Annotated in this window: 51 protein-coding genes (2 of these 51 only partly in view); 18 read left to right on the plus strand and 33 right to left on the minus strand. The window is 71.9% G+C overall.

Translation table 11 applies throughout. The features are described from left to right. The 3 genes from AMK31_RS02995 to AMK31_RS03005 form a co-directional block, all read right to left on the minus strand. Positions 1-2,521, minus strand: partial view of an alpha-(1->3)-arabinofuranosyltransferase domain-containing protein gene (locus AMK31_RS02995; protein WP_073938714.1) — the 5' portion only. The gene continues 1,958 nt to the left of window position 1, outside the view; 2,521 of the gene's 4,479 nt are visible here — the first part of the coding sequence; the start codon lies at positions 2,519-2,521; the stop codon falls past the left edge of the window. Continuing rightward, positions 2,518-3,228, minus strand: a complete 711-nt coding sequence (locus AMK31_RS03000) for a class I SAM-dependent methyltransferase (RefSeq protein WP_338013015.1) — start codon at positions 3,226-3,228, stop codon at positions 2,518-2,520. Before AMK31_RS03000 ends, AMK31_RS02995 begins: the two co-directional genes overlap by 4 nt. Before the next feature lie 83 nt (positions 3,229-3,311). Beyond that, the gene (locus AMK31_RS03005; RefSeq protein ID WP_073938715.1) at positions 3,312-4,463 is read right to left on the minus strand and encodes a glycosyltransferase family 4 protein; all 1,152 of its coding nucleotides are present in this window, start codon (positions 4,461-4,463) and stop codon (positions 3,312-3,314) included. 330 nt (positions 4,464-4,793) lie between these two features. On the opposite strand from AMK31_RS03005, the gene AMK31_RS40860 reads away from it, so the two are divergent. After that, positions 4,794-4,952, plus strand: coding sequence for a hypothetical protein (locus AMK31_RS40860; RefSeq protein WP_198948404.1), 159 nt, complete (start codon positions 4,794-4,796; stop codon positions 4,950-4,952). Continuing rightward, positions 4,949-6,262: a helix-turn-helix domain-containing protein gene (locus tag AMK31_RS03010; RefSeq protein ID WP_073938716.1), complete on the plus strand. Its 1,314-nt coding sequence runs from the start codon at positions 4,949-4,951 to the stop codon at positions 6,260-6,262. Before AMK31_RS40860 ends, AMK31_RS03010 begins: the two co-directional genes overlap by 4 nt. Here the strand turns inward: AMK31_RS03010 and AMK31_RS03015 are convergent. The 7 genes from AMK31_RS03015 to AMK31_RS40865 form a co-directional block, all read right to left on the minus strand. Beyond that, complete coding sequence (locus tag AMK31_RS03015) at positions 6,193-7,332, minus strand: MBL fold metallo-hydrolase (protein ID WP_073938717.1); 1,140 nt, start codon at positions 7,330-7,332, stop codon at positions 6,193-6,195. The two genes, AMK31_RS03010 and AMK31_RS03015, sit on opposite strands and share 70 nt — an antisense overlap. A 391-nt stretch (positions 7,333-7,723) precedes the next feature. Continuing rightward, a complete protein-coding gene (locus tag AMK31_RS03020) occupies positions 7,724-8,263 on the minus strand; it encodes a DUF4262 domain-containing protein (protein WP_079186645.1) in 540 nt (179 codons plus the stop codon). Positions 8,264-8,308: 45 nt separating this feature from the next. After that, positions 8,309-9,217, minus strand: a complete 909-nt coding sequence (locus AMK31_RS03025) for a GNAT family N-acetyltransferase (RefSeq protein WP_073938718.1) — start codon at positions 9,215-9,217, stop codon at positions 8,309-8,311. A gap of 94 nt (positions 9,218-9,311) precedes the next feature. Next, positions 9,312-10,442, minus strand: coding sequence for an ATP-grasp peptide maturase system methyltransferase (tgmC, locus tag AMK31_RS03030; RefSeq protein WP_073938719.1), 1,131 nt, complete (start codon positions 10,440-10,442; stop codon positions 9,312-9,314). After that, positions 10,439-11,404, minus strand: a complete 966-nt coding sequence (gene tgmB / locus AMK31_RS03035; RefSeq protein WP_073938720.1) for an ATP-grasp ribosomal peptide maturase — start codon at positions 11,402-11,404, stop codon at positions 10,439-10,441. The genes tgmC and tgmB overlap by 4 nt, the downstream gene beginning before the upstream one ends. Next, the gene (gene tgmA, locus AMK31_RS03040) at positions 11,404-11,667 is read right to left on the minus strand and encodes a putative ATP-grasp-modified RiPP (protein ID WP_073938721.1); all 264 of its coding nucleotides are present in this window, start codon (positions 11,665-11,667) and stop codon (positions 11,404-11,406) included. Before tgmA ends, tgmB begins: the two co-directional genes overlap by 1 nt. Further along, positions 11,664-12,587: a DUF6415 family natural product biosynthesis protein gene (locus AMK31_RS40865; protein ID WP_198948405.1), complete on the minus strand. Its 924-nt coding sequence runs from the start codon at positions 12,585-12,587 to the stop codon at positions 11,664-11,666. Before AMK31_RS40865 ends, tgmA begins: the two co-directional genes overlap by 4 nt. Positions 12,588-12,781: 194 nt before the next feature. Here AMK31_RS40865 and AMK31_RS03050 point away from each other — a divergent pair, with 194 nt between their 5' ends. Further along, positions 12,782-14,119: a transcriptional regulator gene (locus tag AMK31_RS03050; RefSeq protein WP_073938723.1), complete on the plus strand. Its 1,338-nt coding sequence runs from the start codon at positions 12,782-12,784 to the stop codon at positions 14,117-14,119. A 17-nt stretch (positions 14,120-14,136) separates the two neighbouring features. Further along, entirely contained in the window at positions 14,137-14,715 is a 579-nt protein-coding gene (locus AMK31_RS03055) for an NUDIX domain-containing protein (protein WP_073938724.1), read from the plus strand. A 159-nt stretch (positions 14,716-14,874) separates the two neighbouring features. Here the strand turns inward: AMK31_RS03055 and AMK31_RS03060 are convergent, their stop codons facing one another. The 11 genes from AMK31_RS03060 to AMK31_RS03110 form a co-directional block, all read right to left on the minus strand. Further along, positions 14,875-16,173 (minus strand): PucR family transcriptional regulator, encoded by a 1,299-nt coding sequence (locus tag AMK31_RS03060; protein ID WP_073938725.1) that lies wholly within the window; start codon positions 16,171-16,173, stop codon positions 14,875-14,877. 104 nt (positions 16,174-16,277) lie between these two features. Further along, complete coding sequence (locus tag AMK31_RS03065) at positions 16,278-17,183, minus strand: ABC transporter permease (protein ID WP_073938726.1); 906 nt, start codon at positions 17,181-17,183, stop codon at positions 16,278-16,280. Next, positions 17,170-17,967 carry an ABC transporter ATP-binding protein gene (locus tag AMK31_RS03070; RefSeq protein WP_073938727.1) on the minus strand — a complete coding sequence of 266 codons (798 nt, stop codon included), beginning with the start codon at positions 17,965-17,967 and terminating at the stop codon, positions 17,170-17,172. The genes AMK31_RS03065 and AMK31_RS03070 overlap by 14 nt, the downstream gene beginning before the upstream one ends. Before the next feature lie 33 nt (positions 17,968-18,000). After that, positions 18,001-19,155 (minus strand): ABC transporter substrate-binding protein, encoded by a 1,155-nt coding sequence (locus AMK31_RS03075; protein WP_073938728.1) that lies wholly within the window; start codon positions 19,153-19,155, stop codon positions 18,001-18,003. Further along, positions 19,142-20,401, minus strand: coding sequence for a sulfate adenylyltransferase subunit 1 (locus AMK31_RS03080; protein WP_073938971.1), 1,260 nt, complete (start codon positions 20,399-20,401; stop codon positions 19,142-19,144). The genes AMK31_RS03075 and AMK31_RS03080 overlap by 14 nt, the downstream gene beginning before the upstream one ends. 139 nt (positions 20,402-20,540) lie before the next feature. Next, complete coding sequence (gene cysD, locus AMK31_RS03085; protein WP_073938729.1) at positions 20,541-21,449, minus strand: sulfate adenylyltransferase subunit CysD; 909 nt, start codon at positions 21,447-21,449, stop codon at positions 20,541-20,543. Further along, positions 21,446-22,000, minus strand: a complete 555-nt coding sequence (cysC, locus tag AMK31_RS03090; RefSeq protein ID WP_073938730.1) for an adenylyl-sulfate kinase — start codon at positions 21,998-22,000, stop codon at positions 21,446-21,448. The genes cysD and cysC overlap by 4 nt, the downstream gene beginning before the upstream one ends. Continuing rightward, on the minus strand, positions 21,997-23,133 hold the full coding sequence (locus AMK31_RS03095) for a sulfotransferase family protein (protein ID WP_073938731.1): 1,137 nt from the start codon (positions 23,131-23,133) through the stop codon (positions 21,997-21,999). Before AMK31_RS03095 ends, cysC begins: the two co-directional genes overlap by 4 nt. A 76-nt stretch (positions 23,134-23,209) precedes the next feature. Further along, positions 23,210-24,295, minus strand: a complete 1,086-nt coding sequence (locus AMK31_RS03100; RefSeq protein WP_073938732.1) for a type III polyketide synthase — start codon at positions 24,293-24,295, stop codon at positions 23,210-23,212. Positions 24,296-24,604: 309 nt separating this feature from the next. Continuing rightward, positions 24,605-26,929 (minus strand): MMPL family transporter, encoded by a 2,325-nt coding sequence (locus tag AMK31_RS03105; RefSeq protein WP_073938733.1) that lies wholly within the window; start codon positions 26,927-26,929, stop codon positions 24,605-24,607. Between the two features lie 72 nt (positions 26,930-27,001). Further along, entirely contained in the window at positions 27,002-27,688 is a 687-nt protein-coding gene (locus AMK31_RS03110) for an LmeA family phospholipid-binding protein (protein WP_073938734.1), read from the minus strand. Positions 27,689-27,786: 98 nt separating this feature from the next. On the opposite strand from AMK31_RS03110, the gene AMK31_RS03115 reads away from it, so the two are divergent. From AMK31_RS03115 to AMK31_RS03125, 3 genes are all read left to right on the plus strand, one after another. Further along, positions 27,787-28,407: a TetR/AcrR family transcriptional regulator gene (locus AMK31_RS03115; protein ID WP_073938735.1), complete on the plus strand. Its 621-nt coding sequence runs from the start codon at positions 27,787-27,789 to the stop codon at positions 28,405-28,407. 95 nt (positions 28,408-28,502) lie between these two features. After that, on the plus strand, positions 28,503-29,276 hold the full coding sequence (locus tag AMK31_RS03120) for an IclR family transcriptional regulator (protein ID WP_073938736.1): 774 nt from the start codon (positions 28,503-28,505) through the stop codon (positions 29,274-29,276). Further along, on the plus strand, positions 29,273-30,118 hold the full coding sequence (locus tag AMK31_RS03125; RefSeq protein ID WP_073938737.1) for an SMP-30/gluconolactonase/LRE family protein: 846 nt from the start codon (positions 29,273-29,275) through the stop codon (positions 30,116-30,118). The genes AMK31_RS03120 and AMK31_RS03125 overlap by 4 nt, the downstream gene beginning before the upstream one ends. 12 nt (positions 30,119-30,130) lie before the next feature. Here the strand turns inward: AMK31_RS03125 and AMK31_RS03130 are convergent, their stop codons facing one another. From AMK31_RS03130 to AMK31_RS03155, 6 genes are all read right to left on the minus strand, one after another. After that, positions 30,131-31,516, minus strand: a complete 1,386-nt coding sequence (locus tag AMK31_RS03130; RefSeq protein ID WP_073938738.1) for an FAD-dependent oxidoreductase — start codon at positions 31,514-31,516, stop codon at positions 30,131-30,133. Between the two features lie 58 nt (positions 31,517-31,574). Further along, entirely contained in the window at positions 31,575-32,750 is a 1,176-nt protein-coding gene (locus AMK31_RS03135; RefSeq protein WP_073938739.1) for an MAB_1171c family putative transporter, read from the minus strand. Beyond that, a complete protein-coding gene (locus AMK31_RS03140) occupies positions 32,747-33,967 on the minus strand; it encodes an MAB_1171c family putative transporter (protein WP_073938740.1) in 1,221 nt (406 codons plus the stop codon). Before AMK31_RS03140 ends, AMK31_RS03135 begins: the two co-directional genes overlap by 4 nt. After that, positions 33,964-34,473 (minus strand): toxin, encoded by a 510-nt coding sequence (locus AMK31_RS03145; protein WP_073938741.1) that lies wholly within the window; start codon positions 34,471-34,473, stop codon positions 33,964-33,966. Before AMK31_RS03145 ends, AMK31_RS03140 begins: the two co-directional genes overlap by 4 nt. A 156-nt stretch (positions 34,474-34,629) precedes the next feature. Next, on the minus strand, positions 34,630-35,865 hold the full coding sequence (locus tag AMK31_RS03150) for an MAB_1171c family putative transporter (protein WP_385311318.1): 1,236 nt from the start codon (positions 35,863-35,865) through the stop codon (positions 34,630-34,632). Then, the gene (locus AMK31_RS03155; protein ID WP_198948406.1) at positions 35,862-36,470 is read right to left on the minus strand and encodes a toxin-antitoxin system, toxin component family protein; all 609 of its coding nucleotides are present in this window, start codon (positions 36,468-36,470) and stop codon (positions 35,862-35,864) included. Before AMK31_RS03155 ends, AMK31_RS03150 begins: the two co-directional genes overlap by 4 nt. Positions 36,471-36,704: 234 nt before the next feature. Here AMK31_RS03155 and AMK31_RS03160 point away from each other — a divergent pair, with 234 nt between their 5' ends. The 5 genes from AMK31_RS03160 (at position 36,705) to arfA (ending at position 42,412) form a co-directional block, all read left to right on the plus strand. Continuing rightward, entirely contained in the window at positions 36,705-38,063 is a 1,359-nt protein-coding gene (locus AMK31_RS03160; protein ID WP_073938742.1) for an extracellular solute-binding protein, read from the plus strand. Then, complete coding sequence (locus tag AMK31_RS03165; RefSeq protein WP_073938743.1) at positions 38,060-39,001, plus strand: carbohydrate ABC transporter permease; 942 nt, start codon at positions 38,060-38,062, stop codon at positions 38,999-39,001. The genes AMK31_RS03160 and AMK31_RS03165 overlap by 4 nt, the downstream gene beginning before the upstream one ends. After that, positions 38,998-39,858 (plus strand): carbohydrate ABC transporter permease, encoded by an 861-nt coding sequence (locus AMK31_RS03170; protein ID WP_073938744.1) that lies wholly within the window; start codon positions 38,998-39,000, stop codon positions 39,856-39,858. The genes AMK31_RS03165 and AMK31_RS03170 overlap by 4 nt, the downstream gene beginning before the upstream one ends. Before the next feature lie 41 nt (positions 39,859-39,899). Beyond that, complete coding sequence (locus AMK31_RS03175) at positions 39,900-40,826, plus strand: arabinan endo-1,5-alpha-L-arabinosidase (protein WP_073938974.1); 927 nt, start codon at positions 39,900-39,902, stop codon at positions 40,824-40,826. An 80-nt stretch (positions 40,827-40,906) separates the two neighbouring features. Beyond that, positions 40,907-42,412 (plus strand): arabinosylfuranosidase ArfA, encoded by a 1,506-nt coding sequence (gene arfA / locus AMK31_RS03180; protein ID WP_073938745.1) that lies wholly within the window; start codon positions 40,907-40,909, stop codon positions 42,410-42,412. A 25-nt stretch (positions 42,413-42,437) separates the two neighbouring features. Here arfA and AMK31_RS03185 read toward each other — a convergent pair whose 3' ends face one another. From AMK31_RS03185 to AMK31_RS03200, 4 genes are read right to left on the minus strand one after another with little or no spacing between them, the layout of a single operon-like run. Beyond that, on the minus strand, positions 42,438-42,854 hold the full coding sequence (locus AMK31_RS03185; RefSeq protein ID WP_073938746.1) for a hypothetical protein: 417 nt from the start codon (positions 42,852-42,854) through the stop codon (positions 42,438-42,440). Positions 42,855-42,858: 4 nt separating this feature from the next. Further along, complete coding sequence (locus AMK31_RS03190; protein WP_073938747.1) at positions 42,859-43,464, minus strand: DUF4291 domain-containing protein; 606 nt, start codon at positions 43,462-43,464, stop codon at positions 42,859-42,861. Beyond that, a complete protein-coding gene (locus AMK31_RS03195) occupies positions 43,461-44,021 on the minus strand; it encodes a hypothetical protein (RefSeq protein ID WP_073938748.1) in 561 nt (186 codons plus the stop codon). The genes AMK31_RS03190 and AMK31_RS03195 overlap by 4 nt, the downstream gene beginning before the upstream one ends. A 9-nt stretch (positions 44,022-44,030) precedes the next feature. Next, the gene (locus AMK31_RS03200) at positions 44,031-48,713 is read right to left on the minus strand and encodes a DUF6531 domain-containing protein (RefSeq protein ID WP_073938749.1); all 4,683 of its coding nucleotides are present in this window, start codon (positions 48,711-48,713) and stop codon (positions 44,031-44,033) included. A gap of 269 nt (positions 48,714-48,982) precedes the next feature. Between AMK31_RS03200 and AMK31_RS03205 the strand changes: the two genes are divergently transcribed. The 3 genes from AMK31_RS03205 to AMK31_RS03215 all read left to right on the plus strand — a co-directional run bounded on the left by AMK31_RS03205 (position 48,983) and on the right by AMK31_RS03215 (position 52,964). Then, positions 48,983-49,396 carry an ankyrin repeat domain-containing protein gene (locus tag AMK31_RS03205; RefSeq protein WP_073938750.1) on the plus strand — a complete coding sequence of 138 codons (414 nt, stop codon included), beginning with the start codon at positions 48,983-48,985 and terminating at the stop codon, positions 49,394-49,396. Between the two features lie 887 nt (positions 49,397-50,283). Continuing rightward, the gene (locus AMK31_RS03210; protein ID WP_198948407.1) at positions 50,284-50,745 is read left to right on the plus strand and encodes an effector-associated constant component EACC1; all 462 of its coding nucleotides are present in this window, start codon (positions 50,284-50,286) and stop codon (positions 50,743-50,745) included. After that, the gene (locus AMK31_RS03215) at positions 50,745-52,964 is read left to right on the plus strand and encodes a caspase family protein (protein WP_073938752.1); all 2,220 of its coding nucleotides are present in this window, start codon (positions 50,745-50,747) and stop codon (positions 52,962-52,964) included. Before AMK31_RS03210 ends, AMK31_RS03215 begins: the two co-directional genes overlap by 1 nt. On the opposite strand, the gene AMK31_RS03220 is transcribed toward AMK31_RS03215, so the two are convergent. Beyond that, on the minus strand, positions 52,930-53,127 hold the full coding sequence (locus tag AMK31_RS03220) for a DUF397 domain-containing protein (protein ID WP_073938753.1): 198 nt from the start codon (positions 53,125-53,127) through the stop codon (positions 52,930-52,932). The genes AMK31_RS03215 and AMK31_RS03220 overlap by 35 nt on opposite strands. Beyond that, on the minus strand, positions 53,124-53,963 hold the full coding sequence (locus tag AMK31_RS03225; RefSeq protein WP_073938754.1) for a helix-turn-helix domain-containing protein: 840 nt from the start codon (positions 53,961-53,963) through the stop codon (positions 53,124-53,126). The genes AMK31_RS03220 and AMK31_RS03225 overlap by 4 nt, the downstream gene beginning before the upstream one ends. Before the next feature lie 127 nt (positions 53,964-54,090). Between AMK31_RS03225 and AMK31_RS03230 the strand changes: the two genes are divergently transcribed. From AMK31_RS03230 to AMK31_RS03240, 3 genes are all read left to right on the plus strand, one after another. Beyond that, a complete protein-coding gene (locus AMK31_RS03230) occupies positions 54,091-54,561 on the plus strand; it encodes an ATP-binding protein (RefSeq protein WP_073938755.1) in 471 nt (156 codons plus the stop codon). A 106-nt stretch (positions 54,562-54,667) separates the two neighbouring features. Beyond that, entirely contained in the window at positions 54,668-55,684 is a 1,017-nt protein-coding gene (locus AMK31_RS03235) for an arabinan endo-1,5-alpha-L-arabinosidase (RefSeq protein ID WP_073938756.1), read from the plus strand. A 124-nt stretch (positions 55,685-55,808) separates the two neighbouring features. Further along, positions 55,809-56,312 carry the 5' portion of a hypothetical protein gene (locus AMK31_RS03240; protein WP_073938757.1) on the plus strand. 75 nt of this gene lie beyond the right edge of the window, so only the first 504 of its 579 coding nucleotides appear in the window; its start codon is at positions 55,809-55,811; the stop codon falls past the right edge of the window.

The raw sequence follows: 56,312 nt of genomic DNA on the forward strand, positions 1-56,312 counted from the left end.
GCGCCACCGAGTCGACGATCGTCAGCTTCATCCAGCGGGTCTCGCCCCGGGGCGCCTTGACGGTCTGCGTCGACCCGTCCGGCCGCAGCGGGCTCGTCACCCGTCCCCGCTCGGTCTCCACCCGCACCCGCGTCGGCGCCGACCGGACTCCCTCCTGCGGCAGCGGGGTCACCTCGAACGAGGACGGCATCGCATAGCCGTCGCCGGTGAACCCGATCCGCAGCCACTGCCCGTCCGGGGAGCCGTCGGAGCCTTCCGTCCACACCGTGCCGGGATCGCCGTCGAAGGCGTTCACCGGGTCGAACTGCGGCAGGTGGAAGAACCAGCTGCCGTACGAGGACGCGGTCACCGAGCGGGCGCCGCGCAGCTCCGCCACCGTCTGGTGGTCCTGGCCGGTCACCGGCAGGATCTGGTGCGGCGGCTCACCCGCGTCCTGGTGGGCGTCCGGCGCGTTGCGCTCGTCGCGGGTGTACGGGTACGACGTGTTGGCGTTGACCAGCCCGAACCGGGTGTCCGCGCGGCGCAGCCCGTCACCGGTCACCTGGAGCTTCGGGGAGCCGAGGCCGGGATGGTGGTCGCCGGTGAGGACGGTGGCCCGGCCGCGCAGCCCGGCGGCGAGCGGCAGCAGCGCCTCGGGGCCGCCGGAGACCCGGGCGGTGTCGGCGACCGGGTGCAGCGCCGCCTGCCCGGGGCGCGGTACGGCCGGGTCGGCGGGCCGGTAGATCTCCACCGCCCGCTGCCTCGGGTACAGGCCCTCGACCTGGAGCGGGGTGTCGTCGGCGATCCGGCCGCCGGTCATGACGGGGCCGAGCCCGGTGACCCGCTCGTAGCCGGACTGTTCGAGGGTGCGCTTGACGGTGGCGGTCGGGGTGTAGCCGATCTGGTCGGGGTCGAGGTCGTTGCGGACGACGACGTGGAAGACGCCCGCCCGGCTCAGGTAGTCGGCGAGGCCCGGCACTTCGCCGCCCGTCGCCAGCGCCTGCTCGACCGCGTCCATGGCGCGCCGGTTGCCGGGAGTGCCGAAGGGGACGTAGTCGCGCTGCGCCCAGCGGGAGCCGGCGAGCACGTCGAGCGGCTGGTCGATGGTCGAGCCCCACGTGTACAGGCCGTGCGCGGTCGCGGGGACGACGAGGGCGCGGGAGTCGGGGGAGTACTTCTCCAGCCAGTCGGCCGTGGCCTGCCAGTACTTCGGCAGCTCCTTGAACGACCCCGGGTTCAGGATGGACCCGTTGAGGTACGGCCACACCAGCCCCGGCAGCACCAGCACCGCCGCGACCAGCGGGGCGTACCGGCGGCCGGGCACCCGGCGCGCGCCGCGCGGCTCGGCGGCGACCGCGACGAGATGCGCCAGCCCGAGGACCAGGGCCAGCGCGAGCCCGGTCTGGAACTTGTAGATGTTGCGGAAGGGCGCCAGCCATCCGTTCAGCCAGTCCTGCACGGTCCCGTGGAACGGCGCCCCGAACCCGCCCCCGTACCCGGCGAGCAGCACCAGCGCGCACACCAGCACCGTCAGCACCAGCCAGCGCCGCTCCGGCAGGTCCCGCCGCGCGAGTCCGGCCAGCCCGAGCCCGGCCGCGAGCGCCGAGCAGACGACCACCACCGCCGAGGCGGCGACCGTCCACCCGGCGGGCAGCCACGCCTCCCCGAAGTGCAGATACGCCACCCAGTTCCCGGCGCCGCGCAGCGCCTCCGTCGCCGACATGGTGGCCGTCGTGGTCTGCGAACTCTCCACGTAAGGCAGGAAGTTCTCCCCGTACACGCCGAGCAGCAGCAGCGGCACCCACCACCAGGCGGTCGCCACCAGCACACCCGGCACCCACCAGGCGATCAGCTTGCGCTGCCGGGGCCCCGGCGGGCGGGACAGCAGATACAGCCCCACCGGCAGCAGCGACGCCAGCGTCGACGCCGCGTTCACGCCACCCATGAACGGCACCAGCAGCGCCGAGCGCAGCGCGGCCACCCGGGCGCCGTACCGCTCGTCCGTCAGCGGCAGCAGCACCCACGGCAGGAACGCGCCCGGCAGCGCGGCGGCCGACGTCGAGCCGACGACCGTGGTGAACACCGGCCACAGCGCGTACGCCACCGCCGCGAGCAGCCGGGTCGCCGGGCTGCCGATCCGCAGCCGCTCGGCGAGCCGCAGCGCCCCCCAGAAGGCCACGGTCACCACCAGCGACATCCACAGCCGCTCGGCGATCCACACCGGTATCTCCACCGTCCGGCACAGCCAGTGGAACGGCAGCATCGGCCACAGATAGCCGGCGTACTGGTCCTGGATGCCGCCGAACCCGCCCCGGTCGTGCCACAGCTGGCCCAGGTCGGCGAGGAACCGCCCCGGGTCGACGGTCACCCCCAGCTTGGTGTCGAAGGTCTGCCGGCCGGGTTGAACGGCCAGGAACGCGACGAAGACCACGGCCCAGAACCCCAGCAGCCAGCGCCGCGAACGGGGGCCGTGGGGCGGTCCCGCGGTGGTCGCGGAGGTGGGGACGGCTGCCGGGGGAGGGGCCTGGACCGTGGTCGTCATTCGGGACACCGCCGGAGGATGAGGAGGAGGTTCCAGGTGGCCACCTCACGCAGACCGGGGACCTTCACGATCGCCTCGGTGAGGAACGGCCAGTAGCGGGAGCGGGCCGTGACGAGCGTGACGTCGTCCCGGGCGCGCACCTGCCTGAGGGTGGGGCCGATGTGCACGGCGAACAGGTTCTCGCCGAGGGTGTGCTTGGCGGGCCGCCCGGTGCGGCGCAGGTAGCGGGCGCGGGCCCGGTCGGCGCCGAGGTAGTGCCAGGGCGCCCACTCGTGACCGCCCCACGGGGACAGCCAGTTGGTGAACGACACGTAGATCAGCCCGCCGGGCCGGGTGACCCGCGCCAGCTCGCTGAGGAACGTCTGCGGGTCCGCGACGTGCTCCAGCACGTTGGAGGAGAACGTGACGTCGGCGAACCCGTCGGACAACGGCAGCAGATACCCGTCCGCGACGACCGCCCCCTCGGGCGGCTTCTCACCCAGTTCCCGCACATCCGGCTCGAACAGATACGCCTGCGCGCCCCGCCGCCGGAACTCCGCGGTGAAGTACCCGCTGCCGCCGCCCACGTCGACGACCGTGCGACCGGCGACGGGCCCGTCGCAGGCCTCGACCTGATCGACGGAGTGGCGGGCGAGCAGCGAGTAACACCCGTCCGGGTCCTCCTGCTCTCGCAGAAAGGCACGGAACAGATTGACGGACTGGCGCAAGGACGCCGCCCAGGGGCGCGGGGCTATGACATTTGCGGCTCCGCCGCGTGGGCGCGACAAGCCACGAACAACCCGCAGCCGTGTCACGAAGCCCAACCCCGTACCGCCTCGGACGCGACCACCCGGAACTGCCGGACAGTCCGCTCCCACCGGTACCGCGCCGCATGATCCCGCGCCGCCTTGCCCATGATCTCCCGGCGCCGCCCCGACAGGGCCAGCGTGCACCACGCCGCCGCGAACGAGGACTCGCCGTGCGCCAGCACACCCGTCTCCCCGTCCACGACGGAATCCCGCAGCCCCGGCACGTCGAACGCGATCGCCGGCGTCTCCCGCGCCGCCGCCTCGGTGACGACGAGCCCCCATCCCTCGACCGCCGAGGGATGCAGCAGCAGCCACGCCGCGCACAGCAGCCGGTGCTTCTCCGCGTCGGAGACATGGCCGGTGAACTCGACGCCGGGCCCGGCGAGCCGCCGCAGCCGGTCCCGTTCGGGGCCGTCGCCGACGATGACGAGCCGGCCGCCGGTGACGGGCCGCACCCGTTCCCACAGCCGCAGCAGCAGATCGATCCGCTTGTACTCGACGAGCCGCCCGACCGCCACGAACAGCGGCTCCGGCGACCGGTCGGCCCGCGGACCCGGGTCCTCCACCCCGTTGTGCACCACGCGGATGCGGTCCCGTTCGACGCCGATCGCGCGCAGCGCGTGCGCCGTCGACGGTGACACGGCCACCAGCAGACTCCGGGACTGCGCCCCGGTCAGTGCCCAGTGCTCGAGTCTTCGGCCGATCCGCGCGGCGGGCGCGAGGGGGCCGCCGAACCGCATCCTCCACAGGTCGGTGTGAACGTGGTTGACCAGGCACATCGTCGGGCCGCGATGCCACAGCGGCGCGAGGTACGGCATCCCGTTGCACACCTCCACCAGCAGATCGGTCTCACCGACCTGGCGGGCGAAGGCGGAGCGGGCCCGCAGATAGTGGTCGTAGGGGCCGCCCACCGAGACGACACGGTAGTCGCGGTAGGACGCGGGCCCGCCACACAGCAGCGTGACCTCGTGGCCCAGCCGGGTCAGGCCCTCGGCGAGGCGGTCGACGAGCAGTTCGGAGCCCCCGGCGGCGGGATTGCCGAGGTCACGGTGGGCGAGGAAGACGATGCGGCGCGGCGGTGGGGGGAGCGCCGTGGGGCGGTGCTGCGGCGGCGCGGGGAGTGCTGCGCGCAGCGGGGGCACGTGCTGGGGCATGGGTGCTCCAACTCGTCTCGGGGTGCGGAACCCGGCGTGGGGGAGGGGGTGTTCCGGTGGTGCTTCTCGCTGGGACTCTGTGGACTCGCTGTGTCCGGGGTGGGTGGACAGTTTTGGCCCAGGGCATCGCCACGGCTACTCACCGGGATGACAATTTCGGCGGTTGTTGTAGCTGACGTCACGTCATTTCGTGAGCGCTGCCGGGAGTCTTCCCTTGACTCGGTGTGACCGCCGTGTCGACACTGAGCTGCGACAGGCAGGGGCGGGACTCCCGGGGTGGGAGGACCTCCGGACGATCTCCGGACTCCGGACCAGAGAGGCAGACCCCGCATGTCCAGACTGCTCGCCGCCACCGTCACCGTCGTGGCCGCCGCCACCCTCGCCGTCGCCGCCGCGTTCGGCGTCGTCGCGCTGCTCGAAACCACCCCCGACCAGCCGGACACCCCACTGATCACATACGAGGAAGCGGGCCGGGGGAGCCGGCCTTGACCGCCGACCGGACCGCGACGCTCACCCCGCGCTCCGCCTGGCACGACGTGCCCCGGATGCAGGTGCGCCGGTTCTCCGCGATCGCCCTCGCCGAGGCGCCCGCGCTCGCCGAGGAGATCATGCGGGAGATCCGCCGCGAGTACCCGCACCTGCCCGTCGTGCTGGACGAGAACGGCGAGCCGATGGCGCTGGTCGGCATCCGCCGCGCCATCGAGTGCTTCGTGCAGCACCTGGAGCACGTCCACGACGCGGCCGGCCGCCCCACCGTGCCGCCCGGCCTCTTCGAGAACTTCGGCCGCGGCGAGGGACTGAACGGCCGCAGCCTGGACTCCCTCCAGGCCATCTACCGGATGGGCGTACGCCTGGCCTGGCGCCGGTTCGCCGACATCGGCCAGCGCGTGGAGATCCCGCCGCCCGCGATGTACGAACTCGTCGACGCAGGCTACGAGTACCTCGACGGCCTCGTCGACCAGTCCGTGCGCGGCTACGCCGAGGCCGCCGCCCGGCAGGCCGGGGAACGGCTGCGCCACCAGCGCCGCCTGCTGGAGGTGCTGCTCGCCGAGACGCACCGCGACGACCCCGCCGACGCCCTCGTCGAACGGGCCGCGCGGATCGGCTGGCCACTGCCCGAGAAGGTCGCCGTCGGCGTGCTGCTGCGCCCCGCCCGGGAGGCGGTCGCGCCCGCCGTCGGGCAGGGCGTGCTGCTCGACATGGAGTACGAGCGGCCCCGCATGGTCGTGCCCGAACCGGACGCCGCCGGCCGGCCCGAACTGCTGCACCGCACGCTGACCGGCTGGGCCGGCGCCATCGGCCCGCCCGTACCGCTCGCCGAGGCCGCCAAGTCCCTGAACTGGGCCGAGGCCGCCGTACGCCTCATGGAACGGCGGCTGCTGCCCGCCGGGGAGGTGCTGTTCTGCACCGAGCACACCGAGGCGCTGGTGCTGCTCCAGCCCGAGGAGCTGATCGACGACCTCGCCGCGCGCTGCCTCGCCCCGCTCGCCGCGTGCGGGCCCACCCACGGGCGGCGGCTCGCGGAGACCCTGCTGGCGTGGCTGGAGACCCGGGGCGGGGCGCCCGAGGTGGCCGCTCGGCTCGGCGTTCATCCGCAGACCGTCCGTTACCGCTTACGACAGATACGGCAGTTGTGGGGCGACGGCATCGACGACCCCGACCGGCGCTTCGAACTGGAGCTGGTGCTGCGCGCGCAGCGGCTGCGCGGCGAGATCGGCCGCAGCGGGCCTCAGCCGCGCCGCGCCCGCCCCACCGGCAGACGCACCAGGTCCCGGCCCACCACGACCCGCCCCGAGTAGCCCTGCCGCACCTTCGCGTCCCAGGTGCTGTCGGGGACGATGTTGATCGCCCCGGGCACCAGATGGCTCAGCACCAGCGTCTCCACCCCGGCCCGCTCGGCGAGCGGCCCCAGCCTGCTCGCGTCGGTGTGGCTGATCTCCATGTGCCGCAGCTGGGCGGGTTTCAGCCCGCCGAGCCTCAGCGTGGCGAGGTCCATCACCTCGTGCACCAGGATGTCCGCGCCGCGGGCCAGCCGTGCCACGTTCCCGCAGGGCGCGGTGTCCCCGCTGAACACCACCGAGCCGTCGGCGGTGTCGAAGCGGAACGCGAAGGAGGGGAACACCGGCGGATGCTCCACCAGCGTCGCCGTCACCCGCACCCGCTCGTCCCGCATCACCTCGAACGGCTTCATCGGCGGCGCCATCAGCCGGTCCGGCCCGGCGCCCTTCGGCATCCGGAACCGGATGTCGTGCGCCACGATCAGGTCGCGGATGTCCGGCCATCCCTCACTGCGCATCCGTACGTTGATGTCGTACGCCGTGCCCTGGATGTGCCGCCGCAGCAGCTCGGCCGTGCCCGGCGCGGGGGACGACGGGCTGACCGTGTCCACCGACCGCCCGGCCGGATGGACCGCCGGCAGTTCCCCCGCCGACCCCGGCCCGTACACGTGCACCGGCCCGCCCAGCGGCTGGAACCCCCCGAACCGCAGCCACAGCAGGGCGTACAGGTCGGCGAGGTGGTCGGAGTGGAGGTGCGTCACGAACACGCCGTCCAGCTGGCCGGCGGTCAGCGCCGCCTCCGCGTACCGGCCGAACGCCCCCGGCCCGCAGTCCACCAGATACACCCGCCCGTCCACCACCAGCGCCGAGGAGATCCCGGCCCTGCCGTACATGGGCACGGGCCCGCCGCTGGTGCCGAGCAGCACCAGCTCCGTGCGGGAGCCCCCCTTGGCGGGAGTGGCGGTGGCGGGCGTGGGCCGCAGGGACAACGCGGCGGCGGCGCCGAGCCCCGAGGCAGCGGCGGCGGTACGCAGGACGGTCCGGCGGGTGTGAGCGACCGGGGTGACGGATGCGTCAGGGGAATTGGGCATGGCGAATCCCGAGGTGACGAAGGGACGTACGGGCTGCGGGTACGCGGTGAAGCCGCGTCGACAGGTGAGGTTCCTGCCAGCAGTCAACGGCGCGGACGCCCCTCGGGCTTTGGTCCCACCGCCCAAACTCCGGCCGCTGTTTGGGATCGGGGGACATCAGACGCGGCGATGCGCTATCCGCCGCCGAAACCTCACAAGGGCAGCCGGCCCGGCCACCCCAGGGGTGTGCCGCCTGGTTCGCACATGCTTTCCGGGCGGCCCGGTGAGGCGTGCCCCCCGTCGTCCGGTCACCTTGCGCATCACGGCCCACAGCACGGTCGACACCGTGGCCACGCCGGTCGAGGCGATCACCAGCAAGAACAGCTGGCCCGGACCCTGTACCGCACTCCTGTCACAGTTCGGTCCACGGCCCGTCCGACTCCTTCTTCGGGACCCACAGCAGCGGCTGGCTCGCGCGGCAGTACTCGTCGACGCCGTCGTCCCAGGGAAAGCGGCCCGTCTTGTCCGGCCAGAACAACTGGGTGACGGGCATCGGCGGACGCTGGTAGAAGTCGATGCCCGCGCCGAAGAAGTCACGGTACCAGCTGGAGTGGACGGAGCGGACGATCACCTCCCGGCCGTCCAGGACGTCGGCGCGGCGCTGGTCGCGGGCGAGGGGCGCGCCGTCGCGGACCGCGGTCCCGGCGGCGTTCACCACGTGCAGCGCCGTTCGCGCGGGCAGGCCGAAGACACTCACCTCGGGGCTGCGCAGGGTGTGCCACAGGCCGATGGAGTAGCCCCAGTCGGCGGGGGCGTCGTCACCGAGCACGCCCATCGCGTGCCAGTCGTGAGCGGTGACGTCACGCGCGATGCGGCCGTCGCGCTCGTCCCAGGCGGCGTCGCCGCCTTCGGCGGGGTGGCAGAGGAGGCAGTGGCAGGGTCTGTCGGTCATCCGGGGAGTCTAGGATCCGCGCGAACGGCGATGCCGGTCACGGTGTCAGGCTTGGTGCTCCCAGCCGCGGTCCGTTCGCGTCAGCTCGCGGAAACCGGCGCCGAGCAGCCGCTGGATCGCCTCGGGTTCGCCGGCGGACTCGTAGGCGAGGAGGCGTTCCACACCGGCCAGGCGGAGCCAGTCCGCGGCATGGGCCAGGAGAAGCCGGTCCCAGCCGTCATCGCGGTGGGACGGCGCGATGTGCAGGTTGCCCAGATCGGCGAGGCCGGCGGCCGCCCGCAGGTGGCGCTCGGGCCGGGCCAGGGACGTATCGACCTCGACGAACCCGACGACCTGCCCGTCCAGGTACGCGGTGAGGCGCGTACCGCATTCCCCGAGCGTGCGCTCGACCGTGACACCGGCCCGGTGCTCGGGCCGGGGCAGGTCGGCGACCCGGGCCAGGAGCAGCACCTCCGTATCGCCGGTGTGGCGGAAGCCCGCGCGTTCGTAGACGGCCCGGATGTGCGGCCACGGGCGCGGCAGCCCGTACACCCCAGGCGCGGGCAGCGCACCGTCGGCGTGCCGTGCGCGCACGCTCCAGCGGGCCAGCTGGGCCAGGCAGGCGCTCATGAGCCGGTCGGCGATCTCCTCGGTGTCCGGGAAGAGCGAGGTCGGCGGCTGGTAGACGAACCAGTTGATCTCGCCCGTGTCCCGATAGCCTTCGCCGACCTCCGCGTCGGCGCGGTACCGCAGCAGGTGGGCCGCCGCGACGACGTACCGCCGCTGCTCGGCGACCAGCGTGACCCGCTCGCTGACCCACGGGTCGGTCACGAACTCGTCCGGCTGCCGTTCCAGCGAGCTGAGCACCGTGTTCACGGACACGGAGAGACCAGGGAGGACGGCGGCGACATGCGCGTTGACCAACTCGGTCAACTGGTCGCGGTCGGCACGGTGGAAGGGACGCACTTCGGGCATGCGGAGCCTCCGGTGGAGAGAACACTTGTCGGGAGGCCGCCATGCGATGCGGTACGGGAGGGATCGTACGTCACGGCGCCGGTGGAGGGGTGGGTCAGACAGGCAGGTTCCAGCACGGTCCGGTGGGCTCCGAGAGCCAGATGTGCTGGGTGCCGTCGTGGTTGACGGTCATACCGAACGCGGACTGCGGGGGCGCCCCGGCTTCCTGCCAGGCGGTGAGACCGTCCTCCACGGCGTCCCACAGGCGTAGGGGGCCGTGCTGGTGCACCTGCCAGCCGTCCCCGGTGATCTCGGTCCAGGCCTGTGAACCGGTCGCGACGTCCACCAGGATCACTCCGTCACTGGTCGTCATGAGTTCGGCGGAGGGCGCGGCGAGCTGCGCGACGAACTGTGCCGTCCAGTCGTCGAGGAGACCGGGGTCGAAGCGGGCCGGGCTGGTCTGTCCAGGCCGCTGGTGGAAAGCGGGCCGGGGCGGTCGCTCGTGGGGGCGGGCGAGCATGTAGCCGATCTGGTCGCCCGTGAAGCGCCCGGTGGCGGTGCCGTCGTCGTGGACGGTGAGGCGGATCAGACCGGAGGCGAGCATCCACCCGCTGATGGTCGTGGTGATGGTTCCTCCGTCCCGTACCTGATGCGGCCATGCGGGTGGGATGTACCGCACCGCGCACGTGGCCACGATCGCGTCGTACTCGGCGCCGCCCCGGTGGCCGGCGAGTCCGTCTCCGGTGAGGAGCGTCGGGGAGTGGCCGGCGGTGTGGATGTGGTCGGCCGCGGCTGCGGCGAGCCCGGGGTCGTACTCGACGGAGTAGACGTTCTTGTCGCCGAGGCGGTGGCAGAGGAGAGCTGTGGAGTAGCCGGTCCCGGTGCCGATCTCCAGGACCCTGTCCCCGTCACGGATGCTCGCGAGGTCGAGCATCCGCACGATCAGCGACGGCAGGGTGCTGGAGGAGGTGGGCCGCCCGGCCATCGGACCCGGAGCGTCCACGGCGGTGACGCCTTCGATCTGAGTGACCCAGGTGGTGTCCTGGTAGACGAGCCGGAGCCATTCCTCCTGTCCGACTGTTCGGCGGTGCACGGGCTCCCACTGGACGCCGGACGGCCGGAACACGGCCTCGCCGAGGAACAGTTCGCGGGGAACGGCTTCGAGGGCGTCACGCCAGGCGGGGTCTTCCACGGGAACGGACGCGGCGAGAGCGTGGCGGAGTTGCCGGGCAGGATCGGCGGTCATGCGTTGCCTCCGTACTGGAGCTCATCGGCGAGGGCGGCGGTGATCGGCGAGGTGATGTGTTCGGGGAACCAGGCCCATTGGCCGTTGGGATTGCACTCATACCAGTGCCATTCGCCGTCCGGGTCCAAGCCGAAGTCGAAGGCACCGAAGGCCAACCCGAACGCGTTGAGGTAGTCGCGTACCCCCTTGGCGATCCCAGGAGGGACGTCGATGGGTGCGTAGGTCAGCCGGTCGTAGTGACGCCGCCAGTCGACGCCGGGTGAGCCGTCGATCCGGACGGCGAACAAGCACTCGCCTACGGCGGTCAGGCGGATGTCGGCCGTCTTGGACACCCGCTGCTGGAAGAGGTGCGCGGTGTGGCGTACCCGGTCGTCGATCTGGGCCGGGGTGACGTCATCGATCCACACGGTGAGGGACCGGCCGTCGGCGTCGGCGTACTCGGTGTCGCGCAAGGGCTTGTAGAGGACCGGCCGGCGGGTGTTGACGAAATCGCGGGCTTGGCCGGGGTCGTTGGTGATGAGGGTGGGAGGCACGTTCAGCCCACAACGTGCAGCAGTGGCCAGCTGAGCAGGCTTGTATTCGGCATCCCGGTTTCGCCAGGGGTGATTCAGGTAGTGGGCGCCGGGGAGGGAGGCCAAGACGCCGCCGAGCCCATGGCGGGCCTCCTCCAAGGCCCAGCGTGCGGTCTGCTCGCTCATGGCGAGGTCGGCTCTGTAGGGGGTGGGCCGCCTCCAGTACACCGAGCGCACGCCGTCCAGGTCGACAGCGCGGGTTTCGGTGGTCAGGGTGCCGGCGACCCCAGTGCCGTCGAGGGTCGCGGCGACGGTGACGGCTGTGGGGAAGTCCCCGGGGTCCAGGCGGACCACCGGCACACGGCGCCGGTTGAGTTCGCCGATCACCTCGTCTGCTGTCGCGTCGTCCAGACGGGTCACGACGAGGACGGGCGGCCCGGCCACGGCCATCAGTCGTTGTCTCCCTGCTGGTCGCTGCCCTGGTCCGGAGTGCCGTCCAGGCTGGTCTTGGTCGCCGTCTCCTGCGAGGTCTCCGACCTCTTGTGCCTGTCCATCGTCGGCATCGGGGTTCCGTCCGGCCGCACCCATACGGCGGTCTGCGTCGCGGCGTTGAGGACCGGGCGCGCGGCGGGCAGGACCGCGGCCGCGGGGAATGGCTTCATACGGCTGACTCCCCAGGGGGCGATCCGTTCGTCGTGCACCTTGGTCTTCATCGGGAGCTCCGTTCGTTCTCGGTCGTTTCCGTGGGGAGTGGCTGTCGGAGCGAGGCCAAGGCGGTACGGACCGGTGACAGCTCGCCGGGATGCTCGTACATCCCGAGCAGCGACCGCGCGACCACGCCCACATCGTGGAGCCGGCGGACCGCGTCCACCGGCGACTGCCGCTCGTCGAGCACCTCATCGACGTGGCGCAGCACGACGAGCGCGGTCTCCCGGTTCGCCTTCCGGCGCATTCGCGGTACGAGAGCGGCAACCACCGGCGAAAGTTGCCGGATGTAGCCCTCGATCACCTGGATGAGGCCCACGATCTCCGCGTGGCTGCTCGGCGTCGGGTCCCAGAGGGCCCGCTGGCATGTATCCCGGATCAGCTCCACATCGATCCGCGATGCCTCAGCTGCACCCGTCACGGCGCCCTCCGTCATCACCAACCGGTAGCGGGCATAACTACAGAGCTGCGAGACCGCGTCAGCGTCGCACAGCACTCCGGGACCATCCATCTGTACGCACCACCAGGACGGGTAGGCCGGTACGGGCGTGGCCAGGTCGGGACGAGGCACACCGAGATAGGTGCCGGGGGCGAGGCACGCCGCGCCGAAATGGCGGCCCTGGACCCACTCCGAGCGGCGCGTCGCGCTCGGCGGTACGAGGGCGTAGAAGCGGCCACTGCGCCGGTCGGCGACCACCGGGCCACCGAGCAGGGCCGCGTCCAGGTAGGCGTCAACGCCTGCCGACTCGGTGGTGCCTGCCGCGGCGTGCACGAGGTCCGCCTCCATGCGTACGGCGGTGAAGAGGCCGCCACACCGGAAGAGCGCGAGGCCGGTGTCGTCCCACTCGGTGCGTGCCTGCGTTCGGTCGTCAGCGGAGTTCAGTAACCAGGTGGCCACTGCGATCTCGCGTGCGGCCCGGGTGTGCACAAGTCTCTTGGCCGGGACGAGGACTGGATCACGCGCGGCTGCAAGGCACTGCGGTGCAACTTCATGGGGAGATGCTGCCGGTCTGAACCCCTCGTGCGGGAGTGTGTACGGAGTGTGAGTGGCATTGGTCGTTTCACACAGTGTGTGAGGACGTCGTCGTTAGCCTTCACGGAGTGAGCGAATCGGGGGCACACGTGGAACCGAACACCCTCCTTGACGCGCTGTTGGACGAGGCTGGGATCTCCCGTAAGGGGCTGGCCTCGCGCATCAACCAGGCGGGCGCCGCCCATGACAAGACGATGCGCTATGACCACAGCTCTGTGATCCGCTGGCTGAGGGGGCAGAGACCACGTGGCGTCGTTCCGGACCTCATTTGCGACGTTCTCTCCGCCCGGCTCGGGCGGCCCCTCACCGTCGAGGACATCGGCATGGGCAGAGGCGACACGCCTGCGCCAGCGTCCACCCCGCTCGCCGGGTTCATCGAGCGGTCCGCTGCCCTGTGGCGGAGCGACCAGCAGCAGCGTCGAGACGTGCAGCAGGCGCCCGTCATCACGGGACTGCCTGCCGTCGGACCAGTGTGGGAGTGGGAGAACCCGCCGGACGACACCGATGTGTCCCGCCCTGGAACGCCCCGCGTCGTCATGTGCGATGTCGAGTCGCTGCGCCAGGCCCGCGGCCACTATGAGCAGATGTACCGGAGGGCCGGCGGTGTCGTGACCAAAGCGCGCGTCCTCCGGTTTCTGAACACGGAAGCGGCTCCGCTGCTGCGCGGCGCCTACTCGGATGCCACCGGGCGGGAGCTGCACCGGACTGTCGGCGGCCTCGTCGCTGTCGCCGGAATCTGCTCCTACGACTCTGACGCGCAGGGCCTCGCTCAGAGGTACTTCCACCAGGCGTTGCGGCTCGCCAAAGCGAGCGGGGACCGGGCATTCGGTGGGTACATCATCGCCCTCTTGGTCAACCAGGCCCTCTACATGCGCGATTACCGGCAGGCCGTGGCCTTCGCCGAAGCCGGGCTGCGGGCCGCCGGGAATACGATCTCGCCGGGGCTCGCCTGCGATCTGCACGCGATGCAGGCCAAGGCCTTCAGCCGCATGGGCGACCATGCCTCCGCCCGCCGCGCCATGACCGCCGCCGAGGTGGCTGCGAGTCATATCCGGCCCGACGAGGAGCCAGCCGAAACGGGCTACGTGCAGCCGGGGCTCCTCGAAGTCAACCTAGCCGACGCACTCATGCGGCTCGGGGACACTGGTCCCGCGCAGGCCTATGCCGCGGAGGCGGTGGCCACACAGACGCACGAACGGGGACGCGTGCACAGGCTGGCCACCCTCACCGACTGCCAGTTGCGAGCTGGTCATGCCGAGCAAGCCGCCGCCACCGCGACCACGGTCCTCGATTCCATGCAGGGCATGGAGTCGCTGCGGCTGCGTGACCGCCTCGTCAAAATGCGACGCGTCATGACCGGACTCCGCAGCACCGCCACCGCAGAAGTCGTCGAGCGGATCGACGACACCCTCCGCATCCCGCTGTAGCAGGTGTGCTGGGATGGATGGCGTACCCGACGAGAGGTGATCCGGTGTCCGAGTGGCGCAATCTGTCCGAGCGGACCGTGTACGAGAACCGGTGGGTCACGGTCAACATGGCCGATGTGGAACTGCCCGACGGCCGGCACCTCGACCACACAGTCATTCGGCTGCGCCCTGTCGCGGTGGCCACCGTGGTCAACGAGGCCAATGAAGCCCTGCTGTTGTGGAGACACCGGTTCATCACCGGCGCTTGGGGCTGGGAGTTGCCGTCGGGCGGTACGGGCGTGGGTGAGGATCCGGCGGCTGCGGCGGCGCGGGAGTTCGAGGAGGAGACCGGCTGGCGTCCGGGGCCGATGCAGCTGCTGCTCGCGGTCGACCCGATGCCGGGGATCTCCACCAGTCACCACCGGGTGTACTGGTCCGACCGCGCAGAGAGAGTCGGGGAACCACGCGACGGCTTCGAGTCCGCCCGGCGGGAGTGGGTGGCGCTGGCGGCGGTGCCCGAGCTGGTGGCGCGCGGCGAGATCAGATCGGCGAACGCCGTCGCCGCTCTGCTGATGCTGCACCACTTGCGCATCGGCGGGGGCGCGGACAACACCTAGGTCTTCCAGCCGCTACTCGTGGCCGCCGCGGTGAGTAGGTCACCGCACAGCTGTGGCAGCGATGCCGGACGTCCGCAGCCTTCGGGCCAGGAGTTGGGCAGGGCAGGCGACGCACCGGCCTTCGGAGCGGTATGGCCCGCATCCCCGTAGAGACACACGCTAGCCAAGATCCTCTGGCGGCCCCAGCAGCCGCATGATCTCCAGCGCCAGCCGCAGCTCCAGCGCGTCCGTCTCCAGGCGGCGGCCCAGGAGGGACATCGCGCGGTGGACGCGGTAGGTGACCGTGTTGCGGGCGACGAAGAGGCGTTCGGCGGCGCTCTGGGGGCTGCGGCCCTCGGCGAGGTAGACGCGCAGGGTCTCGCGCAGTTCGCGTACCCGGGGGTCGTCGGCGGCGAGGGGGCCGAGGACGCCGGCGGCGAACCAGCGGGCGTGCTCCGGGTCGGCGGTGAGCAGGGCGGCCGTGCTGACGTCGGTGTAGTCGCAGAGCCAGCCGGTGCGGCCCAGGCGGGCTATCCGGTCGGCCTCGCGGGCGCCGCGGTGGCTGCGCCGGAAGCCTTCCGCGCCGTAGCCGACCGGGCCGACGGCGACGCGCAGCGGGCGGCGCTCGGGGACGAGGCGGGGCAGGCGGCCGAGCGCGTCACGCGGCGGCCGGGACGGCCAGCACGTCCACGCCCACAGTTCCGTGCCGCCCGCGGCGACGGTCAGCAGGTGCTCGCCGCCCGCCGCCCGGGACAGCTCCGCGGCGAGCAGGCGCGACGCCCGCTCGGAGGGGTCCGGAGCGGTCGAGGTGATGATGAACGCGGCGTGGTGGCGGGCCAGGTCGTAGCCGAGGGTGCGGGTGGCCGCGGTGTCGCCGACGGGGCGGCCGGCGAGCAGGTCGTCGACGGTGCGGCGGCGGGCCGCCTCGGTGCTGCGCCGCCAGCGGTCGCGTTCGGCGACGTACTCCTCGGCGAGCCGGCTGGCCTGGACGTCGGCGTAGACGAAGAGGAGTTCGCTGACCCGGTGGGTCTCCTGGGCCCGGGTCTCCTCCGGCTCCCGGTCCAGCGCCGCCATCAGCCGGGCGTGCAGATGGGCGTGGCCGAGCCGCACCCCGCGCAGCACCCGGTCCAGGGGGACGTTGCGGCGGGCGAGTTCGGCGTTGCCTGCGACGGCCTCCGGCGGCACGAGTTCGGCCGTGGGCGGCGGTTCGGTGAGCAGGCCGCGCAGGGCGGTCAGGACCGTCGCCTCCACCGCCCGCCGGAACGGCGGGTACGCCCCGGCGCCGCCGTGCTCCGGCACCTGCCGCACGATGTCCGCGGCCATGTCCCGGGCGACCTCGACGGCCCAGCCGACCGGGCCTGGCCCGAGTTCCGCCTCGGCCGCCGCCAGCGTCTCGGCCGGGCAGGCGGCCTCCGGGGGAACCCCCTCGGGGGCCAGGCGCAGCAGCCAGCCGGGGGCGGAGTCCGCGGTCTTCGTCACAATCGTCAGTAGAGCAGAGGGGGGAGGAAGGGGGAGGGAGACAAGAGAGCCGGTTGCGCCCCGGGCCGGTCCTCAGGGGGGATCGGACCGGTCCGGGGCGCGGTTCAGGGGCGGGCGCCCGCCAGGCCCCGCGAGCGCAGCACCCTGCGCTCCAGGGGAGCGAACACCAGCAGGTCGACGGCGACGCCCACGACCAGGATCTCCCCGATGGTGGCCAGCACCAGCGCCATGTCCTGGTAGGAGCGGGCGTTCTCCAGCAGCTGGCCGAGGCCCAGCCCCAGCTCCGGGGAGCTGGCGATGAGTTCGGCGGCCATCAGGGACCGCCAGGAGAACGCCCAGCCCTGCTTCAGACCGGCCAGGTAGCCGGGCAGCGCGGCGGGCAGCAGGATGTGCCGGACGCGGGCCGTGCCGGTCGCGCCGAGCACCCGCCCGGCGCGCAGGTACAGCGGCGGCACCTGGTCGACGCCGGCCAGCAGCCCGTTCGCGATGGACGGTACGGCGCCCAGCAGGACGACGGCGTAGATGGTGGCGTCGGTGAGACCGAACCACACCACCGCGGCCGGCACCCACGCCACCGACGGCAGCGACTGGAGGCCCGACAGCACCGGCCCGATCGCCACCCGCACCGGGCGCACCGCGCCGAGCAGCAGCCCCAGCGCGGTACCGAGCAGCACGGCGGCCGCGAAGCCGAGCGCGCCGCGCTCCATGCTCGTCCACACCGTGGAGAACAGCGTGCCCTCGTACCACTGGTCCGACAGGGCCCGCCCCACGTCCGCGGGCGACGGCAGCAGGTAGTCCGGCTTCAGCTCGGCGGCGTACGCCGCCTGCCACAGCAGCAGTACGACCGCCACCGCCACGAGCGGCGGCAGCACCCGCGTCCGCAGGATCCGCCCCAGCGGTGCCCGCGCGGGCCCGGCGGGGGCGCTGTCCAGCGCGTCGAGGCCCGCCCCGACCGCCGCCGTCTCGGCGCCCGGCCGGGGTTGGGTCGTGATGGTGTCACCGGCGCCCATGACGGCGTATCTCCTCCCGCAGGGCGTCGGTGACCCGGGCCGTCAGCGCGGCCTCCTGGGTGCCGGGGGCGTCGGCGGTCCACTCGTGCACCACGCGTCCGGGCCGCGACGACAGCAGCACCACCCGCTGCCCGAGCCGCACCGCCTCGCGCACGTTGTGGGTGACGAACACGACCGACAGCTGGTTCTCCGACCAGATGCGGCTCAGCTCCTCGTGCAGCACGTCCCGGGTGATCGCGTCGAGCGCGGCGAACGGCTCGTCCATCAGCAGCACGTCCGCGTCCTGCGCGAGCGCCCGCGCCAGCGCCACCCGCTGGCGCATGCCGCCGGACAGCTCGTGGACGCGCTTGCCGTACGCGTCCTTCAGCCGCACCAGGTCCAGCAGCCGCCGCGCCTCCTCCGGCCGCTCCCGCCGGGGCATCCCGCGCAGCCGCAGCGCGAGTTCGACGTTCCGCCCGGCGGTCAGCCACGGGAACAGGGCGTGGTCCTGGAACATCAGCGCGGCCCGCCGCCCGCCGGGCACGTCGATGGACCCCGCGGACGGCCGGTCCAGGCCCGCCACCAGGTTCAGCAGGGTCGACTTGCCGCACCCGGACGCGCCGAGCACGCACAGGAACTCGCCCCGGTCCAGGGTCAGGTCGATGTCGTCGAGGACGACCTGCCGCCGCCCGGAGTCGCCGAACCACTTGGAGACATGGGTGAGGCGCACGGCGGGGGGTTCCGCCCCGGCCAGGGCGAGCGGGGGGCGTGCCGGTGCGCCGGCCCGCAGCACCGTTTCTGACATGTGATCAAATCCTTTGGTAGTCGAAAGCCGGCGTCAGGTGCCGCTCGGGACCCCGAGGCCGGCGTCGTCCACGGCCGGTTCGCCCCGCTCCGCGCGCACCCCGTTGAGCACGCGAAGGTCGAAGATGCCGCGCAGGGCCGTGGCCTTCCCGCCCAGCAGCCCCAGCCGGTCGGCCCGCTCGGCCTCCTCGGCGAGGGTCGCGGCGAGCGGATCGGCGGTGAGGCGGACGTTGCGCCAGGCCGCGTCGAGGACGTCCGGCGGCAGCGGCCTGCCGGTCGCCGCCTCGATGGCCCGGTTGACGCCCGCCTTGCCCTTCTCCGGGCTCTCCGTCAGCCACTTGTTGGTCCGCAGCGCGCCGCGCAGCACCGCCTCCACCACGTCGGGGTGGTCGTCGAGGAACGACTGGGAGACCACCACCAGCGAGGTGACGAACGCGCCGTCCCGCCACAGGTCGGCCTCGTCGACGAGCACCCGCCCGCCGGCCGCGACGAGCTGCGCGGCCACCGGCTCGGGCACCCACGCGCCGTCGATCGCGCCGCGCCGGAAGCTCGTCGGGATCTCCTTCGACGACTGCCGCACGACCGTGACGTCGCCGCGCCCGGTGTGCGGGTCGACGTCCCAGCCCTGCTCGCGGATCCAGTGCAGCAGGGCCACGTCCTGGGTGTTGCCCGCCTCCGGGGTGGCGATCCTGAGGCCCCGGATGTCGGTGCCGCGCACGTCGACGTCCTTGTCGACGACCAGGGACACGCCGCCGGAGGCCGCGCCCGAGACGATCCGCAGGCTGCGGCCGTCGGAGCGGAGGTAGCCGTTGACGGCGGGCGACGGGCCCATCCAGGCGATGTCGACGGCGCCCGCGTTCAGTGCCTCCAGCGCCGACGGGCCGCCGTTGAACACCTGGGTGCGCAGCCGGGTGCCGCCCAGTTCCCGGGTGAAGAAGCCCTCCTGGACACCGGCCAGCGGGGTGGCGTGCGTGACGTTGGCGAAGTAGCCGACCGTGACCGACTCCGCCGACAGCGGCGGACCGCTGCCGACGGCCGGCGCGGCGGCCGCCGTCTGCGGCGCCCGGGACCCGTAGCCGCAGCCCGCCACCGTGAGCACCAGCAGGAGCAGCGCCAGGACGGCGGGGCCGGGGCCCCGCCGCGCCGGGCGCCCGGATTCCCCCGTGCGCCGCCGGTCAGGCTGACGCATCGGGCGTCCCCGGAGCGGTCGTGCCGATCATGCCCGCGGTGAGGGTGGCGCCGTCGGCCGGGTCGATCAGCACGAAGGAGCCGGTGCGGCGGCTGTCCGCGTACCGGTCGAACGCCAGCGGTTCGGCGGTGCGCAGCTCGATCTGCCCGATGTCGTTCAGGTCCAGCCGTCCCGTGCCGCCGATCCGGCGGACCACCGCGCGCACCGTGCGCGTGGTGTGCTTCAGCAGGACCTGGTCGCCGGGTCGCAGCGACCGCTCGTGCAGATGGCACACGGCCGCCGCGACGTCCCGCGCCACCGTCGGCGGCGTGTCCGCCGGCACGATGACGTCGCCGCGCGAGACGTCCAGGTCGTCGGCGAGCCGCAGCGCGCCCGAGCGGGGCGCGCCGATCAGCTCGGCGGGCTCGCCCAGCACGTCGATGCCGGTGACGGTGGTGGTCCGCCCGGACGGCAGCACGGTCACCCGGTCGCCGACCCGCAGCACGCCGGCGGCGAGCTGACCGGCGTACAGGCGTCCGTCGCCGGAGCGGATGACGTACTGCACCGGGAACCGCGCGGGCGTCTCGGTCACCTCCGTGGCGACCGGCACGCTCTCCAGGTGGGCGAGGACGGTCGGGCCGCCGTACCAGTCCATGCGGGTGGACGGCTCGACGACGTTGTCCCCGGCGAGCGCGGAGATCGGGATGGCGGTGACCTCCGGGATGCCGAGCCCGGCGGCGAGCCGCCCGAACTCCCCGGCGATCTCCGCGAACACGGACTCGTCGTAGCCGACGAGGTCCATCTTGTTCACGGCCAGCACCACTTGCGGCACCCGCAGCAGCGCGGCCACCGCCGCGTGCCGGCGGGTCTGCTCCACCACGCCCTTGCGGGCGTCGACGAGGATCACCGTCAGTTCGGCGGTGGAGGCGCCGGTGACCATGTTGCGGGTGTACTGCACGTGGCCGGGGGTGTCGGCGAGGATGAACCGTCTGCGCGGGGTGGCGAAGTAACGGTAGGCGACGTCGATGGTGATGCCCTGCTCGCGTTCGGCGCGCAGGCCGTCGGTGAGGAGGGCCAGGTCGGGGGTGCCCTGCCGGGACACGGACTCGAGCTGGTCGGCGAGGACCGACTTGGAGTCGTGCAGCAGGCGTCCGACCAGGGTGGACTTTCCGTCGTCCACCGAACCGGCGGTGGCCCAGCGGAGCAGGTCCGCCTCGGTGGCCCGGCGGGCGGTGGACGGGTCATGGTCCTGCGTGAGGTGGGGCATGGGGTTGTGGTGTCCCTCCTGTACGGCAGCCGGGGATCCGGCGGTCAGCCGGGACCTGGCCTCCTGGAAGATGCCGCGCATCATGAGGGCGGCGGTGAAATGCGGGGGGTGGCCGTACGCCGACACGTCTGCCGTCATCTCAGAAGTACCCCTCGCGTTTGCGGTCCTCCATGGCGGCCTCGGAGAGCTTGTCGTCGGCGCGGGTGGCACCGCGCTCGGTGAGCCGGGACGCGGTGATCTCGGCGATCACCTCGTCCACTCCGGCCGCCTCGGACAGCACCGCGCCGGTGCAGGACATGTCGCCGACGGTCCGGTAGCGCACCCGGCGCCTCTCCACCGGCTCGCCGTCCTTCGGGCCGCCCCACTCGCCGGGCGCCAGCCACATCCCGGAGCGCAGGAACACCTCCCGCTCGTGCGCGAAGTAGATCTCCGGCAGCTCGATCCGCTCGCGGGCGATGTACTGCCACACGTCCAGCTCGGTCCAGTTCGACAGCGGGAAGACGCGGACGTGCTCGCCGGGCAGGTGGCGGCCGTTGTACAGCTGCCACAGCTCGGGCCGCTGGCGGCGCGGGTCCCAGGTGCCGAACTCGTCACGCAGCGAGAACACCCGCTCCTTGGCGCGGGCCTTCTCCTCGTCGCGCCGCCCGCCGCCGAACACCGCGTCGAAGCCGCCACCGGTGATGGCGTCCAGCAGGGGCTTGGTCTGCAGCGGGTTGCGGGTGCCGTCGGGGCGTTCGCGCAGCTCCCCGCGGTCGATGTAGTCCTGCACGGAGGCCACGTGCAGGGTGAGGCCGTGCTCGGCGACGACCCGGTCCCGATAGGCCAGCACCTCGGGGAAGTTGTGCCCGGTGTCGACGTGCAGCAGCGCGAACGGCACCGGCGCGGGCGCGAACGCCTTGAGCGCCAGATGGAGCATGACGACCGAGTCCTTGCCGCCGGAGAACAGCAGCACGGGCTTCTCGAACTCGCCGGCCACCTCCCGGAAGATGTGCACGGCCTCCGACTCCAGGACGTCGGTGTGGGTGAGGAGGGGCGCCACCGCCGTCACAGCAGCCCCCGTTCCGCCATCAGCGCGTGCACGACGTCCACCGACTCGCCCACGGACTGCAGCTGGGTCTCCACCTTGGCGTCCGGCGACTGCGGCGGCTCGTACGGGTCGTCGATGCCGGTCAGCCCGGACAGCCGCCCGGCGCGGGCCTGCGCGTACAGGCCCTTCACGTCGCGGACCGCGCACACCTGGAGCGGGGTGGCGACATGCACCTCCAGGTACGGGGTGCCGCTCGCCTCGTGCCGCTTGCGCACCGCCTCGCGGCTGTCCTCGTACGGGGCGATCACCGGGACCAGGACGAGGATGCCGTTGCGCGCCAGCACCTCGGCGACCAGCCCGATGCGCTGCACGTTGGTGTCGCGGTCCTCGCGGGTGAAGCCGAGGCCCGCGCTGAGGAAGGTGCGGATCTCGTCGCCGTCCAGCACCTCGACCCGGTGTCCTTCCCGGGTGAGGCGGCTGGCCAGGGCCTGCGCCAGGGTCGTCTTGCCGGAGCTGGGCAGCCCGGTCAGCCAGACCGTGGCGCCCTGGGTGAGGGGGGCTCGCCTGCTCATGCGCCACTCCTTGCCGTCGAGGCGGTCTTGTCCGTCGTACCGGCGCCGGTCGTGGGGACGACGCCGTGCGCGGCGAGCACCGAGAAGCCGGGGGCGCACGCCTGGTCCAGTTCCTCGCGTTCGGCGTCGGGCAGATCACGCCAGGTGGAGGAGGGCGCGCCCACCTTGGCCGCGGCCAGGCGCTCCCAGTCGGCGTCCACGAAGTCCGGGCCGAGGAACTCGGCGATCCGGTGCAGCGACTCCTCGGGCGAGGCGAGCAGGTCCTCGTACCAGACGTGCAGCACGTTCTCCCGCGGCAGCGCGGACATCGCCTCCATGCCGCGTTTCATCTCGTCGGCCCAGTAGGTGCCGAACAGCGACACCGGCAGCCGGTAGTCGCGCACCGCCTCGGCGTCGAAACGTTCCGGCAGGAACGGCAGCAGCTCCTCCGGTACGAAGCCGAGGTCGCGTTCGGTGTTCCCGTTCGCCTCCTCGGCGTACGGGTCGTGGCCCAGGGTGAGGTGCAGGGCCATCACCACCGCCGCCATCCGGAAGCCGTTGTGCCGGCTCATCGACAGCGCGGTGTCCCGGCCGTCACGCACGATGTGCAGGTAGCGGGCGTCGGGGAAGTGGTCGCGGAACTGCCCGGCGAGGATCAGCGAGCCGCCGCTGCGCTCGGCCCACAGGGTCTTGCCGAAGCGGGCGCACAGCCAGGAGAACAGCCGCAGGTAGTGCTCGCCGACGCCGGCCTCGGGGAACGAGGCGACGGCCGCCTCCAGTTCGTCGTACAGCTCGTCGGGCGATTCGCTCAGGTGCGGCAGGGTGGTCAGCAGGACGGCCGGGATGCCGGTGTCGGCCTGGAAGCGGGTGGCCGGCGACGGGCGGTAGAGGACTTCCTTGGGGGCCAGTCCGTTGGCGGTCAGCAGGCGGTTGACGGTGTTGCGGGAGGACAGGATCCGCCAGAACTCCGCCGCCGTGATCGGGCCTTCGGGGAAGACCCGGGCGGTGAGGCGGTACATGTCCGTGAGGTGGTTGAACAGCTCGGACAGGCTGAGCACCTGCGGGTGCTCGCGCAGCAGTTCCGAGACGAGGGTCGAGCCACAGCGTCCGGTGCCGGTGACGAAGACCTGGCCCGGCTGGGTCTGGGTGGACATGGCGCAGCTGTTTCCTTCCGTGCGTCCGTGGTGCGGTGGTCCGTCGGGCGGTCGAGCGGAAAGGGCGCGGCGCGCCTCAGGAGCGGCGCAGCAGGGCCGCGTACAGCGTCAGACCGGGACCGAAGGCCATGGCGACCACGGGGCCGTTCGTCTCGGGCAGCCGCTGGAGCACCATCAGGACGGTGGGGGAGGAGCAGTTGCCGCACTCGTCGAGGACGCCGTACGAGGCGTCCAGGGCGCCGGCCGGCAGGTTCAGCCGCTCGCCGACGACCTCCAGGATCCGCTTGCCGCCGGGGTGCACCGCCCAGCCGGTGACCTCCTCGGGGGTGAGCCCGTGCGGGGCGAGCAGCTGGTCGCGGACCACCTCGCCGACGTACTGCGCCAGCACGTCCGGCACCTTGGGCGACAGGCCCATCTTGAAGCCGAGGTCGGTGATCTGCCAGCTCATGTGGTCGGCGGTGGAGTGGTCGGTGATCGCGACGACGTCGATCACCTCGTAGCCGCTGCCCGCGTCGGGCTCCAGGACGACCGCGGCGGCGGCGTCCGCGAACAGGGCGTGCGCCACGACCTGTTCGATGTCCTTGCTGGGCGGCTGGACGTGCAGCGAGGTGAGTTCGAGGCACAGCAGCACGGCCGGGCGGCCGCGCGAGGCGACGAAGTCGGAGACCGCGCCGAGCGACGGGACGGCGGCGTAACAGCCCATGTGGCCGATGAACAGCCGCTGGACCTTGCTGCTCATGCCCAGCTCGTCGGCGAGCCTCAGGTCCAGTCCGGGCGTGGTGTAGCCGGTACAGGACGCCACCGCCAGCAGGCCGACGTCCTGCGGGGCCAGGCCGGCCGACTCCAGGGCCTGGGAGACGGTGCGCTTGCCGAGCGGGACGGCCTCCTCGATGTAGCGGGCCATCCGCTGGCCGGTGCTCCACTGGGAGACTTCCTTCTCGGCACGCGGGTCGACGGCCGTGGACCGGGAGCTGATTCCGGAATTCTGGAATATCCGCCGGGCCAGCGGATAACCGTCGTAGTGCTCGTGGAAAAAGTCCTGCCACAGCTCGTCCTGGCTGCTCCGAGTCCCCGGAAAGGAATGGGAGGATCCGGTGATGACGGGGCGGGCGGCGGCACGCAGGCCGCGCGGGGCAGGGGCAATCTTTTCTTCGATGTGCATGCTTGATTCCTTTTCTTCGGGCATAGGAAAATGGCCGCAGGAGGGTTGGATGTGGGAATCGTGCATGAAGGCGCATTGAAGCGCTGGGAAACGGGGAAACCCGGCTCTGTGCGACTTTGCGCAGGCCAGAAGGGTTGTCGATGTTTCGTGCCCTCAGTCAAACACAGGTTCTTGAGTGGAATCAAATGTTCCGGAGTTAATTTCTTGAGTGGTAACAATAGGCGGCCGAAAAACGACGGCCTGCCTTCCGGCGATCGCCGGAAAGCAGGCCCGATTTCGGTCTGTAATTCAGCCAGTGGCGTCTTGTTTTCAGTCGACGGTGACCTGGCTCACTTTCATCTCATGAGGTGTTTCACTTTTTTCCGGCGGCGCGCCGTCGTGCAATCGCGCGCCTTCGATGTCCAGGTCCGGCAACACCCGGTCCAGCCCGCGTGGCAGCCACCAGGCGCCGCGGCCCACCATGGCCAGCACCGCCGGCACCAGCGTCATACGGACGACGAAGGCGTCCACCAGCACCCCGAACGCCAGCGAGAAGGCGATCGGTTTCACGATCGCGTCCTCCGTCGTCACGAAGCTGGCGAACACGAAGAACATGATGAGCGCCGCGGCCGTCACCACCCGTGAGGCGTGCCCCGCCCCCTCGACCACCGCCTCCTTGGCCTTCCGCGTGCGCACCCATTCCTCGCGCATGCTGGACACGAGGAACACCTCGTAGTCCATGGCCAGTCCGAACAGCACTGCCATCAGCACGATCGGCAGGAAGCTGACGACCGGTCCGGTCCGGGCCACGCCCAGCGCGTCGGCCAGCCAGCCCCACTGGAACACCGCCACGACCGCGCCGAACGACGCGCCGACCGACAGCAGGAATCCCACCGTCGCCTTCACCGGGACCACCAGCGAGCGGAACACCAGCAGCAACAGGATCAGGCAGAGCCCGACGACCACCGCCGCGAACGGCAGCAGCGACGCGCGCAGCCGGTCGGAGACGTCGATGCCGATGGCCGTCGTGCCGGTCACGGACACCGAGGCGCCCGTCTCCCGCTCGATCGCGTCCGCGTCCCCGCGGATCGCGTCCACCAGGTCCTGGGTGGCCTCGTCCTGCGGGCCGCCGTCGGGCACCACCTGGATCACCGCCCGCCCGGACTCCGGCGCGTACTGCGGCTGTCCGACCTTCACCACCCCGGGCAGTTCCTTCAGCCGCGCGGCCACCGCGCCGGCCTGCTGCTGCCCTTCCGGCCCGGAGGCGTCCGCCTCGGCGAGGATCAGCAGCGGCCCGTTGAAGCCGGGCCCGAAGGCCTCGCCGACGGTGTCGTACGTCTCGCGCTGCGGGGTGTCGTGCGCGGCGGTGCCGTTGTCGGGCAGCGCGAGCCGCAGATCGGCGGCGGGCACGGCCACCGTGACCAGGGCCGCGACCGTGGCGAGCAGGAAGAGCAGGGGGCGCCGGGTGACCAGCCGGGCCCAGCGCCGGCCCATGACGGCGGGGGGCTCGGCGGTGGAGGACCCTTCGGCGGCGGGCTTCCGGGCCGAGGACCCGGCGGGTTCCTCGGCGGAGGACTCCGCCTCCACACCCTCCGCGCCTTCCGTGGTGTCCGTGCCGCCGGCCGCCCGCCGGGCCGCCCGGGATCCCGGGCGCGGGGCGAGCCGGGCGCCCGCGAAGCCGAACAGCGCGGGCAGCAGGGTGACCGCGACGAGCACGGCGATGAGCACGGTCGCCGCGGCGCTGAGCCCCATCACCGTCAGGAACGGGATCCGTACGACGGCCAGCCCGACCAGGGCGATGATCACCGTCGTCCCGGCGAACACCACCGCGCTGCCCGCCGTGCCGACCGCCCGTCCCGCCGACTCGCGCGGGTCCATGCCCTGGGCGAGCTGGGTGCGGTGCCGGGAGAGCACGAACAGGGCGTAGTCGATGCCGACCGCGAGGCCCAGCATCAGCGACAGGCTCAGCGCGGTCGACGACACCGTCACCGCGGAGGAGACCGCGAGCAGCCCGACCAGCCCGGTGCCGATGCCGGCGAACGCGGTGATCAGCGGCATCCCGGCGGCGAGCAGCGAGCCGAAGGTGATGACGAGCACGATCAGCGCGACGACGACGCCGAGCAGTTCGAGGACGCTGGGGGTGAGCACCCCGTTGCCGTACGCCTGTCCGCCGACGGAGACCTCGAGGCCCGCTTCCTCGGCGGCCTTCGTGGTCTCCTCCAGCGCGTCGAGCGTGCCGTCGTCGAGGGCGGAGCGGGTGACGTCGTAGTTGACCTGGGCCAGGGCGGTACGGCCGTCGGGGGTGACCGTGCCGGCCTTGTCGGGCGGGATCACCGCGGCGACCTGGGGGGCGTCCTGGGCGGCGGCCAGGGTGCGCTGGACGGCCTGCGCCGCGGCGGGATCGCTGACCTTGGACCCCTCGGGCGCGGTGAACACGATCTGGGCGCTGGTGCCGGCGGCGGCCGGGAAGTCCTCGGCCATCGTGTCCTGGGCCTGCTGGGATTCGGAGCCGGGGATGGTGAACTCGTTGTCGAGCTTGCCGCCGACGGCCATCAGCGTGCCGACGGCGGCGGCCAGTACGGCCAGCCAGACGGCCAGGACCAGCCGTCGGCGACGGTGGGCGCCGAGCCCGAGCCGATAGAGCCAAGTCGCCACGGAAACGCTCCTCGTGCAGTAGTGGCAGGTGCCGGGGGTGTGGGGGCGTGGGGGTTGCTCGGGTGCGGTCGGTCAGGCCTTCACGGTGGTGCGGCCTCCCGCCAGCTCCAGCCGGAGCCCGTCGGGGGTGACCGTGACGCGCTCCGGCGCCAGTTCGAGCGGCAGCTCGGCCAGGTCGAGTTCCTGCGGGGTGTCCCCGAGCAGCTGACCGGCGAGGGCGTCCGGGACGACCCGCTCGCCGATCCGCACGGTGGTGCGCTCGAAGCGGATGCCGTCGCCCTCCAGGACCGGCCGGAAACCGATGGCGATCCGCCCGGCGGGCCCCGCGTGCACCACCAGTTCCTGCGCGTCGGGGTCCGGGGTCACGGTCGCCTGGCCGAGAGCGCCGCCGGTCATGGTGCTCACCGCGTTCGCGAGGGCCTCGCCGGCCAGTTCGGCGCTCACCCGGCTGTCCCGCACCGACAGGCCGTCGCCGGTACGGACGACGTCGGCCAGCTCGGCGTGCAGGTCGACCCCGCTGAACCGGCGGAAGGTGGCGCCCTCGCCGGAGACCTCCACACGCGGGAAGGTGCCGCGCGCCAGCTGCAGTGTCACCGGGGTGGAGCCGAAGCCGACGTCGAGCCCGGTGTGCAGCCGCTTCTCCATCCGGTCGGCGAACCGGTCCGCGGCGTAGTGGCGGGCCACCGCCTCCGCGACACCGCCGGTGACCAGCACCGCGCCGATCGCCGCGAGGGCGACGAGGCGCGCTCTGCGGGACACGCGCCCCCTCCGTAAAAGTGTCATGACTGACAGCATAGCCAAAGTGTCATGACTGACAGATTCTTTACCGTCGGTTTCAGGCCTGCGATACTCCCCGCATGGCAACCCTCGACACCCCCGCCGCCGAGCCGCAGGGCCGGCGTGAGGCGCACAAGGCGGCGACCCGGAAGGCCCTCCAGGAGGCCGCCCACCGCATGTTCGAGGAGCGCGGGTACGCCGGGACGACCGTCCGGGACATCGCGGCCGCGGCCGGGGTCACCGAGCGGACCTTCTTCCGCTACTTCCCCTCCAAGGAGGACCTGGTCCTCGACGAGATCCTCGACCTGATCCCGGTGGTCCGGGCCAAGGTCGTCGCCCGCCCCGCGGAGGAGGACCCGTACGCCGCCGTCCTCGGCGCGGCCCTGGAACTCGCCGCCGGCGGCGGTGTCGGCCTGATGTTCAGCGGGCCGCCGCAGCGCTTCCCCGGCCGGCAGGTGCGGCAGTTCCTGCCCGTCCTGAGCAAGTTCGAGACCGGCCTCGCGGAAGCCCTGCTGGAGCGGCTGACCGCGCAGGACCCGCGGACGGCCAGCCGGCTGCGCGCCGCCGTGCTCGCCCGCGCGGCCGTCGGCGCGCTGCGCTCGGCGCTGTTCGCGTACACCGCGCTCCCGGAGGAGCGGCGCGGCCCGGCCGCCGCCCACGGCCTGCTCCAGGAGGCGTTCGCGTACCTGCGGGACGGCTGACGCAGGACCATTGCCCCGCCGAAGAGTCCATGAGTAGCCTGTGTTCGCTATTCCGACCGTCAGTTGAAATTTCGAACACAGGGAGGGGGCCGGTCGTGGGACGCCTCGTACCTGCCGTGACCCGGGCTCTCGACATCCTGGAGCTCTTCCTCGACGGGGACGGCACACTGTCCGCGCCCGACATCGTCCGCAAGCTCCAGCTGCCCCGCACCACCGTCCACGAGCTGGTCACCACGCTCGCCGCCCGGCAGTACATCACCGCGGTGCCCGGCCAGCCCGGACGCTACCGGCTCGGCGTACGCCCGTACCAGCTCGGCAGCCGCTACGCCGAACAGCTCGACCTCGCCGCCGAGGGCCAGCAGGTCGCCCGGACCGTCGCCGAGACCTGCGACGAGACCGTGCACGTCGCCATCCTCGAAGGCACCGACGTCATCTACATCGCCAAGGTCGACTCCACCCACGCGGTGCGCATGGTCTCGGCGGCCGGCCGCCGCCTGCCCGCCCACTGCACCTCCGTCGGCAAGATGCTGCTGGCCTCCCTCCCCGAGCAGGAACTCGCGGCCCGCGTCCCCGACAGTGCGGAACTGGTCGCGATGACGCCGAACAGCATCACCGAACCGGCGGCGCTGCGCGAGGCTCTGGCCGAAATCCGCCGCCGCGGCATCGCCGTGGAGAGCCGCGAGTCCAACCCGGACGTCAGCTGTGTGGCCGCGCCCGTCCACGACCGCACCGGCCGGGTCGTGGCCGCGCTGTCCATCTCGGTGCCGATGATCCGCTGGAGCGACGAGCGCCGCGCCGAACTGGAGCAGCTCGCCGCCAAGGGCGCCGCCGACCTGTCCGAGCGGCTCGGCCACCGGGGTGCGGCATGACGGCGTACGAGGCCGCGGTCCGCGCCGAGGCGGCCCTGGGCGAGGGCCCCACCTGGGACGCGGCCCGGGGCCGCCTGCTGTGGCTCGACATCCTGGGCTCCCGCGTCCACACCTACGAGCCGTCGACCGGCCGCCGCACCATCCGTACGACGGAACAGCACGTCGGCGCGGTGAAGCCGCGGGCGAACGGCGGACTGGTCCTCAACCTCCGCGACGGCGTCGGTCTCCTCGACCCCGACGGCGCCTTCCGCTGGCTGCACCACGAGCCCGTCCCCGGCCGCCGCGCCAACGACGCCGCCGTCGCCCCCGACGGGGCGCTGTGGGCGGGCACGATGCGCTACGACGAGGCGCCGGGCGGCGGCACGCTGTCCCGGGTGAGCGCCGACGGCACCGTGGACGTCGTGCTCGACGACGTGGCGGTGAGCAACGGCACGGGCTGGAGCCCGGACGGCCGCCGCATGTACTACGTCGACTCGCCGACCCGCCGCGTCGACGTGTTCGACGTCGACGGCCCCCGGATCGGCAACCGCCGCCCCCTAACGGAGATCGAGGAGGGCGCGGGCTTCCCCGACGGCCTCACCGTCGACGCCGACGGCTGCGTGTGGGTGGCCCTGTGGGACGGCGGGGCGATCCGCCGCTACACGCCGGCCGGCGACCTGGACCGGGTGCTCCCCCTCCCCACCCCCAGGGTCACGGCCTGCGCCTTCGGCGGCCCCGGCCTGACGGACCTGTACATAACGACGGCGCGCGTGGGCCTCACGGCACCGCACCCGCTGTCGGGGTCGCTGCTGGTGATCCCGGGGGCCGGCCAGGGCCTGCCGCAGCCGGCGTTCGAGGGGTAGCCCGAGGCGCCCTTACGCCAGCCCCGCCACCTTCAGCTCCGCCGCGGTCAACGGCGGTCCCGCCAGCGGGCGCTTGACCGGGCCGACCGTCGCCGCCAGGACCGCGGAGGGCCGCAGCAGCCGTCCCGGTCCCGCCGTCATGCTGGTGAGGTCCCACACCGCGGTCGCCGCGCTGTACGAGCCGGTCGTCGCGCGCATCATCCGGCGCGAGTACCGCGTCACCAGACGGTCCGCGAGCCCCGGCGCACCGCCGCGCGTCCCGGGGTACCAGACGTCCTGGCCGACCGCCATGGTCCAGGCGGCCTGGACGGCGCCGGCGGCCCCGCGCTGCACGCGCCGGGCGAGGCCGGGCCCGGTGAGCCCGGCGCGGCCCAGTTCCCGGCTCAGGACCCGCGCGCCGAGCGCCGCCACGGACATGCCCTGGCCGTAGGCGGGGTTGAAGGTGGCCAGCGCGTCGCCGAGGACGACGAACCGCTCGGGCCACTGGCGGGTCTTCTCCAGGTAGCGCCGGTGGTTGCTGGTGCTGCGGCTGACGTGCACGTCGGTGAGCGGTTCGGCAGCGGCGATGAGCCGCCCCACTATGGGGTGCGGCAGGTCCAGCGCGTACCGGAGGAACGCGTCCGGGTCGGACGGCGGTTCACCGCCGCCCCGGGTGCCGGCGAGGCTCGCCATCCAGCGGCCGCCCTCGATGGGCAGGACCATCCCGCTGCGGCCCGGCCGGCCCTGGTAGGGGTCGGCGTGCACGATGGTGAGGGGGAAGTCCTCGGCCCCCTCGGGTGTGCGGTAGATCCGCGTCGCGTTGACCAGTCCGGCGTCGACGGTCTGCTCGCGGACGCCGGTGACGCCGAGCGCCGCCAGCCACTTGTCCACGCGTGAACCGCGACCGCTCGCGTCGACCACGAAATCGGCGTCGATGTCCTCGTCGCCGCTCGGCGTCGACACCCGCACCCCCTCGACCCGCCGTGCGTTTCCGGCCACTTCGAGGACCTGCCCCTTGCGGAGCTTCACCCCGGTGTTCGCCAGCACCGCGTCCCGTACCGCCCAGTCCAGCAGGGCCCGGCTGCACGTCAGCATCCGCGGCCCCGGGCTGCGCCAGCGCCGGAACCAGCCCTCGGAGGTCAGGGACACCATGCCCGAGGCGAGCGAGATCTCCCGGGCGCCCGCGGCGAGCAGGTGCTCCCGCATGCTCACGCCCGGCACCAGGTCCTCCATCGCGGCGAGGCCGCCGGCCATGAGCAGGTGCGCGTGGCGGCCCTGCGGCAGCCCCTTGCGGTGCTCCGGTCCGTCGGGAAGGTCGTCCCGGTCCCAGACGATCACCTCGTCCACGACGGTGGACAACGTGGCCGCGGCCAGCATGCCGGCCAGGCCGGCACCGACGACGACAGCTCTACGCGACATGTGGCTCCTCGCACTCGGCCGTGAAGGCTCGGCCGTGACGGCACATGACCGAACACATTCAGTCAGGGAAGGCTCTCACCGTACCTTCACTCACCGTGTCCGCGGCGGGAGTTCCGCCGAGCGCCCGCGCCAACTCGACCAGCCCGCCCGCCCCGGAGACCTCCGTGGCGTGCAGCCGGTAGGTGCTCGGCGTGGGCAGCGGCTCCTCGCGGGCGGCGGCCCGGTGCGCGGCGGCGTCGAGCATGGCCGCCTCCGCGGCGACCCGCGCCTCGTGCGCCGGGCGGCCGTCGCCCAGGGCGGCCGACAGGGCCGTCTGCCGCACCCGGTCGTCGAAGTACGGGGCGAGGGCGAGCAGCGCGTCGTGGATGGCCACCTCCCGCCAGTGCAGCCGCTCCAGCGGCAGCTGCCACCAGGACGCGGGCGGCTTCGGGGCCGTCGAGACGAACTCCACCCGGTTCCACAGCGGCCCCAGCCGCCAGTAGTCCCGCAGCCCGTGCCAGTGCGCCACGGCCGCGGGCAGCAGCCGCGGGAGCACGAACCCGGCGGAGCAGACCAGGCCGCCGAGCGAGGCCATCGGCGGGGCGACGCTGGTGGAGAGGAAGTCGAGGTCGTGCCCCGTCCAACGGGCCACGACCGCCGTGTACTTGGCGAGCTGGAAGCCCAGCAGGTCCAGCAGCGCCCCGGTGAGGATCAGCCGCAGCCCGGTCCGCAGCAGCCCGGTGACCTCGCGCCCCCACTTCAGGCACACGAGGCACATCGCCACCATGGCGGCGGTGTGTCCGAGCAGGTACAGCACGATCATCTCGCGCATGTACGGCGTGTTCGCGTAGTAGGTGTCGAGGTCGGTCAGCCGCTCGGTGCGCGCGTCCGCGAGGGTGAACAGCACGACGATGGCCACGACGAGGGCGCCGTAGGCGGCGATGCTGCGCCGGATCAGCCGCCGCACCCGTTCCCGGGCCCCGCCCCGCCAGTTGACCAGCAGGATCAGCAGGGAGCAGCTGTACGCCGAGAGCATGCCGTAGGTCAGCGGGGCGCCGAAGTTCGGGACGCCGGTGAGGTCGTTCACGGCGGCCAGGGTCATCGGCGCGGAGCAGCAGAACACGATCGCGCCGAGCAGGATCGCCACGCAGGTGGACACGGTCAGCGGATTGCGCGCCGGGGTGCGCGGCCGGCGGAACAGCACGACGGCGGCCAGGGCGAGCGCACCGCCCGCCAGATAGACGACAAGGCTCATGCGGGGTGGCTCCGGGCGGCGTTGGCCGGCAGCGGCGGGTCGGCGTGGAGGCCGAGCGGGGCGGTGACCAGGGCGTCGGCGATGTCCCCGAGGGCGGCCGGTTCGGGCGCCCGGTCGGGGAGACGTCCGGACGGGCCGGGGTACCGGACGCCCGCCGGGTCCGCCGGGTGGGCCGCGTCCGGCACGTCCGGCACGTCCGCCGCGTCCCGCACCGCCGCCGCGATGACCGTCGCCCACGCCATGGCCGCGGCCCGCTCCGGATCGCCCGTGGCGCGCAGCGCGGTGCGCAGGGTCTCCTCGTACAGCTCCCGGTCGACGTACGCGTCCAGGTAGCCGAGGGCGTTGTGGATGCTGGTCTGGCGCCACACCAGCCGGGTGGTGGGGGAGGCCCAGCGCGGGCGCGGCAGGCGCAGGGCACGGCGGGCGAGGATGTCGTCCAGTTCGCGCTCCAGGGGTTCGAGACGGGCGTAGGCGAGCCGGGCCCGGCGCCATTCGGTCAGCCGGGGTCCGGCGAGCGGGAGCAGGATGCCGGCGACCGTCACGAGCGCGCCCAGCCCGGCCGCCGCCGGTGAGACGGTCCGGTCGAGCGCGGACCAGTCCCGGCCGCTCCAGCGGGCGGCCATGGCGACGAGCTTGGTCCCGCTGTACCCGGCGCCGCACAGGGTGCCGAGGCCGAGCGTCACCAGGCCCGTCCGCAGCCAGCCGCGCACCCGGCGGGCCCAGCGCAGCGCCGAGACCGTGGTGACGCTGACCGCGGTGAGATGGCCGAGCAGGTAGAGCAGGATCATCTCGCGGATGTACGGCGTGCTCGCGTAGTAGGTGTCCAGGTCGGTGCGGCGCTCCACGGGGGCCTCGCCGAGCACGAACATGGTCACGATGCCGGTGACGACGCACGCGTACGCGAGGATCCAGCGCCGGGTCGTGCGCCGCACCCCCGGCCCGCCGCGCCAGCGGACGATCAGCACCTGGGAGGCGGCGCTGTACGCGGTGATCGTCACGTAGGTCACCGGCGCCGCCAGGTTGGGGACGCCGCTGATCCGGTTGACGGCGCCGACGGTGGGCGGGGCGCCGAGGAGGAAGCACAGGCCGGCCAGGCCCAGCACCGTGCAGATGGACCGCAGGTAGGGGTCGTGCCGGTGGCGCAGCAGGTCCGGCGACTTCATCAGCAGGCCGAGGGCGAGCAGCCCGGCGCTGAGGTAGTTGGTCAGTGCGCTCATCTCCGGGTCCCGCGGTAGTTGAGCGCGGCCCCGATACGGCCGGCGAGGTCCTGGGTGTCGTCGCCCCGGTCCGCGTACACGGAGTCCGCCGAGGCTTCGAGCAGGGCGCGCAGCCGACGGCCCATCAGCATGCCGAAGCGGTCGGCCTCCTGCTCGTCGGCGAGGGTGAAGTCGGTGCGCGCGGCGGCCGCCCGGTGGCCGTCCTGCCGGTCGGCGGTCTGCCGCTGGTGCATGTGCCACACCTCGTGGCAGAAGATCACGATCTGGTGCCATACGGCGGCCCGTTTGTCGACGACGACGTCGTCGTGCTTCTCGCCCTCCAGCCAGAGCCCGCTGGCGGTGTGCGGCGGGAACACCTCCCGGTGGACCACGATCTTCCGTCCCCGCCACCTCATGGCCGACTCGACGACGGCCTGGAACACCGCTTCGGGGTCCGCGGGAACCGGCACGCGTATGGGCTCGACGAGGGCGTCGGCGAGGCGACGCATCTCCCTGTTCGTACGCACGGTTCTCCCCGTGGCTGCGCGGGTGTTCGATGCAGCAGCATGCCAAGACCGGCCTGGCTTGAGCCACCTTTCGGCGCCCTCGCGTGCGAGGCGAGCCGGGAGGAATGCGGGTGTTATGGAGGAAGACGGTCAGGGGCTCGCACAACAATGGCCGAATCACACCGGGGCGTCCGCCGCGGGAGTGGTCGCCCGGGCCCGTACCTCGCGGACGGTGTCCTCGTGCCTCAGCGCCCGGGACACGGCCCCGATCTCCCGCAGCAGGTCCGTGGTGTCCGAGGGGCCGCCGGCGCACTGCTCCCGCGCGAGGCCGCGGCTCTCCACGGCGTCCAGGATCGTCACCGCGGCGGCCAGCGCCTTCGCCCGGTCCGCCGGGTGGCCGAGGGCGAGCGCGGCGGCGTACGACCGCCCGCGCAGCTCCTCGTCCAGGCACCTGGTCAGCGGCAGCAGCACATCGCGGATGAAGGTCTCCCGGCGGATCAGCCGCAGTTCGGGGGTGGACCGCAGGACGCGGGGGAGACCGCCGCCGTTGACGCTCTTCATCAGCTGGTACAGCGGGCGCAGTTCGCGGTGGGCGAGCCGGACCCGCCAGCGGTCGTGCAGGTACTGTCCGGCGTGCGGCAGGATGAAGCCGACCGCGACGAGCACCGCGGACAGGCAGGCGATGGGCGGTGCGGCGGCCGTGCTCAGCCAGTCCAGGTTCCGGCCGGCCCAGCGGGCGCCCACGGCGGTCAGCTTGGCGGCGTCGAAGACCAGCTGGAGCGCGTAGCCGACGCCCAGGAACTTCAGGCCCGCGTGCAGCCAGGCGTCGAGGCCGTCGGTGCGGACCCAGTTCCAGATCAGCCCGTTGATGATCAGCCCGGCCACGGTGTGGGCGAGCAGGTAGAGCAGGATCATCTCCCGGGCGTACGGCGTGTTGGCGTAGTACGTGTCCAGGTCCCGTAACCGCTCCTCCGGCACGTCCGCGAGGAGGAACAGCACCCAGATCGCCACGATCACCCCGGCGTAGCCGACGGTCACCCGGCGCATGGCGCGGCGGGTGTCGGCCGAGCGGTCGGACAGGCCGTTGCGCCAGGTGATGATCAGCAGCAGACAGGAGCTGCAGAACGCGGTGAGCAGGGAGTACACCCAGGGCGCCGAGATGTTCGGCACGCCGGTGACCCGGTTGACCCAGCCGATCGTCGACGGCGCGACGAAGACGAACACCGCGCAGGCGAGCAGCAGCAGACCGCCGACCGCGCGCATCAGCGGGTCCCGCCACAGCCGGATGATGCTGGGCAGCTTGATCGCCAGTGCGGCGGCCAGGATCCCGGCGGGGATCCACCAGAAGGTGGGATAGAACTCGTGGACGAACTCCACGGGGCTCAGCGCCAGTGGTGCGGCCGGGGTCGTCACCGGACCGCTCCCCGGCGGCCGCGGTAACCGAGGGATCTCTGCATCGGGTCGAGGGGCGCGTCGGCGCCGCCCCCGCCGGTCACCAGGGGCCGGAACGCGGTCGCCAGCCGGTGCCCGAAGTCGTCCGCCTCCGCCTCCTGCCGTTCCCGGGATCCGTTGCGTGCGGCGATGGTGAGGGCGATGTCGCGCCAGCCGGGCTCGGCGGCCAGGGCGTGCGCGGCGGCGGTGCCGCCGAGGTGGTGGTGACCGTGCCCGGCGTGCATGTGCCACAACTCGTGGCCCAGGATGACCAGTTGCTGAAGGGCTTCGGCGCGTTCCTCGACGATGACCAGGTCGAAGTCCTGGAACTCCACCCACAGACCGGTGACTTCGAGCTCGTCGGGGAACCGTTCGAAGCGCAGCTCCACGGGCCGCCCGTCGCGCCGGGCGCTCATCTCCTCGCACACGGCCCGGCACACCGCGCGTACGTCGGCGGGGGGCGCGGGCCGGTCCCGCAGGGCGGTGTGGAGTTCGGCGGCCAGGTCGCGCATCGCGGCGCCGGTCCGCGCGCGCCGCAGTGCCGTGGCGATCCGGCCCGCCTTCTGCCGCGCGCCCGGGATGTCCACTCGTGCTCCCTTCTCGCCGCCGCCTCACCGCGGTCCGGCGACGGGTCCGAGAGTACGCGGCCGGTCCTGAGCAGGACCACGCTGTTTCGGAAGTTCGTGTGCAACCCATTGACGTGCGCTCGCTCCCACCTTACGGTCCGTTCGAAGTTACGAGCGGCATCCGATATCTCGAACAAGCGTATTCAAACCTCGTGTGACGTGTCTCGACGGAACCTCGAACAGTAAGGGCAGGGAATGGGACAACCTGGCCTGAACCGCAGGCAATTGCTGGCCACACTCGGAGGCCTGACGGTCGCCGGAAGCCTCGGCTTCGCCGCGCTCGGCACCGGCGCCGACGCCCTCGCCTCCGGCGCCCGCACCCGGGTGCGCTACTGGAACCTCTTCAGCGGCGGCGACGGCTCCAACATGATCGCGATGCTGGACGCCTTCCGCGCGGAGCACCCGGACATCGCGGTGAAGGACTCCACCCTCCAGTGGGGCAGCCCCTTCTACACCAAGCTGGCCATGGCCGCGGCGGGCAACCGGGCCCCCGACCTCGGCGTCATGCACCTCGGGCGGGTCACCGGCTTCTCACCCGGCCGCCTCCTCGACCCGTGGGACGTCGACCTGCTCGCCGAGTACGGCGTCCACGAACGGGACTTCAACCCCGCCCTGTGGCAGCGCGCCGTGATCGACGGCAAGCTGTACGCCCTCCCGCTCGACATCCACGTCCAGCTCTGCTTCTACCGCAAGGACGTACTGGGCAAGGCCGGCCTGCTCGACGCCGACGGGCGGATGGTCTCCGCGACGTCCGCCGACGAGTGGTTCGACGTGCTGAAGGAAGCCAGGAAGGCCGCGAAGAAGGGACTCCAGACCATCGGCCTGTGGGTCAACGACCAGAACTTCCAGTGGTGGTTCTTCGTCGCCTTCTACACCCAGCTCGGCGGCACCTGGTTCGACGACGCCCGCACCGAGGTCACCTTCGACACCGGCAAGGCCGAGCAGGTCCTGGAGTTCCTGCGGCGGCACATCACCGACGGATACGCCGACCCGGGCTTCGCGGGCGCCGCGGGCGCCGAGCAGTTCCTCAACGGCTCCCCCTTCGTCTGGGAGGGCAACTGGTCGGTGCCGGTCTTCGACAACGCGAAGATCGAGTACGGGGCCACACCGCTGCCCCCCGTCTTCGGCAAGCAGGCCACCCACGCCGAGTCGCACGCCTTCGTGCTCCCGCACCAGGCCGGCCGCGGCGGCGCCGGGAACGAGGCCGCGCACCGGCTCGCCGCCTACGTCATCAAGCACGCCCGGCAGTGGGCCGCCGGCGGACACATCCCCGCCTACACGCCCACCCTGTCCACGGCCGCCTACCGGAAGCTCGACCCGCAGAGCGAGTACGTCTCCGCGATGGACCACCAGGCCACCGAGCCGAAGGTGTGGTTCGCCGGCTCCACCGGCATCCTCGCCCAGCGCGTCGGCCCGATCGTCGTCTCCTCGACCATGGGCTCCGCCAAGCCGGACACCGCCGCCCGCCGCATGAAGAGCGCGCTCACCGAACTGCTCGCCATGAAGAACCCCATGGACGGCCGGACCGCCGCGCAGGGAGGTGCGGTCGCATGACGACGACCAGCGCAGAGACCGTCATCGCACCGGCCCGCGCGAAGACCGCCGCGGCGAGCGCCACCGTCCGCCGCAGGCAGGGACTCCAGCACGGCGGCTGGTTCGTCGCCCCGTTCCTGGCACTGTTCGCGCTGTTCGTGATCTGGCCGCTGCTGCGCGGCGTCTGGCTCAGCTTCACGGACGCCAACATCTCCGGCGAGGGCGCGGGCTTCGTCGGCCTCGACAACTACCGCGAGGCCCTCCAGGACCCGCTGATGTGGGACGCGCTGGGCCACAGCGCGTACTTCACCCTTCTGGTGGTCCCCTGCATCACCGTCCTCGCCTTCCTCCTCGCGATGCTCGCCCACCACATCGAACGCGGGAAATGGCTGTGGCGGCTGTGCTTCTTCGCCCCGTTCCTGCTGCCGTCCACCGTCGCGGGCAACCTGTGGCAGTGGCTGTTCAACCCCGGCACGGGAATGATCAACCACGTCTTCGGCATCGAGACGCCCTGGCTCTTCGACAAGTCGTACGCCATGCTCGCCATCGTCATCACCACCCTGTGGTGGACGGTCGGCTTCAGCTTCCTGCTCTACCTCGCCGCCCTCCAGGGCATCCCCGACCACCTCTACGAGGCCGCCAAGCTGGACGGTGCCAACGCCTGGCACCGCATGGTGCGCATCACCCTGCCGATGCTGCGCAACATCACCGGCCTCGTCGTCGCCCTGCAGATCCTCGCCTCGCTCCAGGTCTTCGACCAGGCCGTCGTGATGATGGACTTCGGGCCGGGACCGGAGAACAGCACCAGGACCTTCGTGCAGTACACCCTCGAACAGGGCTTCACCAGCTACCGCGTGGGCTACGCCTCCGCCGTCTCCATCATCTTCTTCGTGATCATCGCGGCCGTCGCCATCGCGCGGATGTGGCTGCTGCGCAACCGTGAGGAGGGCGGCCGATGAGCACCGCCGCACAGGTCCGCGTCAAACCGCGCAGGGCCTGGACACCCAGCCAGATCGTCCTCACCCTCCTCGGCGCCGCCGTCTCCGTGGTGTTCCTCTCCCCGCTCGCCTGGGCGCTGTTCACCTCGCTCAAGCCGGAGACCGAGGCGGTCGCGGTGCCGGCGCACTGGCTGCCCGAGGAGTGGACGGGCCAGGCCTGGTCGGCGATCTTCGAGACCGGCAACATCACCAACTGGTTCGTGAACTCCCTCGTCGTCTCCGTCTGCGTGACCACCATCGTGCTGGTCGTCTCCGCGCTCGCCGGATACGGCTTCGCCCGCACCGAGTTCCGCGGCAAGAGCGCGCTGCTCGGCGTGGTCATGGCGGGCCTGATGGTCTCCCCGGCGGTCCTCGGCGTCCCGCTGTTCACCACCGTCCAGCAGATGGGGATGGTCGACACCTACTGGGGCATGATCCTGCCGCAGTGCGCGCCCGCCGCGATGGTCTACATCCTCTACAAGTTCTTCCAGGGCGTCCCGCGCGAACTGGAGGAGGCCGCGTTCATCGACGGCGCGGGCCGCTGGCGGGTCTTCTTCACCATCGTCGTCCCGCTGGCCCGCCCCTCCCTCGCCGCGGTCGGCATCTTCACCTTCATCGCCTCCTGGAACAACTTCCTCTGGCCCTACATGGTGACCAACAACCCCGACCTGATGACCATGCCGAACGGCATCGCGACCGTCATGAACTCCTACGGCATCCAGTGGGCCCAGCTCATGGCCGGCGGCCTGATGGCGGGCCTGCCCCTGATCGTCGTCTTCGTCTTCTTCCAGCGGCAGATCGTGGCGGGCGTCGCCTACACGGGATTGGCGGGACAGTGACCGTGCGCACGACCCTCACCGCCGTCACGACGGCGACCCTCATGGCCCTGCTGCCCCACACGGCACAGGCCGCGGAGACCTACCCCGACCCCCGCCCCATCACCGGCCGGCAGATCATCCACGACCCCACCGTCTCCCGCCTGAAGTCCGGCGGCTACGTCGCCTACTCCACCGGCGGCATCATCGGCGCCCGCCTCTCCTCGGACGGCAGGCACTGGGCCGACGCGGGCAACGCCTTCGCCGAGCCGCCGGCCTGGTGGTACGAGTACAACGACAAGGCCGACCCGTGGGCCCCCGACCTCTCCTACCGCGACGGCCGCTACTGGCTCTACTACGCCGTCTCCTCCTGGGGCAGCAACCACTCCGCGATCGGCGTCGCCACCTCCGCCTCCGGCCGCCCCGGCACCTGGACCGACCACGGCAAGGTCTTCACCTCCGAACGCACCGACACCTGGAACGCCATCGACCCCGCGATCATCCGGGCCGACGGCAGGCTGTGGATGTCCTTCGGCTCCTACTGGACCGGCATCCGCATGGTGCAACTGGACCCGGAGACCGGCAAGGCGCTCCCGGGAGCGACCGTCCACCACCTGGCGACCCGCCCCGACGCCCCCTACGCCGTCGAAGGCCCGTACATCGTCAAGCACGGCCGCCACTACTACCTCTTCGCGTCCTACGACGCCTGCTGCTCCGGCGTGAACTCCACCTACAAGATCAAGGTCGGCCGCTCCACGAAGATCACCGGCCCGTACACCGACAGCACGGGCAAGCCGATGCTGGAGGGCGGCGGCGACCTCGTCCTGGAGGGCCACGGCCGCTTCATCGGCACCGGCGGCCAGTCGGTGTTCCGGGACAAGGGCAAGGACTGGCTGGCGTACCACTACTACGACGCCGAGGACGAAGGCACGCCAAAGCTGGGCTTGAACAAGCTCCGCTGGACGAAGGACGGCTGGCCGAACGCCGCTTAGGGGCGCGGGGAACTGCGCGAACACCCCCACGCACCCGCACCCGCCAACGAAACACAAGCCCCGCACACGGAAAGGCGACCATGCGCCCCGCCCGCTTCACCCTCGACCCCGCGTTCACCGTAGGCAAGGTCAACCCCCGCCTCTTCGGCTCCTTCGTCGAACACCTCGGCCGCTGCGTCTACACCGGCATCTTCGAACCCGGCCACCCCACCGCGGACGACGCGGGCCTGCGCCAGGACGTCCTGGACCTCGTCCGCGAACTCGGCGTCACCGCCATCCGCTACCCCGGCGGCAACTTCGTCTCCGGCTACAAGTGGGAGGACTCCGTCGGCCCCGTCGACCAGCGCCCCCGCCGGCTCGACCTGGCCTGGCGCACGACGGAGTCCAACCGCTTCGGCCTGTCCGAGTACATCGCGTTCCTGAAGAAGGTCGGCCCCCAGGCCGAGCCCATGATGGCCGTCAACCTCGGTACGCGCGGTGTCGCCGAGGCCATCGAGCTCCAGGAGTACGCCAACCACCCGTCGGGCACGGAGCTGTCCGACCGCCGGATCGGCCACGGCGACAAGGACCCCTTCGGCATCCGCCTGTGGTGCCTCGGCAACGAGATGGACGGCCCCTGGCAGACCGGCCACAAGACGGCAAAGGAGTACGGCCGCCTCGCCGCCGAGACCGCCCGCGCCATGCGCCAGATCGACCCGTCCGTCGAACTCGTCGCCTGCGGCAGCTCCGGCCAGGCCATGGAGACCTTCGCCGAGTGGGAGGCGACCGTCCTCGAGGAGACGTACGACCTCGTCGACTACATCTCCCTGCACGCCTACTACGAACCGCTCGACGGCGACGTCGACTCGTTCCTCGCGTCGGCCGTCGACATGGAGTCCTTCATCGACAACGTCGTGGCCACCTGCGACCACGTCGGCGCCCGGCTGAAGTCGAAGAAGAAGATCAACCTCTCCTTCGACGAGTGGAACGTCTGGTACCTGTCCCGCACCGAGGCGCAGGTGAGCGCCCTCGACTGGCCGGAGGCCCCGCGCCTGCTGGAGGACAACTACAGCGTCACGGACGCCGTCGTCTTCGGCTCCCTGCTCATCGCCCTGCTCCGCCACGCCGACCGGGTGACGGTCGCCTGCCTCGCCCAGCTCGTCAACGTGATCGCCCCGATCATGACCGAGCCCGGCGGCCCCGCCTGGCGGCAGACGACGTTCTTCCCCTTCGCCCAGGCCTCGAAGCACGGCCGCGGCGAGGTCCTCGACGTACGCGTCGACTCCCCGACGTACGAGACGAAGAAATACGGCGAGACGGACCTGCTGCACGCCACCGCCGTACGCGCCGAGGACGGCACCGTCACCGTCTTCGCCGTCAACCGCAGCCGCACCGAGGCGCTGCCCCTGGAGGTAGCCCTGGGCGCCCTGGACCTGACCCGGGTCGTCGAACACAGCGCCCTCGCGGACACCGACCCCGACGCCCGCAACACCCTCACCGACCCCGAGCGCGTCACCCCCCACGGCATCGACACCACGACCCTCACGAACGGCCACCTGACCGCCGTACTGGAACCACTGTCCTGGAACATGATCCGCCTCGCCTGACCCCGACGGAGCGGCCGGAGCCCCCTCAGCCGGTGCCGGCCTCCGGCCGCTCTCCGCCCTCGCCCCAGGTGAACTCGTAGCGGTTCCGTTCGCGGTCGAACGTGACGCCGATGTCGACACCGCCGATGCCGCAGTTGTCCCGCAGGCACTCGATGAGGGCCGCGGCGGCGACCTCGTCCTGGTAGTCCGTCAGCATCGGCACATCCCAGGCGAGCACGCGCACGAGCACCGCGCCGAGCTGGTCGGCGACCAGCCCGAGGCCGAACCGCATCCACTCCTCGTCCGCCGGGGCGAGCCCCGGCGGTGGCACCCACCAGACGGGCGAGTCGTCGACCCGCCTCGCCTCGCCCGGCGGCTCGCCCAGAGGCTGGACGTCGAGGGAGACGCGGGCGACGAGTCCCCAAGGGCCGATGCGCAGTCCGTACGCGTGGGTGAACGCCAACCGGTCAGCCGTCCGCTCCGAGCCGTCGGCGCAGATGCTCCGGAAGCGGGTAAGGGCGCTCGGCCGGGAGATGACCCAGCGCGTCCTCGGTTCGACCGTCCAGCACGGCGGAGTGGACCGACCGGGCCAGTTCGGTGACGTCCGCCAGGTCCGCGATCCAATGGTCCACGTAACGGTCCACGGCCTCGCCGGACAGGCCGACCTGAATGGCACGCCAGGGCTGCGGCTCCAGATGGACCGACCGGTCCGGGTCCCACTGCACGCGCACCGGGCACTCGGCGACCTGCGCACGCCACTCGTCCCGGTCCGCGTGTACATCCCGCTGGAAGTGACTGAGGGCCGAGTGCTCCAGCGCCCACTCGAACCCCGCCCGGTCGATGTCGATGCGCAGGACACGTTCCTGATTCGGCTTCCGGGCCCAGCCGCAGCGGTACATCATCCACAGGAACGACGGCTTGATCCACGTCATGCGTTCGCGCTTGAACGGTGCCACGAACGTCCCGGCCCGCAGGGCGGACTCGGCGATCTCGGGCGGATACGCCTGGTACACCGTGATCACGGAGTCCGTGTAGGCCGCCCGCACGACGCGGACATCTTCGTTCTCCGTCACCGCTCGTACGCCTCGGACACCCAGGCGCTCGCCTTGTGGACCTCGGGTCCCTCGACGTGCGCGGCACCCGCCGTGTACAGCAGCCACAGCAGTTCGAGAGATCCGAAGAAGGACTCTCCCCAGCTGTCGACCCAGACCCGGACCTGCGACGGGCCGACCGGGACGACGTCCCAGAACTCCCAGCCGCGTGAATCATCGTCCGGGTCGAATCGGAAGATCCAGTTCTGCAAGGTCCAGGGGTTTCCGCCCCCGCGGTTCACATACGAGGCGCGGCCGTCCCGGGTGAGATCCTGAACGTCCTCACCGTCACGCGTGGAAATTGCCGTGAACCAGTCCGGGAACTCGTCCGCAGGCAGGTCCTCGTCGCCGAACTCCGCCGTGCAGGCCAGCTCGAGCGCGGCCGAAAGGACCTGACGCACCCGCTCTGTGTAAGCCTCGGGGGAGCCCTCGGCGACATGGGCGGTGAACGTGGCCAGAACCGGTGGAGCGGACTCGGCCGGCGGGCGCTGACGCACGCGGTCCAGTTCGGCGGTGACGCTCTCCTCGCTGTGGATCATCCGGCGATCCTACCCTTCCTGCACCACGCGCCCCGAGTTGGGGAGGACCTTGTCCCGCAGCCCGTCGAGGAGCTTTGCCGGAATTCCGTAGAGGTCCGGGCCCTTGGTCGGATCGGAGATCTCCGGATATTCCTTGAGCAGTTCCTTCCATTCCTGACGGGTGAAGGCCTCGCCGTCCGGATGGTCGTCCTTGTTCTGCGGCAGAGCCGATTCCCGGATCGAGTCGCGGTATTCCCTGGGAACGTCGAAGGAGACGATCTGGCCGCCGTCGCCGCGGAATTCGGTGGTGTGCCTGATGTCGTCGCTCATGTTCAGATAGAGCTTCCCGTTCCCCGTGATCGTCACCTCGCCGTTCTCGCCGATGTGGATGCGCTGGCTGAGCGGGTGATCGGTCTGCTTGCGGTAGACGGTGATCGCGTCCTCTTCGCAGCGCGCCAGTCCCAGCGGGTCCATCCACGTGTGCGGGTTGTGCACGTACGCCGTCGGGTTGGGCGCGGGCGCCAGCCCCAGGGGGTCGGCGGTGAGGTAACGGGCGGTCTCCGGGTCGTAATGGCGGAAGTAGTTGTAGTGGAGACCGGTCTCGGGGTCACTGTACTGGCCGGGGAAGCGGAGCGGGGTGTAGGCGGTGGCGTCGGTGTTCCAGGTGGTGGCGCCCCAGAGAGTGGTGCGGGTGCGCCAGGCGATGTCGCCGTTCTCGTCGACGAGTTCGCGGGGGGAGCCGATGAGGTCGGTGACGATCGCGAAGAAGCGGGAGTCGATCTCCTCCTGCGGGGCGTCGGCGGCCGTGACGCGCTCGGTTTGCGCGATCGGGTGAAGACCCTGGTGGTCCCAGGTGAGCGTGACCGGGTTCGGCAGGTCGGCGGCCCACGTGGTCTGTTCGCACAGGGTCGTGCCGTCCCAGGTGAAGTCGACGCGCTCGACGACCGTCTCGCCGTCGGCCCCGAGGCGGAGCTTCGCGGTACGGCGGCCCAGCGGGTCGTAGGTGTAGCGCCAGACGATGCCGTCCGGCGTGGTCACCCGGGTGAGCCGGTCCTCGGCGTCCCATTCGTAGCGCCAGGTGTCCGGCTTGCGGGACAGCCGGGTCTTCTGGCGCAGGGTGACCCGGCCCAGCGCGTCGTGCTCGTAGCGGACGTTCCCGGCGCGTGTGATGCGGGTGCCGGTGTAGGCGCGGTCGCCGGTGGCCTCCTGGCCGGGGTGCGCGGCCGGCCAGGAGGCATGCGTCTGGTTGCCGGCGGTGTCGTAAGCGTAGGTCTCGGTCCAGTTCTCGGCGCGGACGGCGGTGACGCGGCCGGCCACGTCGAGTTCGTACCGGCGAAGACCGTCCAGATGGTCGTCGGCGGACGTCAGATGGCCGTCGGCGCGATAGGTGTAGGCGCGGCGCTGAAGGGTGCGGCCGTCCGCGCCCGTCGTCGACTGGGTGGCGAGCCGGCCCAGCGGGTCGTAGGTGTGCTGAAGGGTGAGGAAGTCGCCGAAGTGCCGGGTGAGTTCGCGGCCCGCGGCGTCGTACGCGATGTCGACGGAGCGGCCGGAGGCCACCAGGCCGGTGCGGCGGCCCGCCGCGTCGTACGACCATGTGGTCGTCGCGCCGGTGGGTGTCGTACGTCCGTTTCGGCGTCCCAGCTCGTCGTGGGCGTAGGTGAGTACCCGGCCGTCGACGGACTCCGACCGGACGAGTCCGTACTGGTCGCGGGTGATGGCCAGACGGGTGCCGTCGGGGCCGGTCGCCTCGGCCAGCCGGCCGTTCCTGTCGTAGGTGTAGGCGGTGACCTGGCCGGCGGCGTCCTTGCGGAGGATCTGACCCAGCGCGTTGCGCTCAAAGGTGGTGGTCTCGCCCAGGGCGTTCGTGCGGGCCACCAGGCGGCCCGCGGCGTCGTGCCGATAGCCGAGGGTGCGGTCGTCGAAGTCGGTCTCCGCGAGCAGGCGGCCCGCCGGATCCCGGCGGTAACTCCAGGTCAGCCCCTGCGGATCGGTGACCTGGGTCAGGCGCAGCTCGGTGTCGTGGGCGAACTCGTAGCGGACGCCGTCGGGGGTGGTGCGGGCGGTGAGCAGGTCGAAGTGGGTGTACTCGAAGCGGGTCTCGCCGCCGAGCGGATCGACGTGGGTGGTGCAGTTGCCCTCGCCGTCGTAGGTCCAGGACTCCTGGGTGCCGTCGGGCAGGGTACGCCGGGCCAGTCGGTTCTCCGGGGTCCACTCCAGATGGGTGGTGGCGCCCGTGGGATCGGTGCGGGTGACGGGGCGGCCGAGGGCGTCGTGGGTCTGACGGGCGACCGCGCCGAGCGGGTCCGTGATCTCCTGCGGCAGACCGGCCGCGTTGCAGCGGATCGTGGTGACGTTGCCGAGCGGGTCGGTGACCGAGGTGAGTCGGCCCGCCTCGTCGTAGCCGAACCGGGTGGTGTGGCCCGCCGGCGTGGTGAGGGATGTGCGGTTGGCGCGGTTGTCGTAGGCGTGCCGGGTGATGTTGCCGTCCGGGGTGCGGACGCTCAGGGGTTCCGAGAACGCTCCGTACTCCGCGGTGGTCTCGGCGCCGTCGGGGCGCACCACCGCCACGAGGCGGCCCGCGTCGTCGTAGCGGTGGACCACGGTGTGGCCGAGCGGGTCGGTGCGGCTGAGCAGGCGGTCGCGGTGGTCCCAGGTCTGGGTGGTCGTGTTGCCGAGCGGGTCGGTGATGGAGACGATCTGGCCCCGCGGGTTGGCACGGTAGACGGTGGCGTGGCCCAGGGAGTCGGTGTAGGTGGCGGTGGTGGTGCCGTCGGCGTCGGGACCCGCGTAGGCGATGCGCGAGTCGAGGATGCCGCCGCTGCCTCGGGTGGCGATCACCCGGCCGCCGTCGTCGTAGACGTAGGCGAAGTCCGTGTCGTTGCTGTCGTGCCAGCCGGTGACGCGGTGCGCGCCGTCGTAGGTGAAGCGGGTCGCCGCGCCGACGGCGTTGACGACCTCCCGCAGGTCGCCGCCGTCGTCGTACCGGTAGGCGCGCAGGCGCAGTGGGCCGTCCTCGGTGACGGCTTGCACGGCGGTCACCCGGCCGGTGCCGGCCGCGCAGGTCGGCGTCAGCCGGTAGCCGCCGGAGTGGGCGATCTCCGACAGGACGTCGTCCGTGTCGCGTTCGAGGGTGATGTGGTTGCGGTTGCGGTCCTCGATCCGGCTCAGCCACCAGACGCCCTCGGTGGTCTCGGCGGGTTCGAAGGAACGGGTCAGGCCGGTGTGCGGGTCCTGCACCACCAGCACGTACGAGCTGCCCTGGGAGACGTACGTCAGCGGCAGGCGTTCGCCCGCCACCGGGTCGACCCGGTCGCCGACGATGTCCGGGGTGCGCGGGTAGTACAGGCTGGAGCCGTCCTCGCGGCGCCACCACACGCCGTGCGCGTCCCGGTCCTTCTCCAGTCGCTCGTCGAGCGTGGAGGCCCACGACGGGCCGAAGGCGATGCCGTGCGCGTAGCCGGTCAGGTGGGTGCGGCGCAGCCTCAGCGGCAGGATGCCGGGCAGGTCCACGTCGGTCTGCGCCATCACCATCTGGCCGGTGGCCATGTCGATGGGGTCGCCGCACGTCTCCTTGTCCGCCAGGGCACGGGCGTCCTTGGAACGCTGGAGAAGGTCCGGGTCGTTCTTGGCGTCCGCGTCGACCTTGGGGCGGGTGCCCGAGCCGGACGTCCCGTCCCCGCCCTTGCCGTCCCCGTGCTTTCCGACGTCGACGCCCTTGGCCTGGTCGCCGACGCCCTTGTCGTTGCCCTTGTGCAGCCGCGAGGTGGCCTTGACCCGGTCCGGAACGGTCTCCGTGATGTGCTTGGTCACCTTGGCCAGAGCCTTGTCCGTGCCCTTGAGCGCGCCGTGCAGCACGCTGTCGAAGGCCTCGGTGAACGGGTCCCGGCCCTTGCTCCGGCCGAACGCGCTCCGGGCCTTGCCCAGGTGCGTGGAGGCGGCCGTGCGCAGTTCGCCGCCGTGCCCCGACACCTTCCCGGCGCCGTCCGTGAACTCGAAGTGGTCGATGTGGGTCCGCTTCTGCGGGCCGCCGCCTCCGCCCCCGCCGCCCCCGCCACCGGCCGAGGCCAGCTGCATCCCGCCCTTGCCCCCGTGCCCACCGTGGCCGCCGTCGCCGCCGCTGCCGTCCGCGGGCGGCGGGGAGAACGCGCCCTCGGCCAGGTCGAGCACCATGTCCTCGACCATCGCCTCCAGCTTGGCGTTCACCGGCTCGGTGAGCTTGGCGATCACCTCGTCGACGATCCGCTCCACGGCCTCGTCGATGATCCGCTTGACCACCTGCCGCATCGCCGCGACCTCGGCCGCGCCGATCAGCGCGGACAGGCCGCCGGTGACCACGGCGAGCCCGGCGGAGATGCCGACCGAGGCCGCCATGACGCCCAGCTCGATCTCGGCCTTGGTCTTCATCCCGTAGATGATGTCGGCGAGTGCGTCACAGGCGTCCGCGAACAGCCTGGCCAGCTCCGGGAGTTTCTCCAGGTGACCGGACTTCACCTGCGCCCAGTGCTTCTCCATCGCGTCGACGGCCCAGCCCTCGGAGGAGGACAGGATCCGGGTGAACGCCTTGTGCGCGTCGCCGCCGTGGCCCTCGAACTTCTCCGCGAAGTCCCGCATGGCCGTGGCCATCTCGCGGTAGTCGTCCTCGTCCACGTTAGGGAAGTTGATCCCGATGAAGTCCAGGACATCGTCGAGCCAGCCCGGAATCGTGTAACCCACGTGTGTCGTCCCCCGTGTACCTCGCACAGCCCGGTACCCCGGCTGCCGTGTGTGCCTCTGAGACCCTATAGAGGGGAGACGTTTCACTTGAGACCGCGGTTGCGGCAGTGAACGCGGGTGACTCGGGGCGGCGCACTGGCGGTTCGGCACCGTGGACTGGAAGGTCGTCACGCGGATCGGCGTACCGTCGGCGGGGTCATCGTCGCGACGAACGCCGGAGCGGAAAACGGTCGGCGCGTGAGCACGCCCCGAAGCTACCCTCGGCGGCGATGAACAGACGGCGACAGAAGAAGCTGACGGCACGCCTGGTGACGGCCGCCTTCCTGGGCGACCACACCGACGTGAAGACCCTCCTGCGCGCGGGCGCGGACCCGCGAACCCCTAACGCCGAGGGCACCACCCCGCTCTACGCGGCGTCCGTCCACGGCGCCACCGACATCGTCCGCACCCTCCTGGCCGCCGGTGCCGCCCCCGACGCGGAGAGCGGCCACGGCAGCGAGGGCACACCCCTGTGCGGAGCCGCCTGCTGGGGCCACACGGACACGGTCCGCGAACTCCTCGCCCACGGCGCCGACCCCAACCTCCGCGAGGACGCCGGCACCGGCCTCACCCCGCTGGCCTGGGCCCTCCAGGGCCGGCACCCGGAGACAGCGGAGGCACTGCGGGCGGCGGGGGCGGCGTAATCGTCACCGCCTGCTGCGAAGTGGCTGTTGGGGCCGCCCGCTTCTTGGTCAGTGTCGTGCTTCCGCGCCCCGAGTAAAGGGCGCTACGCCTACGGCTCCGCGTCGGCTCCGCCGATGGGCCTGCGGCCCACCCTTGACTCGGGCCGCTCCAGCCCGGGTGAGAAGCGAGCGGGCGGCCCGGAAAGACGGGGGCCCAGGGAGATACCGTACGTGTTGGCTGGGATGCGGGCCGGGGTCGGGGGCGCGTCAGCGCCGCAGGGGCACGCCGGGTGGGCTGAGCGGCCACCGGTGGGTGGGGGCTGGGGGTGCGCGTCAGCGCCTCGCCGGCACGCCGGGTGGGCTCAGCGGCTGATGGCCGGTTGGGGGGGGGCACGGGGCGGGTGCTCAGGACGAGGCCTTTGGAAGCTTTGGGCGTCCTCGGCGCGGTGCCCATCAAGGATCTCTCCCGCAATCCCCGCCCATCCACTGGCCCAAAGCATCCAACCTCCCCCCATCAGGGAAGCCCACCCACCGATAGCCGCTAAGCCGCCCCCGGCGTGCCCCCGCGGCGCTGACGCGCCCCTCGTTCGCCGGTCAACCGGCCGGCCCACGGTGCCGGAGACCGGCAGGGGGCCACCGTCTTTCCGGGCCGTCCGCTCGCTTCTCACCCGTGCTGGAGCGGCCCGAGTCAAGGGTGGGCCGCAGGCCCATCGGCGGAGCCGACGCGGAACGCAGCGCAGCGGAGTGAAGCGCCCTTTACTCGGGGCGCGGAAGCGCGACACTGACCAAGAAGCGGGCGGCCCCACGGCCACTTCATCAGCAGGCGGTGCCGAAGACGCCGCCCCTGCGGCACAGGGAAACTCGCGGAGTCGGTGGTGCCTCCGGGGCATGGAGACCACACTGGGACCGTGTCGCACCGGCAGGCCGGCAGGCCGGCAGATCGGCCGGGCAAGGGGGAGGCGCCTGTGGAGGTTCGGATCGCGGTCGCTGGCGCGGAGTCGGGGCAGGGAGCCGCGCTGATCGATCTATATCGCTGGCTGCGTCGAGACCCGGACGTTCACCGGCACGCGGCCGTCGGGCTGGCGCCGAGTGCGCCCGGCAGCGGGACCATGGGTGCCGTCGACGTCATCGAGCTGGTTGTGGGTCAGGGCCTCACGGCCCTCAACCTGGCGCTGGCGTACGCCGCCTGGCGTAGGACACGCCACTCCGCGCCGCCTCTTACCATCCACGTGAACGGCGGCTCCCTCACTGTGCATGACGCCTCTGAGGAGACGGTTCGCCGGATCGTGGCCGAGCTGTCCTCCTTGGAGGAACGGGAAGCGCGCGAAGGGGACGAGGAACCGCCCGCCGACGGACCAGGCACCGACTGATGCCCCTGTCCGACCCCTCGGCCTCCCGTGCCGTGATCATCGGCGTGGACACGTACCAGAGCCTCGAGGATCTGCCCGCCGTCGCCAACAACATCGAGCGGCTGGCCGCCCTCCTCACCGCCGAGGACGTCTGGGGCCTACCCCCGGCACACCTCACCGTGCTGTCCAACCCGACCAGCAAGGACGCGGTCCTCGACGCCGTCCACACCGCCGCCACAGAGGCTGAAGACGCCCTGCTGGTGTACTTCGCCGGACACGGCCTGCTCACCGCGGACGCCGGCCTCCGTCTCGCCCTGCCGCACACCGATGCCGACCGGCTGTACCGGGGCGTGGCCTACGACGACGTACGCGATCTGATCGTGCAGACGGGCCGGGCCCTCGCCCGTGTCGTCATCCTGGACTGCTGCTACAGCGGCAGCGCGCTGACCGGCTACATGGGCGCAGCGACTGGCATCGCCAACCGCACCATGGCCGAGGGCACCTATGTGATGACGTCCTCCGCCGAGACCAAGCCGGCCATGGCGCCGCCGGGCGAGAAGTACACCGCGTTCACCGGCGAGCTGCTGCGCGTCATCGAGGAGGGCGTGCCCGGCGGACCCGACCCGATGCCCATGGACGTCCTCTTCACCGAGGTCCGCGACCGCCTCGCCGCCCGCAGGGGCATCCCCGCGCCGCAGCAGCGCGCCCGCAACGCGGGCCACGCGATCGCGCTCGTGCGCAATCGGTGGGAGGAGCCGCCGTCCGTCGAGGAGGGCGTACCGGCTGAGGAGGAGGCCCCTCCGGTACGTCTCCCGGTCTTCCCTCGCCTCGCCAGGCTGCTGCACCCGCTGCTCGTCATGGCGGCCGTCGTGAGCCTTCCCTTCGTCGCCGCGCCGAGCGCGTTGCTGGGCGGCGGCTCCGACGATCCGTGCGGCGGCGGGAGCGCGCTGAAGGAGGTGGAGGGCGAATGCGTGGGTGTTTCCGACGGAATCCACTCCTTCATGCCGGAACTCAACGGCGTCTCCCGGCGTATCGCGCTTGCCAACCTCCGCGTCCCCGACGACGAGCCGTTCGTCACGATCGCGCTGCTCGCCCCGCTGACCGCCGCCGACGCCGCCGCCAAGAAACGAATCCTGCACCAGGTCCAGGGCGCTTACGCGGCGCAGCGCCTGAGCAACGACGCGCACGTTCTGCCGTACGTCCGGCTCGTGCTCGCCCATCCGGGCGAGCCGTCGCGCATGGCCGACCAGCTGGTGGACATGGCACGGTCGGAGGAGCACAACCTGCGCGGGGTCGTCGGACTTGACATGAACCGGGCGCTCATTGGTGACATCGTCAAGGACGTCACCGACGAGGGAATCCCCGCGGTCGCCGGCTCCTTTACGCCGAACTCGCCGGGCAACTACGGGCTGGACAACGGCAGCGTCGCGTGGATCATGCCCAGCGCCGAGGATCAGGTCTCCGCCCTGGTCTCGGCGGACAAGGACGTGGCCACGGAGCGGCGCAGCGTCCTCGTCCAGGACAAGGACACGCGCAAGCGGGGGTATGTGGAGGACCTGCGTGACGCCTTCCGTGAGCAGCTGGGAGACGCCCTGCACGACACGGCCCCCTACAGCTCGGCCGGAGGTGCGGACGTCACGGAACGGCAGTTCCGGATCATCACCGCGAACCTGTGCGCGCTGCCCGCCGCCGTCGAGAACGTACTCTTCGCCGGCGCCCCGGCGGACTTGCGTCACTTCGTTCACGCGCTGGCGCGACGGCCGTGCTGGTCTCGCACATTCACCGTCATCAGCGGCTCCGAAGCCTCCGCCCTCCACGAGGACCCCGAGCTGGACTGGGACGCCCTGGACAGGACCGGCATCACCGTCGAGTACACCGCCGGGGCCCACCCCGAGACGGAAGGGGACGGCATGGAGGAACTGAAGGACGTCCTCAAACGCCTGCGGCCGGAGCTGGGCACGGTCGACCTCACCGACGGCGAGGCCATCTCCGCGTACGACTCGACGCTGACCGCGGCCCGGACGGTCCAGCGGATGGCCGATCCCGGCAAGGTGCCCGGCACCGGTGCCGTCACCGCCGGGTTCCTCAGCCTGCGGTTGGACGCCGCCAGCGGCCGGATCTGCCTCGACGCCCAAGGCCGCGCGTCCAACAAGGCTGTTCATGTCCTCCGGCTGGACCCGGCCCGCAGGGCGCCCAGGCTGGTCGCTACGGCGTATCCCCGCCCAGGCGGGTGTGGCTGAGGAAGTCGCCCCAGGCGGTGGGGGAGAGGACAAGGCGGGGGCCTGTCTTGTCCTTGGAGTCGCGTACGTGGACGGTGGCGGGGGTGAGGGCGACTTCGACGCAGTCGCCGGAGCCGCTGCTGCTGTAGCTCGACTTGAACCAGGCCAGCTCACTGGTGCTCATAGGTCTCCTCGCATGCGGTGCAGCAGGCTCACGGAGTCTGAGGGGGAGAGAGCCTGTGCCCGCATCCTGGCATACCTTGCTTGCAGCACGCTGACCACTTTCCGGTCGGTGACGAGCTGACCGCTCTGCTGTCCTTCGAGGTACGCGAACCACCTGTTGTCGGGCGTCTCCAGCAGTTGGAGAGGTCCATGCAGTCCCGCATGAGACGGCTGTTCCAACGGCATGATCTGGACTTCGACGTTCCTTGGCGCCGCGCCCTCCAGCAGGTGATCGATGAGCGCCCGGGTCACACTTGTGCCGCCTGTATGCCGTAGGAACACGTGCTCCTCGACGATGAAGCTGAACGTCGTGTTCGGCCGTTGCCGTAACAATTGCTGCCGCTCGGCGCGAGCCGCCCACTGGGCATCGATCTGTTCGTCGCGCAGGGGCGGCAGCTCGTCCACGAACAACTGACGTGCGTACGCTTCCGTTTGCAGCAGCCCCGGAACCATGCGGCATTCGTACGTGTACAGCGTGATCGCAGTCGTCTCCAACCGCGCCCACCGCCTGAACCACGCCGCCAACCCCGGCTGCCGAGCCAGATGTGCCGCCGCGCTCCTTACCGCCCCCGTGTTCCCCGTCGCCTCCTCCGCCTTCTCCACGAACGCGGGATCCGGCATGCGGCGGCCCAACTCGACCGAAGCCACGGTGTGTTTCGAGTAGCCGACACATTTGCCAAGCTGCTCCCTGGTCAACCCGGCGTGTTCCCGCAGGGCCTGGACCATCGCCCCGAACGTCCGCATGCTGTCCGACGACTCGGGCTCGCAGTTCATCCCCGCCGCACCCTCGACCACCATAGGTCACCTCCCGCGCACATGCTCACGCGCAGTCACCGGTACTGTCCAGATCGTGATCGCGTACGCTGCGCGAGAGTACGCGCGCTTGACCTGGTGAACCCCCCTTGCGGCGCGCCACATTGGCCCCATGAGCGCACCCTCGGCTCCCCGCCGACCGATTACCGTACGTATGTTCAGTCAGCGTCTGAGCGCCACCCCGCGAGGCGCCCGCCTGGCGCGGCGTCTCGCTCAGAGCCAACTCGCCGCCTGGGGTGTCCCGTACGGCGCCGACGCCTCCGACGCGGTCGCGGCCATCGTCGCCGAGCTGGCGGCGAACGCCGTGACCCATGGCCGGGTGCCGGGGCGGGACTTCGAGCTGCGGCTGGCTCTCGTTCCCGGGAGTGTCCGGATCGAGGTCGCCGACACGCGCACCACGCCATGCCCGCCCGGCCCTGGTGACGTACGGCCGCCGCATGGCCTGAGCGAGGCGGGGCGGGGGCTGGTGATCGTCGACGCGTTGGCTGATCGGTGGGAGGTGGTGGACCGGGCGCCGGCGCCCGGGAAGACCGTGCGGGCGGAGGTCGATCTGCCGGGTTGGCTTCGATTGTTCCGCGCATGACAGACGGATGTCTGCGCGGACCGTTGACGCGCAAGGGGTTCGATTCTACGTTCCCGTTCGCATTGGCGATCGCTGTTCGAGATACGGAACAAGGAGCGTCCCCCACATGAGCCGCACCCGCACTCACACGCGCACCCGCACCCGCACCCCCAAACGCGCCCGCACCCGCACCCCCCTCCTCGCCCTCCCTGCCGCCGCCCTCCTCGCCCTGATCCCCTCCACCGCGTCGGCGTACCCCAACCCGGGGACCGTCACCGGGTCCACCGTCGTGCACGACCCGACGATGATCCGCACCTCGTCGGGGCAGTACCTGCTCTACGCGACCGGCGGCGGCATCGCCGGCAAGACGTCGAGCAACCGCGTCGCCTTCAGCGCGGGCGCCGACGCGTTCTCGTCCCGCCCGGGCTGGTGGTCGAACTACTCCTCCGTGCCGGAAGCCTGGGCGCCGGACATCTCGTACCACGGCGGCAAGTACCTGATGTACTACTCCGTCTCGAAGTTCGGGTCGAACACCTCCGCGATCGGACTCGCCGGGTCCACCACCGGCCGACCGGGCAGCTGGACCGACTACGGCATCGTCTACACCTCGAACTCCGCCGGCGACTACAACGCCATCGACCCGAACCTCTTCGTGGACGACGACGGCAAGTGGTGGCTGTCCTTCGGGAGCTGGTGGACCGGGATCAAGATGATCCAGATCAATCCGGCCACCGGGAAGCAGCTCGCCGGCAACACCACCCGGTACTCGCTCGCCTCCAGGCCCACCGGGACGAAGGCCGTCGAGGCGCCCTTCATCGTCAAGCGCAACGGGTACTACTACCTTTTCGCCTCCTACGACACTTGCTGTGCCGGCACCAGCTCCACCTACAAGGTGAAGGTCGGGCGCGCCACCTCCGTCACCGGGCCGTACTACGACAAGAACGGTGTCTCGATGACGAACAACGGAGGGACGCCGGTGCTGGAGTCGCACGGCAGCGTCATCGGACCCGGCGGGCAGTCGATCATGAAGGACGTCGACGGCGACCTGATCGTCTACCACTACTACGACGGCAACGACAACGGCACACCCAAGCTCGGCGTCAACCTCCTGAACTGGAGCAGCGGATGGCCCGTCGCCTACTGACCCTGCCGGCCGCGCCGGCCTTCGCTGCTCGCCCTGGTGGCGCACGGCAGTGGACGTGGCTGAACAATGGCTGCCGGTAGTGGCGGCCGAATCCGGTGCGGCTGCGAAGAGGGGAGCGAGACGCGTGGGGCGGACCGGCCTGGAGGCAGCGACCGACGAGGCGCGGGACGCCCTGCGCGCGGGCCGGCGCGAGGTCGACGTGTGTACGGACCTCGCCCGGCGCACCGGCGATCCGCGCGCCGCCGCACTCGCCACCTGCCTGGCCCTCGGGATCGCGCACGCCGAGGCCGAGCGGCGGCTGGGGGAGCCGGCGGTCGCGTCGCTGTTCGAGGAGTTCGGGGCCGGTGAGGAGGAGGACGTCGCCGTGCTCCTGGACGCCGCGTTCGTCTTCGTCGTCGACCGGGAGCTCGATGCGCACCAGCGGCGGATCAGGGATCTGCTGGGCGCGGCGGTCAGGGCGTACGGGAAGGGCATCCCGAGCGGACTCGGAGCCAGTCTGTGGCGGCTCTGCCGTACGGGCGAACTGGCCCGGGCGTATCTGCTGCTCGCCTCCGACCGGCGGCGGGTCAGGGACGACGGCGACCCGGCCGCCTACTGGGCGGCCCTGGTCGCCGCCGGGAACCTTCTC

It is taken from the genome of Streptomyces sp. TSRI0107, from assembly GCF_001905845.1.
Taxonomy (GTDB): Bacteria; Actinomycetota; Actinomycetes; order Streptomycetales; family Streptomycetaceae; genus Streptomyces.

What these genes read in the sequence shown, in the direction of transcription:
- AMK31_RS03005 (WP_073938715.1), bottom strand. Translation starts at nt 4,463, where the DNA reads ATGCCCCAGCACGTGCCCCCGCTGCGCGCAGCACTCCCCGCGCCGCCG.
- AMK31_RS40860 (WP_198948404.1), top strand. Translation starts at nt 4,794, where the DNA reads ATGTCCAGACTGCTCGCCGCCACCGTCACCGTCGTGGCCGCCGCCACC.
- AMK31_RS03015 (WP_073938717.1), bottom strand. Translation starts at nt 7,332, where the DNA reads ATGCCCAATTCCCCTGACGCATCCGTCACCCCGGTCGCTCACACCCGC.
- AMK31_RS03020 (WP_079186645.1), bottom strand. Translation starts at nt 8,263, where the DNA reads ATGACCGACAGACCCTGCCACTGCCTCCTCTGCCACCCCGCCGAAGGC.
- AMK31_RS03025 (WP_073938718.1), bottom strand. Translation starts at nt 9,217, where the DNA reads ATGCCCGAAGTGCGTCCCTTCCACCGTGCCGACCGCGACCAGTTGACC.
- tgmC (WP_073938719.1), bottom strand. Translation starts at nt 10,442, where the DNA reads ATGACCGCCGATCCTGCCCGGCAACTCCGCCACGCTCTCGCCGCGTCC.
- tgmB (WP_073938720.1), bottom strand. Translation starts at nt 11,404, where the DNA reads ATGGCCGTGGCCGGGCCGCCCGTCCTCGTCGTGACCCGTCTGGACGAC.
- tgmA (WP_073938721.1), bottom strand. Translation starts at nt 11,667, where the DNA reads ATGAAGACCAAGGTGCACGACGAACGGATCGCCCCCTGGGGAGTCAGC.
- AMK31_RS03055 (WP_073938724.1), top strand. Translation starts at nt 14,137, where the DNA reads ATGGCGTACCCGACGAGAGGTGATCCGGTGTCCGAGTGGCGCAATCTG.
- AMK31_RS03065 (WP_073938726.1), bottom strand. Translation starts at nt 17,183, where the DNA reads ATGGGCGCCGGTGACACCATCACGACCCAACCCCGGCCGGGCGCCGAG.
- AMK31_RS03070 (WP_073938727.1), bottom strand. Translation starts at nt 17,967, where the DNA reads ATGTCAGAAACGGTGCTGCGGGCCGGCGCACCGGCACGCCCCCCGCTC.
- AMK31_RS03075 (WP_073938728.1), bottom strand. Translation starts at nt 19,155, where the DNA reads ATGCGTCAGCCTGACCGGCGGCGCACGGGGGAATCCGGGCGCCCGGCG.
- AMK31_RS03080 (WP_073938971.1), bottom strand. Translation starts at nt 20,401, where the DNA reads ATGCCCCACCTCACGCAGGACCATGACCCGTCCACCGCCCGCCGGGCC.
- cysC (WP_073938730.1), bottom strand. Translation starts at nt 22,000, where the DNA reads ATGAGCAGGCGAGCCCCCCTCACCCAGGGCGCCACGGTCTGGCTGACC.
- AMK31_RS03095 (WP_073938731.1), bottom strand. Translation starts at nt 23,133, where the DNA reads ATGTCCACCCAGACCCAGCCGGGCCAGGTCTTCGTCACCGGCACCGGA.
- AMK31_RS03100 (WP_073938732.1), bottom strand. Translation starts at nt 24,295, where the DNA reads ATGCACATCGAAGAAAAGATTGCCCCTGCCCCGCGCGGCCTGCGTGCC.
- AMK31_RS03115 (WP_073938735.1), top strand. Translation starts at nt 27,787, where the DNA reads ATGGCAACCCTCGACACCCCCGCCGCCGAGCCGCAGGGCCGGCGTGAG.
- AMK31_RS03125 (WP_073938737.1), top strand. Translation starts at nt 29,273, where the DNA reads ATGACGGCGTACGAGGCCGCGGTCCGCGCCGAGGCGGCCCTGGGCGAG.
- AMK31_RS03130 (WP_073938738.1), bottom strand. Translation starts at nt 31,516, where the DNA reads ATGTCGCGTAGAGCTGTCGTCGTCGGTGCCGGCCTGGCCGGCATGCTG.
- AMK31_RS03135 (WP_073938739.1), bottom strand. Translation starts at nt 32,750, where the DNA reads ATGAGCCTTGTCGTCTATCTGGCGGGCGGTGCGCTCGCCCTGGCCGCC.
- AMK31_RS03140 (WP_073938740.1), bottom strand. Translation starts at nt 33,967, where the DNA reads ATGAGCGCACTGACCAACTACCTCAGCGCCGGGCTGCTCGCCCTCGGC.
- AMK31_RS03160 (WP_073938742.1), top strand. Translation starts at nt 36,705, where the DNA reads ATGGGACAACCTGGCCTGAACCGCAGGCAATTGCTGGCCACACTCGGA.
- AMK31_RS03165 (WP_073938743.1), top strand. Translation starts at nt 38,060, where the DNA reads ATGACGACGACCAGCGCAGAGACCGTCATCGCACCGGCCCGCGCGAAG.
- AMK31_RS03170 (WP_073938744.1), top strand. Translation starts at nt 38,998, where the DNA reads ATGAGCACCGCCGCACAGGTCCGCGTCAAACCGCGCAGGGCCTGGACA.
- AMK31_RS03175 (WP_073938974.1), top strand. Translation starts at nt 39,900, where the DNA reads ATGGCCCTGCTGCCCCACACGGCACAGGCCGCGGAGACCTACCCCGAC.
- arfA (WP_073938745.1), top strand. Translation starts at nt 40,907, where the DNA reads ATGCGCCCCGCCCGCTTCACCCTCGACCCCGCGTTCACCGTAGGCAAG.
- AMK31_RS03195 (WP_073938748.1), bottom strand. Translation starts at nt 44,021, where the DNA reads ATGATCCACAGCGAGGAGAGCGTCACCGCCGAACTGGACCGCGTGCGT.
- AMK31_RS03205 (WP_073938750.1), top strand. Translation starts at nt 48,983, where the DNA reads ATGAACAGACGGCGACAGAAGAAGCTGACGGCACGCCTGGTGACGGCC.
- AMK31_RS03215 (WP_073938752.1), top strand. Translation starts at nt 50,745, where the DNA reads ATGCCCCTGTCCGACCCCTCGGCCTCCCGTGCCGTGATCATCGGCGTG.
- AMK31_RS03220 (WP_073938753.1), bottom strand. Translation starts at nt 53,127, where the DNA reads ATGAGCACCAGTGAGCTGGCCTGGTTCAAGTCGAGCTACAGCAGCAGC.
- AMK31_RS03225 (WP_073938754.1), bottom strand. Translation starts at nt 53,963, where the DNA reads ATGGTGGTCGAGGGTGCGGCGGGGATGAACTGCGAGCCCGAGTCGTCG.
- AMK31_RS03230 (WP_073938755.1), top strand. Translation starts at nt 54,091, where the DNA reads ATGAGCGCACCCTCGGCTCCCCGCCGACCGATTACCGTACGTATGTTC.
- AMK31_RS03235 (WP_073938756.1), top strand. Translation starts at nt 54,668, where the DNA reads ATGAGCCGCACCCGCACTCACACGCGCACCCGCACCCGCACCCCCAAA.